This is a genomic window from Aquabacterium sp., from assembly GCF_050725395.1.
Taxonomy (GTDB): domain Bacteria; phylum Pseudomonadota; class Gammaproteobacteria; order Burkholderiales; family Burkholderiaceae_C; genus Aquabacterium.
In genome coordinates, this window is the sequence record NZ_JBOHHL010000022.1 from 1 (window position 1) to 56,704 (window position 56,704).

Sequence of the window (56,704 nt, forward strand, 5' to 3'; positions counted from 1 at the left end):
CCCGGCCTATGCGGGGGGGAAGGCGCATGAAAGCTATGAAGACTTCCGCCTGCGAGCTACGCTGTACCGCTCTCAGGGGTATGAATCGTCGCTCAGCGCGTTCGGTGAAGTCTGCGGGGAACTTTTAGGCTTCCTTCGGGATAGTGCCGGATCGGCAAGCGCAAGCAGCATTTACGGATTCCTAATGTGGTTCTCCAGCCTGCTGTTCGAGCTCGAACAACAGGCTGACGCGCTGCACGCAGTGGGCATCTATTTTCTTGGGCACGAACATCCTGAGTTCTCCCATGCCGCCTTCAAGCGCGAATGGCGTCTAAGACAACGCCTAGCCGACAATCCGTCGGCGCTGACTGATACGTACTTGCAACTTGCGGTAGCGGCTGACGAAGTAGGCCGCGAACGCAGAGTCGGCACTTTGCTGAAGGCGGCTGCGCAATGCGCCGAAACGCACGGCGTCACTGGCCGTGCCGCCGACCTGGCCACCCGCCTCGATGCCTACTGCCTTTCGATGAATGGGCTCACTCTGCCCGCCTTGCTCCGACTGGAAAAGGCGCAACTGTTGGTCGGTGACTTCTACAAGGCTACACCTCTCCAGGTATTCCTTGCCTGGGTCGGCGCCATCTGTTCCTCGGCATTCCGCCTTCCTGATGAGGCAAGACCGAAGCTGTTCCAGGTCACGGTACGTGCTTTGATGGATATCAGCGAGAACAAGGACCCGTCGACTCGGTTGGTGGAGTTCGACGGCATGGTCCACGCTCTAGATCGCTGCGGGCATGGCAGTCTTGGGGTGCTGTCCATGGCAGCGACTATGCACATCATCCAAGAGACCGAAGGGCATGATCTTTCGCGAGAAGATCTCTGCATCGTGCGGAATAACTTCGGAAATGCGCTGTTGCACGGGGAATGGAACGACGCGGCCAGATCTGTCTTCGAGGCACTGATCAACACAACCCCAAGCGACTGGTTAACCGACACGCGTGTCTTGTTCCAGCTGGGCCACGCATACGCCGGTATCGGCTACGCGCACTACAACATAGGCAAGTCCATGGACGAGCCGAATCCCAGCGCACACGCAACGTTTGGGGCCGCGGCCATGGCATTCGAGCACGCGATTGCCTGCTTTCAAGGCAGCGGGCACCGTACCTTCCATGAAGCAAGAGTCTGGTCTTGCAGTGGTATCACGCAGTTCAGACTTGGCGCGATTGAAAAGGGCCATGAACATTTCGCACACGCATTACGCTTCGGCCATGGTCAGGCAGGCTTTGACCTGACATGGGAGACACTGGTCGGTTTCGACTACGACACCCCTCTGAAGTACGCGGAAGCCTTGAGCGCTGTGGGTTTGTCGTATGCCGCTGCGTTTTTCGCCAAGCTAGCCGTTGCCTCTGTGCATCATTCAGCCTTGCCCGATACGTCGGGCCCACACGCACGCTTGTTTGTCGGTGCGCGCACTTCCGTGCACCGAACTTTAATCGGCTTGCTCAGCGGTCTTGGCCGGTTCAACGAAGCCGAGCAAGTCTTCGATTTGATGCAGTCGACGGCTTACGAACACGTTACGCGGCACTCGCTATCGCGCTCGGCTGTGGATGCGCTGGCTTCGTTGACAAGCCTTGAACGCGACGTTCTGCAATACGTGCGCTCGGTGGCACTCGGCGCCTCGGGCGGCTCTGCGGAGGGGGGCAATGACTTCGATGCCGCGGGGATGGCCATTGCGTTTGCGCAGATTGATTCTGCCCTCCGGTCAAGCTTCGTGGCCAGCGTATCGAATTTTGATCAAGCTGCGTTGGCGCGTCGGCTTAGTACCGGCATGCACGCCGACGCAGCTCTAATTCGATACGTCGCCAGCGATACAGAGCTTCTAGTCAGCATCGTTCACGAAGGGGAATACCATCACCGAATCGTCTCGGTCTCAAGGGAGGATCTAAACATCCTGGTGTTTGAGATACGACAACAGTGCCGAGCTCATCCAGTCGCCCCGGTCGCAGCAATACGCACCGTAGCGGCGCGTCTGCATGATCTATTGATCGGACCGGTGATTGACGCACTGAGGCATCTGCCTCCCGTCCTATATCTTGAACTCGACAAGCCCCTCAACGCAGTTCCGTTCTCAATGCTATTCGACGGCGAACGATACCTGTGTCAGTCGTCCACGCTAGTCCATCTCGTCCGACATGCGCACGCCTCTCCTCCAGAGTGGTCCAGTGTTGCGCGATGTTTGGGCGGCTCGCGCGCTGCAGTATTGGCGAGTGACGGTGGATTCGCACTTCCAGGAGCAACGCTCGAAGCGAGAGCCGTACATGCAGCCCTGGCTAGCCAGACTCGATTCGAGGAAGTTGCCATCTTTGTTGGAGATGCATGTACGGCGGAAACACTGCTGAACGAGTTTGCGCTTCCAACCGGCACACTCCGATTGGTACACCTAGCCTCGCATGCCACCTTCAACGCAACCGACGAAGAATTATCGACTTTGCTGCTTGCCGATCGCCCCGTAAGCCTGCGAGAACTTCGCGATCAGCTTGTGGCCAACAGGAACCCACCAGCACTTGTAGTGTTGTCGGCTTGTGGAACCGCGCGCGCCGATGTGGACGTAGAAGGATTCACTGTCATGCTCCTAAGAAATGGTGTCCGATCAACAATATCCACCCTGTGGGAGAGCCTCGACGCGAGTGCCTCAGGCTTTTTTGGTCAGGCATATGCGACTGGGATCGATCCCGGTTCACCTAGATCCGTGGCCACAGCCCTCCGTACCGCCGCTCTTGGACTACTCGGGGCGTCAGAGCGGGACTCCGACTGGCTTGCCCATCCGGCAAATTGGGCGCCATATGTCCTCACCACCACGGGGTTCGACTGACAAGACCACTTGACGGCGGGTGGCCCTCGGTAGCAAGGGTGGTCAGGCAATCGGCTGCACCAGCTTCCACCTAGCGACCAAGCATCGTTCCGATATCTCGCGGAAGTGTCAACGTGGGGCCATGACGCTCATTGCTCGTCTACTCAGACCGGCCCTTAGGAAGGACAAGATGAAGGCATGTCCGACTGCTTTGCGACGCATAGAGCTACGGCTGCTTGTGGCCGACAGCAGCCGTTCGGCTGTTCGTGGCGACGGACGGAACACGCTGCAGATCGGTCATTAGGAGAGAGCGCCTCAATGACTGCTTTGAGTCGTTTGCTTCCGCCGCTTCGAGGTGTTGTCCTCAACTAATCCGGAGCTCATGAGAACCGGACTGGCTGATCGCGGTGCCGGACGGAGTGGTCATGACGCGTGGAATACACATAGCTGACAGAAGTACAGTGGACAGAGAGATCCACTGCACTTGCACAGCCGGCTGATTCCCAGGGTGGCTGATGCCAGGTGAAGACAAGGGACAATAGCCGTCCCTATCGGCGCTGGCCTTCGGATGAAGCATCACCGGGCGCAGTCATCGGCATCCCTCCCTGCACCGAACATTTGGCCTAGCAGAGCCATTTCCAGGTTCACCATTAACGCCAACGGCGATCATCTATTTTTTTGTCGAGCTAAGATTTACCTCGAAGGGAGAATCCATGCCGCTAACAGCCTTCTCGATTACCCGCGTCGGGGAGTTCGACGTTGACCAAATTCTGGAGAAGCTCGGTGCAGAAACTGGCCAGGCCTACGCGTCTGTTGAAAAAATTCCAGATGCATGGCGTACCCAACTTCGTACTGATCTCAAGTGCCCAGACTGCTCGGTGATAGGTGCCGAGGTCGTGCGTGCGGCCGTCGCCGACAAATCCGGCAAGCCCAGAAGGCAGTCATTCTTCAGGTTCACGACGCCAGGTCACCATCCCGTTTGCGACTACGCCAACCCAGAAAAGGCGAATGCCGTGCCCGAGACCCTAGTGGCTTTCGGTGAGGCGAAGTCGAACCTGACGCGAGCGGTGAGGAATCTGGTGTGCACGGGCATCGAGATGGGAATCTTCAGCCAAGGTTCGATCCGCTCAATGCGTGATTGGTTTTTCAACAAGAAGGTCGAATCGATGTTCGTGGTCTCCTTGGACCCGCGAACGTATTCTTGGATCTCTGCCCTGCAGCAGAACGAATTTCACGCTCGCGGGGCCTTGCCGCCGGATGTAGAGATCACTCCAGAGATCGCGGCGCTGCCCAACTTCGACTGGCAGGCTCAGGCAGCTCGCCTGGTCCAGGACCGCTACCCCCAGCACGTAGCGAACATGCGCAAGTTGTGGGATGTTCGGATTCCCATGCTCGGCGAGGTCGGGAAACGGGCTGAGAGCCTGGCCAGACGCTACGCTGGCAGGCCCGTTTTCAACACCACTGTGCTGGCCTCCGAGTACAGGACGACCCAGACCTTGTCGGAGTTCATCGCCCATACCCATCCCCCGTTGAAGGCTGTCAAGGACGCTGGGGCGAGCAGCGTGCTCGCCTTCTCAGCGTTGCTGCTGTTCGGGCGAGACTGGGACATCGGCAAGGCGATCTCGGACTTTGCAAGGATCTCGCCGGCGGTGGGGGCTGCAGATCCGCAGCTCGGCAACGTGATGGGGTTGAACCCCTTTCACGACTACGAAGCCTGGGCTGCGCTCAAAAAATTGCAGGAGCTGAACATCCAAGTTCCGGACGAGATCGACATCAAGGCCGAGCGGATCGCCATGGACGTGGAGTTGCGAGCTAAGTACGGTGCCCCGCCGCTGGCCAACTGATCAGCGATTCGCGTGCATCAGTAGCACCATAACGACGATGCCTTATCTCAAGCGCATGATCGGTGTCGATGCTGGCATTGGTCTGGCGCCGTATTGGGTTGCCACTTTGGGCATAAGAGAACCGCTTGCCGCTAGCCCTCGCCGGCCCAGGGCGGCCAAACATTTGCGGAGCGCGGCAGATGCAGCAGCGTCAAGACAGCGCCATATTGCTCGGCATGGATCTTCATCTCGCGAAGCGACGCATCGGCGCTGGCATGCGGAAACCATACCGAAGCTGGAATCTGGGTGCCCGCCCGGTCGTCCTTAATCTCAGCGTTCGCGGCGAGCGAGCCGTCCGGTACAGGGATGACGTTGCTGCGCGTGCGGAAGAACGCGCCGGCTTTGCTCGCAGGTTCGCTCGACCAAGCCCAGTTCATGAAGCCGTCCCTGGACATCACCAGGACAGCCTTCTCGTCCGTGTACTGCAGCCATTTCAAAATCGCCGCCGTCAAAGACACCCCGTAACGATCTGCACAGTGGCCCAGCAAGTCCAGATCGACGGCGGTAGTGACCTGCTTGCGGTAGTCGTCAAGTGGCATCAACAAGTACGAAGCAAACAAATCGGCTTGCCCCTCAATGTCCTTGTCATCCTGCGACCAGTTCACCATGTCGGCGTCGCTGCACTGGAACGACTCCCGGGCCTGCCGATGCAGGATGTAGTGCCCGAGCTCGTGCGCCTGCGTGAAGCGCACACGGCCTGGTGAAGAGACTGCTTCGTTGTACAGCAGCAGCCACTCCTTGCGTCCGTCACCGGGGAACAAAGCACCGTCAAACCCCTTGATGTTGGCGGCCTGCACCTGGGTGATCGGATCGCTCCAGCCAAAGATGCGCGCTGTCTCCATCGCTAGGGGCGGCACATCCACTGGAAAACGATCCACACCATGCGCAGCGCTGAACACCTCGGCCAATTTCGCCAGCCGATTGGCTGCGCGCTGCGGCGTCCAGACCTCCGTCATCACGGGCTCTTCTTGAAGGTGTCCAGTATCTTGCGAAGTTGCTCTTTCGCGTCCGGCTCAAGCTTTTGGTAGCCGCGAAAAAAAGCCTCGTCCAGATGGCGCTCTTCCGGAGCGCGAACGTCCTCTTCAAGGAAATAGGCAGCCGCGACGCCGAGCGCGTCCGCCAGAGCCGTGAGCTTCTCAGCCGACGGCCGCTGCGATTCCCGGTTCTCAAGCTCCCAAAGGTAGCTTTTGCTGAGCCCAGCCAGCTCAGCCAGCTTATCAAGCGTCAGTCCACGCTGCTTGCGCAGTTCGCGCAACTTCTCGCCGAGACGTGTTGCCATGGTCCGTCTCCAGTCCAAGTGTGATGGATCGAGAGTATCACGATACCGAACTTTTTATTTGACTTCCAAGAAAACAGGTGTACCATCCGGTAATGTTCACGATTCCGAACTTTTTGTCATGACTCGCTGACCCGAGCCGCTGCGCCAGAAGGAGCCATTCAGATGTCCCGTACTCATATCGACCATCGCGACCTCGTGCGGTTCGCTGAAGATAAGGTCAATCTGCCCAAAGACAAGGCCGACGAATACCGTGCGCAGGCACGACGGTTGCGCGAGAAGTTGGAGGGCTACCTGTCCGAGCACCCCGATTTTTCGCTGAAGCGAATCCAGTTGTCCGGCAGTTTGGCGAAGGGCACGGCGCTGCGCTCGCTCAACGATATCGACATGGCCGTCTACGTCAGCGGCTCGGATGCACCGCACGACACGCGGGCACTTCTGGACTATCTGGCCGAGCGGCTGCGCAAGGCGTTCCCCAACTTCAGCCCGGACCAAGTCAAGGCGCAGACCTACTCCGTCACGGTGTCGTTTCGCGGGACTGGGCTGGATGTGGACGTCGTGCCAGTCCTGTACGCTGGCCTGCCAGACTGGCGCGGCGATCTGATCAGCCAGGATGACGGCTCCTTCCTGGAGACCAGCATCCCGCTGCATCTTGACTTCGCCAAGAAGCGCAAGCAGGCCCAGCCAAATCACTTCGCGCAGGTCGTGCGCCTGGTGAAATTTTGGGCTCGACGCATGAAGCAGGAGCGTGACGGCTTCCGATTCAAGTCCTTCATGATCGAGATGATCCTGGCCAAGCTGTGCGACGACGGCGTGGATTTCTCGGACTACCCCGAAGCGCTGCAGTCGTTCTTCACCTACGTGGCGAAGTCCGGCCTCCGCGAACGCATTGTCTTCGAGGACCACTACAAGGCGTCGAGCGTCGCCAAGCTCGACGACCCAGTCCAGATCATCGACCCGATCAATGCGAGCAACAACGTGGCGCGGCTGTACACCGCCGAGAACGCCGATGACATCGTGGAGGCCGCTCTAGATGCAGGCGATGCCATCGACTCTGCTCTGGCAGCACCGAACAAGGAGCTGACGGTGTACTACTGGCAGAAAGTTTTCGGCCCTTCTTTCCAAGGTTGAACATCATGAGCTACAGCTTCACTGCGACTGAAACCAAGACCTTCACACTGACCCATGCGCGCCACCTCGCCGCCAAGGTGGCGGCTGACCTCAAGCGTTTGCAGCGTTTGTATGGGCATATCACCGACGAACGCATCGGCGAGTTTGAAGGCGAGGTCACCGAACTGCTGCGCCAGGGTTACCTGGGCACCGTTACCTACGGCTTCCAGCGCAACGACCTGTGGATCGAACCGACTTTGCGATACACGGCCAGTGAACTGGCGAACAGCGACGCGGACGACGATCCCGGCCGTATACCGCCTGGCAAAGACATCAGTGGCGCGCAGTTTCACAGCTACTTGACGTACAGCGCAGCATGGGACGCCTTGACTGCGGATCAACGTGCGGCGGTCAAGGGCCAGTTGCCGTTGCAGCGCGTGAGCGGGTCGCAGTCTGCCGTCAGCAACGGCTACTTTGCCGACGACAAGACCTATGCATCTGGCGGCCGGTCGCTCGGCCGCGCCAGCGTGAGGAGCTATTGATGAGCCAGCAATCCAACCTCCAAGGCCTGTTCGAGCGTCCGACGACATTGCCCGATCCCGACGCCCAAGGCCGCCTCGCGCGCCTGGTGGGCATGGACGACAAGATCAAGCGCCTGGCGAGCGTGCTGGGCGTGCTGATCAATCCGACAGGGCTGCGGAAGTGGCAGGACAAGCATCATGCCGATGCCAGCGCTCTGCTCGATGCTGTCATTCGCCGCCCGCCGTTGGTCGTTCTTTCGGGCGATGTGGGCTCAGGCAAGACGGAGCTGGCAGAGACCATCGGTGACAAGGTCGCGCGGCAGGAGGACATCGACATCACGCTGTTGCCGTTGAGCCTTTCGTCGCGCGGCCAAGGCCGCGTCGGCGAGATGACCCAACTGGTTTCTTCCGCGTTCGAGCACGCGTTCCACGAGGCGAGCAAATTCAAGTCGGCCAAGGGCGCTGCACGCGGCGGCGTCATCTTGCTGGTCGATGAAGCCGACGCCTTGGCACAGTCACGTGAATCCGACCAGATGCACCATGAGGACCGGGCCGGCGTGAATGCCTTCATCCGCGGCATCGATCGCTTTGCGAACGGGGGGCTTCCTGCCGTGGTGCTGATGTGCACCAATCGATTGAATGCGCTGGACCCGGCCGTGCGTCGCCGTGCAGCGGACATCCTGGTGTTCGAGCGACCCAGCGCCGAGCAACGGCACGAAGTGCTTTCCCGCCGTTTGAGAAGTGCCGGATTCTGCGAGGCTGATCTGCAGGCGCTGGTGGTAGCGACGGGCGAGCAGCCCAAGCGCGCCTACGGATTCACGTATTCGGACATCACGCAAAGGTTGCTGCCGGCCATCGTGCTGGACGCCTACCCGGACGGCCCCATCAAGCCCTCGCGCGCCATTGAACTGGCCCGGTCGATCCTGCCGACGCCGCCGTTTCGCGATTCGTGAACCTGGTAGCCGAGACGCGACCCCATCCGAACTGACAAAGGATCATCATGACCCAAGCCGTTGCTGTCCGCAGAGACGGGGATGCCTTTCAGGCCAGAATCTTCTGGCGCAAGGCGGCTTGCCTGCTGGACCCGAAGAGCCCGGTTGAGCAGGTGGGATTCGAGTCGGGGCCTAAGGGTTTTGACGATGTGTGGGTGGCCTATGCCGCCGACCGCGCGCCGAGCGACCATGAGGGGCAGCCGATCTTGCGGGAACACATCCAGTGCAAGTGGCACGTCTCAGTAAACGACTTCGGCCATGCTGACTTGGTGGAGCCGGAATGGATCAATGCCAACAAGTTTTCGCTGCTGCAGCGTGCCCGTGCCGCTCAGGTGGCGCATGCCCCCGACGGAATCGGTGCTCGGTTCAAACTGCTCACCAACTGGCGCATCGCTCAGTCCGACCCGCTGCGCGGCTACATCAATCAGAAGTCGAAGACGTTGCGCTTGAAGGACTTGTTCGACGGAACAACAGACCGCTCTGCGGCTGGCAAGGTCAGAAAGCTCTGGCGTGAACACCTGGGCATTGACGATCAGGAACTCTTGCTGTTGGCGCGGACGCTGTCACTGGACACAGATTCCACGTCACTTGAGGATCATCGGGACAACCTGGACCTGCTGTTCGAGAACCGTGGTTTGCGCCGCATCCCCGTAAGCGAGAGCAGCTTCGTGTACGACGACATCGCATTTCAATGGCTTGCGCAGGGCAGACTGGACTTCAACCGGCAAACGTTTCGCGAAGCCTGCAAGCGTGAGGGGTTGTTGGATAGTGACGGCCGAGCCCATGTGGTGTTCGGCGTGAAATCATTCGAGCATCCCTTCGACCGGCTTGAGGATCGTTGCACGGTAGTGCTGGATCTCATCCCGCACTTTGATGAGCGAGCCATCCGTGACCAAGCCGACTGGACAAGAACGCTCTATCCCAAGCTCAAGGGTTTTCTGCAGACTGCGGCGACTGGCAACCAACATCTCCGACTGATTCTTGACGCGCATATCACGCTGGCCTTCGCTGCAGGGTCGGTGCTGAACATCAAGTCCGGTCGCAACGTCGAGATCGAGCAAAGAACCATTCATCGAAATGTCTGGCACTCGAACGACATGCCGCGCGATCTGTCTTGGCCAGGATGGCAGTTTGATGTGGAACACTTGATCGAATCCAACGGAGACATGGCTGTCGCCGTGTGTCTGACTCACGACGCGGTCCTGGCCGTGAAGGCACACATCGCCGCTTCGCTGCCCCAAGTGGGTTCGTTGCTGATCGCGCGCCCTACGTGCGGCGCCGGCGCGAAATCCGTCGTTTGCGGTCAACACGCGTTCGATCTGGCAGAGACACTGGCACTGCAGATCAACCAGCAGCGGCACATAAGCAGGCCGCCGTTGCATCTCTTCATCGCAGCGCCCAATGCTTTCACGTTTTTCCTGGGACAGCGGCAGCCTGCTCTCGGCAAGACCACGCTGTACGAATACGACTTCGAAGGCGCGAACGGCGGGGGTTATCGGCCGTCTTTGACACTGCCCATCTGATGTGCGTAGCTACCGCTACCTCATTGCCTTCTTTGGAATCCTTCATCTCATCTTCCCTAAAGTTGAATTGGTTTTTAGATTCTCGCCTTCGTGGACGGACTCTGCCTTAGCTTCCAGAGGCCATGTCGGCAACACCGCACCTATGTATCAGCCAATAGGTGCTCACCGACCACTCGCGCTTCTTTCGATTGCTCGGGAAACCAAGCGCTATCGTCGTCATTGAGCACGTCGGGACCAAGGTGCAGTAGTAGGTTGTGTAGAAAATAGCCCGCAGCCATTTCAGGAAGTGCATATGCGTGCCAAGCTTGGCGGTCACGCCTTGGAATCGTCGGAGTGGTTGACCACCACTTGAAGAAGTGGTCGTCTCCTAAAGCTACGTGGTCAATGATGCGGTAATGGCTCCGCTGAGCAGCCGTTGCAAGCGCTCTCAAAGCGCTGTCGGGTGTAACACGGCTTTCGTAAGAGAACAATCCTACAAACGCTCGAGATCCTCCTCGTCCACGGCGAATGAACTCTGCGGCATCGGCTAAGTGCGCGCAAGCTTGGCCAAACGATGCCGACGTCAGTCGAGACTTGACCTCGATAGCGGCCAAACAAGCTGCCGGTGCTATGAATACTAAATCCCCGTCTCGATATAAAACAGGATATGCATTGTCGTAAATGAGAACGTCAATTTGACTTGATGATCCATCCCGCGTAACAACGAATCCGCGCCCCACGGAAACAGTTGATGGGGCCGACCTTCGAATTATGGAGCGCAAGACAGACTCTTTCCATTCACCATCAGTGGGCCAGTGTGCATCTTGAATCATGTGACGAACACGGCTCTTCAATGCTCCCAACTCACCTGATAGAGAGCGGAAGTGCTGCTCCAGATTCATTGAAGATATCTCCTGATTCTGTGTTGATTGATTCAGTGCTTACAAGCATCGCAGGGTGCTACGCTATGCAGTCGAGATTCTTAAATCTTCTAGACGATACATGAACTCGCAAGCGGCCCTCAAAGCACTCCAAAACCGTCACTGGTGAGCGACAGCCTAGTCGATTGCATTCTTCGGCCGCTGCTGATCACTCAGTTTGAACTGTGTTGAGCACCGGTTCCGGCGCCTTGTGGTCACTAGGTCCAACACTGTGAGCAACATGCTCCATATCGGAAGACAGACATGTCCGCTCATCTACCGTCGAACCAAGAACCTGCGTGCTGTTCAGCTGCTCCTCGGGCACTCCAAGCTGGAATCGACGGTGAGGTACCTCGGCATCGAGGTCGACGATGCCCTGGAGATCTCTGAGCAGACCGAGATCTGATCGCCTGGAAGGAGGGGCCGCCCCGGCAGACGGCTGGGGCGGCAGTACGCGAACGACTGCCGTTAGGTACGGGTCCAGACTGACACTCCCGGCCATTAGCGGCCTTCGCGGGCGTCTGCTTGCAGACACTTCATCGCGCGGAAGCATCTACGGTATGTCAGCGGCGACGTGATAAGGTCGTCAACTTCTTAACAATTGCCTCGGCGATTTCTTGTGATGTCAATGCACTCGTATCAAATACATGGTCTGCAATTTCTATGAGGCTACGCGAGGCAACTTCGTTCTCATGTTGAACGGCAGATTGGTATGGGGTGAGATCACGAATAGAGCTGGATCTTGATGCGTATCGCTGCTGCAAAACAATTTCGGGCGCATCTAAATGGACATGAAGTACTCGTGCGCCATAGGCTTCCCGAAAATGTTCAACTTGGCGCTTTTTTCTGACCGCATCCACTAACCAATGCTTCTGGTCTGGAGATGCGGCAATTCCAGGTCGAGCTACGTTGTCCAAAACCCAGCGGTAGTCGGTCTCAAGATCAAGTCTATCGCCCAAGTCTTGAAGGCTAGCGCGTTGGTCGCTTTGTCCCTGCTCCTCCGCAAGTGCTTTTAAGAACGCACTTGAACGAACATAGTCAAAGCCATATGTAGAAAGAAGCTCATCTCGAACGCTAGTCTTCCCCACTGCAATCGGTCCGCTCAGAAGTACAAGTGCTTCAAGCTTTGCCATTGACGGTTCTCCAAGACATGGATAATGTGCTTTCGTCAGCTACGAAGAGAGCAGGCCAATTCAGTTGCTCCACCACATGCATCGGCGTTCGACCTTCTAGGCTACTAGTTAGGCATGATGACACATATCCAGCAGCACTCGCATGAGCTACTCTCACGCTATTTGCGTCATTTCCCTGGTGAATGGTCGCGATGTCAATCGCTGCAAGAACAATTGCAGGCCGACCGAGATATTTTTTTGCGTTCAAACATGGCAGGGCACATCACCTCTAGCGCGGCTGTTCTCAGCAAAAATGGACAGGAGATATTGCTCATTAAGCATGCTTTCCTCGGCAAGTGGCTGACGCCGGGAGGTCACTATGAGGGGCCAGGCGATCTCTTTGATTCGGCTCTTCGTGAAGTTGAAGAGGAAACGGGCGTTGCTAGTGCTACAGCACATCCCTGGACGATAGCCAACCAAATCCCAATTGACGTTGATAGCCATGAAGTACCAGCCCGATTAGCTAAGAGCGAAGGCGCGCATGTGCATCATGATTTTTTGTTCGTCGCAACAGCGCCAGTCGATGCTCACCTGCACGCTCAGCTTTCAGAGGTTCATGAAGTCGCTTGGGTTCCGGTTGGCGAACTGGCAAAGTCATCAGATAGAAGGGTCCAGTTACTGCACAGAAAGCTATTGAGCATTAGCGCATCGTCTTAGCTGTCAAGCCGCGTCTTAGTCGCTGCCCCGTCTATAAAGGTAAATTTCCAAGGACCTCCTTACCCTTCATTCGGCGCACTGCAGTAACGTATTGAGCGATGTCTGGGATGCTGTAATCGACGACAACCTCGACAACCTCTTTCAACGGCGCGCCTGAAGATTTTTTGGTTGGGTAGTCTTTGATGCGTAGAAAATCATTCATTCCACGCAAATGCGGTACCGGCCATGTGTTTCCAGAGTTCATGCGGCATAGCCACACCTTTTCGCTATACGCAGACATGAGTGCCTTGGAATCTATTGTCAGCACATCATGTTCCAAGTCTCGATAGTGGCGAGCCCCGAGCAATCCGAACAATCGTGTCTCCTGCGCCCACATGAAAACACGTCCGTTCAAGAATTTGTACCATTGTGCTGGCGTTGTACCATCGATGAGTGCATCTGCTAGGCGTGACGGAAGCATAGGTTTCTGATCACGAAGAACAATTCCTGTGTCAGGTGGGCCAACAAGCATTTTCTCTGGCCGGTGACCTTCTTCGATGCCGAGCCGTTGCTTCCCCTTGACTCCATATCGATCCAAGACAGCCGCAGTACTGAGTAACCCATGAGCCTTAATGGACTGCCAAGTGTCCTTTTCTGCCATGTGATAGAGCTGTGGATAGCGTTCTGTGAGATCCTTAACTTCCATCTAATTTCCTTTGCCGACTACCACATGCGTCGATCGATGATATTCCGCTCGCTAAAGTCAGTGGAGATGAGAGACACCGGCACGCCACTTACTTTCTCCATCTCTTCAATAAACCGCAGCGTATCGTCAGTCAGTTGCTCATACCGATACGCTTTGCGATTATTTACGCCAATGTAGTCAGTGAATGTGAGCGCAATATCAGTTCCACCATTCAACAGAAGTGAGCGGCGTAGTTGCGCCCAATCAAATTCAGCGACTCGGCGCTTGCGTCCCGAAACGGAGCCCACTTCCTTGTTAATCAATGTGTCCTGAGCAATGCCAGATCGGCTGGCAATATCTTCGAATGAGATCTCTTGGCTCATGTAGCCAGATGTCTTACCTTCGACTGAATCGCCAACGCGAATTGGATAAGTGCGACACACCATCATGACGCGCCTGACATGCCTTGCAGCCAAACCCGCCTCGGCCAAACAACCTGCAGCAGTAGTAGCACGTGACGTAACATGGGGATAGTGTCCATGATGAAGGCTAAGAGTGGTACCCTGGGTACCTTCAAGCATTATCTTCTTACCTTGTGATAGGCAACTGGCAAAGTACTCAACGGTATCTCCGATATATCGCTTCAGGGCTGGAATGTCCTTGGCAAGTCGAACGTCAGTGTCGGGGGTGCGATGAAGAATTTTGCGAGCGGTAGCATGGCCAATTCCTTGTGCTGTTGAGCCAATTGCTCCCTTTAAAGTCCTTTCTTCCCAAGCTATGTCGGTGGAATCAATGATCATGGCCTGATGGTCAATGATTAGCTTGTTATAAGGAATAGCCAGTTCGCCGATTTCTTTAAGCAAGACTTCAAGACTAACCACTGCCCCAGCTCCGATTACCAGCTTCGCATCTTGGTTTCCTAGGTGCCCTGATGGGAGTTGTCGGAACGTGTAAGGTTTTTCATCTCGGCCAACAAACACTTGATGTCCGGCGTTTGGGCCGCCCACTCGCACCAGCACGTCATACTCCGGTGCAAGGTAGTGAGCAATATTGCCCTTTCCCTCGCTGCCGTATTGCCCCCCGATAAGGATGTCGATGTTGGGTGAGGCAATGACAGGACGAGGTAGTAACCGAGCAACTACCCGGGCGAACACATCCTCAGCGCTACAACGATCGGTATCAATGACAACGTCAGCCAACTTGGCAAGATCTTTGACATGACGCGAAGACCAATTCTTGGCGAGCTCTGCGTAAGTGGGGGGCTTTTCTTCACTTATTAGGCCAACGTGACGCCTGCTCAAGGTCTCCTCTGTCGCCTCAAGGTGAACATGAGTAACAGCCCAACCGCTTTGCCGAAGGAAATGGACTTGTCCAGGGATTCGAATAGCATCGACCACTAAAAGATCGAAGGTCTCATTGCTCATGAGCCGCCTGTTTAGCACATCGGCTACCCACCGTCCTCCTGTTTCACGGTCTAGCTTTTGGCCGGCGTGCTGGACGGGCTTCTTACCGGCACTGCGTAACCATTCGACTATGAGGTCTTTCGACTTCACTAGCGTCGCATTTGCTTTGCTTTGCAAGTGTGCGGCCAATGTCGATTTTCCTGCGCAGACCTTCCCTGATAAAACTACTACGCGTGGTTTCATTTGCCCCCTTGGTGGTCTTATGGCATCTACCCTGGCCAGCGGTAAACGGTTGTCGCGACGCCCTTGTCGACAAGCTCTTCCGCAATCAGCTCTTTCACGATTTCCCAACTAGCGCCTCCGTGCCCTGTTCCTATGCGCGGCATGTGAACTGAGGCACCAAGCTCCTCCGCCTTTTGGCGTACGATAGCCAAACATTCAGCTAAGGCCGCATACTGTAAGCGCTGCGTCGAGGATGCTCCGATTCCACGCTGAGCCACCATGTGCGCCACGCAAACGCCTTCACACATTGGGCCTACCAACACTTCGCCTAAAGTCAGATGACGATTCCGAGCTGCCGTCTCGGTCTTGAACTTTACCCACACATCCGGAAACCGGCGACGAAGCTGAGACGCAAAGCCGTTGCCACCCCATATGGAGCTTGTGTTCGGAACGACGTGAGCGACCAATCGGGGGCCGGTGCCTCGTGGCAGTAATGCATCGCCATCAACTTCGATAATTTCTGGAGCCTGGTATCTGGTGCCTTCGGCCGCAATGAGTAGCCCAACAACTCTTGGTGCAAGTCCGCCAGAGTAAGGCGCTAGGCCTACACACTCTACACGTAGCGGTTGACCGGTAACCCACTCCTCTGTGCCAACAGCTGTGAATCCGATCGCATTAGCTTCCAATACGGCACTGCCCTTGGGAATATGCTGGCCTACGGTAACCGGGCAGTTATACCCGAGAGCCGGGATGACGTAATCAACTTTATAGCCGCCATCTTCGTGTGTTGAGGCGCAAAAGGCTGCGCAAGGTGTTCGTGCTAATTTGATGAGCCGAATAAGGCATGCTTCGACGGACACGTCGTGCTGCTTGCGGATGTCCATTACCTTTTGGATGGAAAGATTTTGGCTAGCAAGTTGGGTGAAGCTACCGGAAGGCATGAGCAACTCTGCAGCACCAATGTTGCAGAGCACTTCAAGTTGCCAGTTGTCTCGCGCTGCCGCAGCATCTCCCCCGCGATGGCGCACTTGGTCCGCGCAATCAGCGAACAGTGTGTGCGCAATCTCATGCGCAATCGAGAATCGCAATCTTCCGCGTGGTCGGGTGGGGTTGTACTCCAGGACTAATCGGTTCCCATCAATCGGCACCAACCGTGCATCAGGGATGTCTCCATGCGCTTCGATATTTAGGCCGAGCCGCTGTGCAAGGAGGAGAGGGTCAAAAGGTGGCCCGCTCCAGCCTTCGTCCATTGCCTTAAGGGCGAGCGCCCGTGCACGTGCCTCCATGGTCGCAACTGGGTCAGCGCCGCCAGCAAAGCCTAGTACGGACCGGTTCGTCCACTGATAGTTCTTCGGCATGCGAAACGTCTGTCTGTGTCTGTCTATTTGATACCCGCTGGCGTCTCTGAATCAGGCTTGGGCAGTTTGACACTAGCATACCTGAACGCATGGGCGTTAGCCCAGCAGCTTCGAGGTCACGCATGATGGAGCAGTCATACTGCATGCTCGCACCCGTTGCTGCGACGGCCATCCAAATGACACGGAAGCCCAAAAAGGCGGGCCGCAAGCTATCGGCAAGTTCCATGGCTGATGGACCACCAAGATCCACCTTGTTGCGGCGAACGTGCGCGTCGCCATAGCTTTCTCGCTGTTACGAGGACAGCGCTTGCCGCCAGCCCACGTCAGGTTCCAGGGTAGACCTGCCATCCAACGGCGAAGGTCGTCAAAGGCAGCTTTGGATCGGCAGTGTGAGTTCGCCCCGTCAACCAGCGGACATTCCCCCCGGCTCAACTTGGCGAGCCATGACCAGGCGAGATGGACGATCGGAGAACCTTCGACTGCGGTCATTCAAGCCGGCTGACCGTCAAGTTAGCCGAAGACTGCTTCCTACGACAAACCGTGAACTCGGCGCGTCGTCGCGAATGCCGGCAGCCGCTGCAAAGCGGTCGCTGAAACTGCTTCGGATCCCGCAGCCATATGCAGAAACCTCAGTGCAGCAACTGCACACGGAACGACGGCCTGTCAGACAAAAATTTCGAACACAGCAGTTGGCGCTATAAAGTTCCGAGGCTATAGTGTTGCATCCACTTGGACGTCCAATCCAAAAGTCCAAGTGCAGTGCTTCGGGCGACTGCCGCGCTTCATCAAGTCATTGATGCGCCAAGGGCTGAGATACATTTTTCGAGCGAGACGAGGGACTCCCACCCTCTCCGCCAAACTCAATCAGCCCCAAAATCCCAGTCGAATCAACGACTGGTGATTCTGGGGCTTTTTGTTTTTCAAGCCGCGTGTTCTCGTTTGCACACCTCGCTCACCAGGTCCCTCAGGCGACCGACATCCATGGGCTTGGTCAGAACCTCGTTCATGCCCGCGTCCATGCAGCGTTGGTATTCCGCCGGCATGGCGCTGCCCGTCAAGGCCACGATCCACGTTGGACCAAGCTGCTGGGTCGCTTCAAACGCCCGCACAGCGCTGGCCACGGCGCTGCCGTCCATCAGCGGCATGTGGTAGTCCAGGAGCAGCAAGTGGAATTTCTTTTGTTTGAAGGCTTCCAGTGCGCGCAAACCGTCTTCCACGGGGGTCACGTCGCAGTCCACCAGGGCCAGCACGGCCTTGGCGAGTTCCATGTTCACCGGGTTGTCCTCGGCCAGCAAGACCTGGCACCTGCCGTCTGATTTGTCCATGTCGTCTCCTCGGCGCTTGTCATCCAGCGCGGGCAATTGGCGCTCCCTTTCGACGAGGTGAAGGCCGGTGTCAGGCCCGCGCGCACTTTCGGACGGTGTCCAGCGTGCGGGTGGTCACCTCGGCGCCAAAGGTGCGCTCCAGCAGGGCCATGAACACGGGGCCTTTCTCGTTCGGAACGTAGGCCGAGAACACTTCGGTGCCTTGCAGCTTCAGGATGCGGGCCTCACCACGTTCGATGGGCAGCTCGACCGGCCTTTCACAAGGCCGACGCAGGAAAGTGACGATGCGTTTGGCTTGGTCCGGCAGGCTGGCGTCCGCAAACGGGTCGGCGTCGATGAGTGACTGGAGGAACAGGGATGGCCGGACAATGGTTTGGAAAACCCTGTCCAGGTGGACCGCCATCGCCTCTTCGATTTTCTTTTCCAGAACCGGCACGATCACGGGCTTGGCCGTGAAAGCCACGTTGCCGCTGGACAAAAGCGTTTTCACGTCGGTGAACCCGGCCGCCTCGAAGCAGCGCTTCAGCTCGGGCATCTTGCAGTTCATCGGGCTGACCCCGCGCAGGAAGGCAACGTAGCGTGTCATGGGCCTGGATATTACGTTCTTCCGCGGGCATGCCACCAGTGTTCAGCGCGTTGGTGCCGCGGGTGAAATAATGATGGTTTTCGCACAGACCGTGCGGATCAGCAGCACCAGCAGCCGGAGGGCGCATGAAAGACCACTACGCCAGCCTCGGGCTCGGCAGCGCCGCGTCGCTGGCCGACATCAAGAAGGCGTTCCGCCAGAAGGCCTCCGCCTACCATCCGGACCGCAATGCCGCGGTGGACGCGGCCGAGCGCTTCCGCGCCGTGCAGGAGGCCTACGAGATCCTGTCCGACCCCGCCAAACGCCAGGCCTACGACGACAACCGCCGCCGCAACCTGCTCGACAGCCCGATCGAGACCGCCCGCGACATCTGGCAAAACTATTTCAGCGCCTTGCTTTGAGACCGCCCGCCCCATGACCATTTCCCCCTATTTCCACGAACTGCGCTCGTCCTACCAGGCCGAGATGGACGACCTGAGCTTCGACTCCGAAGGCCAGGACGTGCTGCGCCAGCGCCTCACCGAGAAGCGTGGCCAGCTCGATTTCCTGCTGCAGATGATCGACATCAGCCCCGAAATGGTGGCGGTCGTCTTCCACCAGGGCTTCCGTTTCACGCTGCCGGCGGTCATGGACCACCTGCTGGGCCAGGAGTTCGACGAGTTGCCCGACTGGGACAGCCTGTCGGACGCCGTCGTGCTGGCGCCTTGGGCGCGGGCGCTGGCCGACGTGTTCTGCCAGCAGCCTTCCGGCGAGCGCTTCATGGTGGTCGCTGCCGCCCTGGAATACATGCACACCAAGCCCGACGCTGCCCTGGCCGCACAGGGTGCCGGCGACGACCACGAGGACGGCGAGGACGGTGAGCACGACCACGATGGCGAAGAAGGCATTGATCACGAGGACAATGGCGATGGCCGCACCCGCGAGGAAGCTGGCGCCGACTGGCTGGCCGAACAAGGCTTCGACCGCAAAGACTGACCGGACCGAAAGAGAACCCCGATGAGCAGCAAACACCTTGCCCTGATCACCAAGACCCAGAGCCTGATCGCCGCCGGCGACATCGTCGGCGCCGAGTCCGCGCTGGTCGAACTGGCCGACACCGAGGGCGACAACGCCCTGATGGTGGTGCTGGAGCAACTGCCGCCCAAGGACATCCTGGCCGTCATCCGCGAGTACGACAACTCCAAGGGCTCGATCATCAACATGATGGTCACGCCCGAGCAGTTCGCGCGCGCCGTGGTCATCGAGAAGCGCTACAAGGACCTGAGCCGCACCCACCTGCGCGGCATGGTCAACTCCATCATCTTCCGCGAAGAGGCCGACCCGGTCGAATTCCTCACCGCCGTGGGTGATCTGGAAGGCGGCAGCGAGGCCCTGGCCGACTACTTCGCCGACAAGTGGAGCCGCGTCGAAACCTTCGCGCGCACGGGCAGTTTCGATGCGCTGGAAGACGATGGCCAGATCCTGTCCGAGGCCGCGTTGTACGGCTCGGCCTATGCCAAGCCCGTGGTCGACCAGGACGAAATCGCCGACCAGGACTGGATGGAACTGGCCTGGCTCCTGCGCTACAAGAACCCCGATCTGTTCATTGAAATGCTGCTGGTGCTGCGCGCCAAATCGCGCGCTTTCGACGCTGGCCTGGAGGAAGAATCCGACGAGCCGGAAGAGGGCGATGGCAAGGTCGACCTGGCCGACACCGACCGCGGCAAGATCACGCCCGCCTCGCTGGAATCGGAAGAGGAATCGGCCATCTGATGTCGGATCCCGCTGTTTCGACCATCGCGCTCTACGACGCGCGACCGTTTTTTGAAAAGGCGCTGCAGTTTGGCGTGCAGCAAGGCATCCTCGATCAGGCCAAGCTCGACGCCATCTGCAAGGATGCGCCCAAGGGCATGGTGCAGATCGCCGCCTATTTCGGCAGCGAATTTCTGCAGCCCGAGCTTGAAAAAGCCAAGGACCGCATCGTCAACCTGGTGAGCCTCTACCTGGAAGACAGCACTGGGGGCGACCTGCGCCTGGCGGCCGAATCCCTGCGCGACCACTCGTTCTTGTCGCGCTCCAAGGGCGGCTCGGACATGCTCAAGCGCCTGATCGCCATGCCGCAGACCAGCCACTTCGGCATGAACGAGCGCCACGGCTTCACCGACGACCACATCCCGCAATTGGCCAAGTGGTCGCTGCGCAGCCTGGCCGATTACCGCGCCGAACTGGCCCAGCGTGCCCACGCGGCGCAAGCCATGGACGCGGCCGTCTGGCTGGCCGCGGCCTTGGGCATGGACGAGGCCGAACTGGAAGAAGCGGGCGCGGACGCCGACGCGGTCATGCGCACTGCGCTGCTGGCCCTCGCTGCCCAGCAGACCGACATGCCCGATTGGCCTGCGTTCGACAAGATGGTGTCAAGCCTGCGCAAGAAGCCGGCGGCGGCCACTCAGTTGAAAGGCCTGCCGCCCAAGCTGCCTGAGGCCTTCAAAACCGTGGTCGAGCAGGCCTGGCAATCGGTGCAGGCCGACTTGCCCAAGATCCTGGACGCCACGGTGGCGGTGCAGAAGCTGTTCCACAAGACGGCGGCCTTCCGGGGGCGCTATTTCTGGATCGAGGATGCCTTGAGCGATGTCGATCACCACGACCGCTCGGCCTCGGCCAGCTGGAAAAAGGTGACCGGCGGCCACAGCGACGATGGCTCGCTCATCACCTTGTTCCTGTGCGTGGCCACGGGCACCGCGCCCAAGACCTTGCTGTCCGAACGCAGCGCCGCCACCCTGGTCCGCAAGATCCGCAAGGCGGGGCTGGATGCTGGCCTGGTCACGCAGTACATCCGGGACCACGCGCCACTGCAGCACCAGGACGACTACCTGGCGCTGTGGGAAGACTTCATCGGCGAAGCCCAGGCCACCCTGAAAAGCGACCGGGACCCGGCCTTGAAAGACGCCCTGGCCTTGCTGCGCCGCGAGGGCAATGTGTCGCCGGCCTGAGCCTGTTGGTTGGGCGTCAGTCAGCCCGCGTCAGCATCAACGCGGGCTGATCTTCCAGAGTTCGCCCTTGCTTTGATCGGTGACCACGTACAGGGCGCCATCCGGGCCTTGCTTCACATCGCGGATGCGTTGTTCACGGTCGGCCAGCAGGTGTTCTTCGCCCACGACCCGGTCATTCTGGATCACCAGCCGCACCAGGCGGCGTTCGCGCAGGGCGCCGATGAACAGGCTGCCCTGCCAGGCGGGGAAGGCCTTGCCGGTGTAGAACTGCGCCCCCGAAGGCGCGATCACCGGGTCCCAGTAATACACGGGTTGTTCGAAGCCGGGCCGGTCGGTCACGGACCCGGCGATCGGCTGGCCTGAATACTCTTCGCCATAGGCCACCAGGGGCCAGCCGTAATTCTTGCCTTTGCCGATCAGGTTCAGTTCGTCGCCACCCTGCGTGCCCATCTCAGCGACCCAGAGGCGCCCTTGCGGGTCAAAGGCCGCGGCCTGCACGTTGCGGTGTCCCAGGCTCCAGATCTCGGGCCGGGCGCCGGGCTGGCCCACCAGGGGGTTGTCGGCGGGGGGCGTGCCATCGGTGTTCACGCGCAGGACCTTGCCCAGGTGGCTGTCGGGCCGTTGCGCATAGGGCCGCATCTCGGCATTCGAGCGTTCGCCCAGCGTCATGTACAGCTTGCCGTCCGGCCCGAAGGCCAGGCGCGAGCCGAAGTGCAGCACGCCATCGAAGGCGGGCAGCGATCGCAGGATCACCTTGACCTGTTCGACGCGCGTCCGGTCGGCGGAGAGCACGCCGCGCGCCAGGCTGGTGCCGTTGAGGCCGCCACCACGGGGTTCGGTGAAGGTCCAGTAGAGCTGGCGGTCGGTGCTGAAGGCGGGGCTGAGGGCGACGTCGAGCAGGCCGCCCTGGGCGCGGGCGTCGACGGCCGGCAGACCGGCCAGGGGCGGGCCCACCTTGCCGGCGGCCGACACGATGCGCATGGTGCCGACCTTTTCGGTGACCAGCAGCGCGCCATCGGGCAGCGGCTCGACCGCCCAAGGCAGTTTCAGACCCGTGGCCAGCACGGTCACCTTGAAAGCCACCTTGGCGCTCACGCCCGGCGCGCGCGTCTGCCCGGCGAAGGCGGGCCGTTGGTCGGCGGCATTGGGTGGGCGGGTTTCCAACGGCGTGCCGGCTGCTGGCTGCACCGAGGTGGCGTCCTGGCAGGCGGCGGTCAGGCCCAGCAGGATCAGCGCGGAAAGGAGGGCGGCGCGCTTGGCCACGTCACCCGTCGGCCGATCCGGCCCGGGATCGGGCTTGCCGGCAGATGTTGCTGCCCGTCAGGGTCAGGGTCAGGTTGCCGCCATCCCAGACCATCCAGTCCAGGTCGATGAATTCGTCGATGTCGCTGGGGGGGATGAGGTCGGCTCGGCGCTGCTTGAGCAGGTCCACGCAGTGCACGAGGGCATCGCGCAGGGTTTCCAGCCGGGTGGGCAGGGCCGGTGGGGGCGTGGCGGCACCTTTGGCGCTGCCACGCGGGCGGCGTGCGCGGGGGCGGGCGGGCCCATTGAGCTCAGACATGGGAAAACTCCAAAAGCTGAGACACGTTAGCACGGGGAGGCGGTTTGTTCCTGCCTGATACTCCCGGGATGTCCCTGCATCGCAACCGTTTCATCCGCCAGCTTCAGGTTCGGCCGCGCTTGTTCATCGCCGCCGCGCTGGGGGCCTTGATCATGGCACTGCTGCCCTCGGGTGTGGTGGAAAGCCTCACCACCCGAATGCTGATTGCCTGGAACGCCGCCGTCTTGTTCTACCTGGTGATCGTGGGGGTGATGATGGCCCGCGCGTCGCCCGAACAGATGCGCTGGCGCGCCAACCTGGAGGACGAAGGGCAGTGGACCATCCTGGTGTTGGTGATCGCGGCGGCCGTGGCCAGCCTGGTGGCCATCGTGGCCGAACTGTCGATGGCGAAAGAAATGAGCCAGGCCGAGCGTTTCATGCACGTTGGCCTGGCCACGGCCACCATTTTTTCGTCCTGGGCCTTCACGCACACCATGTTCGCGCTGCATTACGCGCACGACTTCTACCTTGACCAGGACACCGGCCAGACGCGGGTGGGCGGGCTGGATTTTCCGGGCACCGAACTGCCGGGTTATGGCGATTTCGTCTATTTTTCCTTCGTGATCGGCACGTCCGCGCAAACGGCCGATGTCAGCTTCACCAACAGCGCCATGCGCCGCATCGGCCTGATCCATTGCGTGCTGGCTTTCCTGTTCAACACCACCTTGCTGGCGCTGACGATCAACATCGGCGCCGGCATGATTTGAGCAGTCTGGGTCAGCCGGCGGTCTTGAACATGCTGACCCGTTCGGCCAGTTGCTGGGCCAGTTGCTTCATGGACAAGGCCGCTGCGGCGGTCTCCTCCACCAGCGCGCTGTTCTGCTGGGTGGAGCTGTCCAGGTCCTGCACCGCCGAGCCGATCCCGGTGATGCCCGAGTTCTGCCGGTGGGCCGACGCCGAAATCTCTGCCAGCAAGGTTTTCATGCGCTGAGCGTTGTCGGCCAACTGGGCCATGGCCTGGTCGGCGGATCGGGCCACCTGGGTGCTGTCATCCACCCGGCCCAAGCTGTCGTTGATCAGGGCCTTGATTTCTCGGGCGGCGGTGGCCGAGCGCAGGGACAAGGCCCGCACTTCGCCCGCCACCACGGCAAAGCCCTTGCCTTGCTCGCCGGCCCGGGCGGCTTCCACCGCCGCGTTCAGGGCCAGGATGTTGGTCTGGAAAGCGATGCCGTCGATCACCGCCACGATGTCGCCGATCTGGCGCGAGCTGTCCTTGACGGTGTTCATGCCCGCCATGACCTGCTGGATGATCGCCAGGCCTTGGCTGGCCGCGTCGGCGTTGTCGTGCGCCAGTTGCGAAGCCGCGCGGCTGTGGTCGGCACTGGCATGGGCTGTTTGCGTGATCGCGCTCATCGATGCCGCGGTTTGCTCCAGGCTGGCCGCGTTGGCCTCGGTGCGGGCCGACAACTCCACCGAGCCCAGGCTGATTTCGTGGGCGCCATTGAGCAGTGAATCGGACGACTGGCGGACCTGGTGCACGATGCCGGCCAGCGAGGTCTGCATGTCGCCCAGGCACTGGATCAGTTGGGCGATTTCGTCGCGGCCCCAGGCCTTGGGGCGGGTGGTCAGGTTGCCGTCGCGCATGGCATCGAGGTGGTGGGCGATTTCGCGCAGGCCGCCATCCAGCACCTTCTTGAAGGACAGGAACAGGTACAGGGCCACGGCGATGCACAAGGCCATCACCGCGGTCGTGATGTCGCGCGCGCGGGTCATGGTGTTCACGCGCGTGGCGATCAGGGCGTCCATGTGGTCGGTGGTTCGGGTGGTCAGGCCTGTCAGTTGGGCCAAGGCCTGAAGCGCCGAGGCCTGGTGCGCGTTCGCCTGGCCTTGAGGGCCCTCGGCGCGCAGCAGGTTCGCTTCGGACTGCTGCAAGAAAAGGCTGATCTGGCGGATGGCATCGTCGGCGTCGACCTGCACACGCGATTCCCCGTTGTAGGCATAGACCTTGTCCAGGCCATCGCGCACGGCCTGCAATTGGCCAGTGGCCAGCACCAGCAATTCGGTCACGCGCCGGACCTGGGCGGGCGTGCCGGCCGAGTTGCGCAGCATGACGGCACCCAGTTCACCGAGCTGCGCCAGGTAATCGCTCAGCAAGGGCAAGCGGAACATCGAGGCGTCCATCAGGTAGTAGCTGTCGATGTCGGGGTCCAGCGTCAGGTTGGAGCCATCGGTGGAGGCTGAGAGCAGGGTGGTCAGCTGGTCCAACTGGCGGGTATGGGTTGCCCAGACCGTGTCGAAACCGGCCGAGGCCGAGGCCTTCTGGCGGTGGGCTTCGAGGAAGGCCTGGTAAGGCTTGTCGGTGCCCAGCACCGCGCCGTGGGTTTGCTGCTCAGCGTCGAGGCGGGCCAGGCCCTCGGCCACTTCTTTCTGCGCGGCGGCCAGCGCTGGCGGGGCCACGGGCCCGGTGGTCTCTGCCAGCGCCAGCGAGCGTTGCTTTTGCAGGGCGCCCATCAAGGGCATCAGTTGGCGGGCGTAGGTCACGCCAATGCGTTCCCGGGCCGAGAACTCGATCATGGCGGCCTTGTCCCCAAAGTACTGCCAGGACAGCCAGAAAAGGGGGATGGCGAAGACCAGCGAAATGGTCAGTGCCTTGGTCTTGAAGTCGATGCGCCTGAAGAGCCTGACCCCCGGTGCCCAGGCGCCGTGGTACCGAAAGAACATTGACCACTTGTCCGGTGTGGGCGCGGAAAGTCGAATCGAGTCATCCATGGACATGCCCAACCTTGCAAGTTGTTTGTCCCATTTTCTGGTGTATCGCCGCCGTCGGTAAAGGAAATAGTGCAGCGTTGGGCCCTCTGTTTCATTTCACAGATCTTTACGGGCGGGCCACACCCCGTTTACCGCCGGCTCGCACCATGAAGGCATGGACAGGTGGCAAGGGCCATCTCCTGCTAAAGGAAGCTAGAAACCATGGGCAACATCAAACAACTCGGGCAGGCTGCCACCTGGAGGCCCCTCGCCATGGCCAGCGCACTGCTGGTGATTTCGGCCGCGTCGGCCATCGGCATGACCTCGCTGGCCCAGGCCCAGGAGGCCACCAAGGCCAGCGCGCCCGCGCCTGGGGAAGCCCCCCCTCACCATCACCACCCCCGCTTCGCTGGCCCCGGCGGCCCGGGTTTCCTGCCCCTGGAAAGCCGTGGTCTGGACCGCTTGCTGGACAAGGTCAAGGCCACGGATGCGCAACGCACCCAGATCAAGGCGCTGGCCAAATCGGCCCAAGCCGACCTGAAGCCCTTGCACGAAGCCGGGCGTGACCTGCATGAAAAGACCTTGGCCTTGTTTGCCCAGCCCCAGGTGGACGCCGCCGCGGCGGAAAGCCTGCGGCAGCAGAGCCTGGCCAGCCACGATGCCGTCAGCAAGCGGATGCTGCAATTGGCGCTGGACGTCAGCAAGGTGCTCACCCCCGAGCAGCGGGCCGAGCTGGTGGCCAAGGTGCAAAAGCGCCACGAATGGATGAAAGCCCATGGCCCCGCCCACGCCCGGGCCGAGCGCCAGTAGCCGGAGCGCGCGACAATGCTGGACATGAGCGAGCACATCCTACTGATCGACGACGACCTGCGCCTGAGCGCCATGGTGGGCGACTACCTGCGCAGCCACGGCTACCAGGTTTCCAGCGCCCCCAGCCTGACGGCGGGCCGTGAGCTGTTGGCGCGCCAGGCCGTCGATGCCTTGGTCCTGGACCTGATGCTGCCCGATGGCGATGGGCTGGACCTGTGCCGCGAGTTGCGGTCCGCCTCTCGCACACGGTCTTTGCCCCTGCTGATGCTCAGCGCGCGGGGCGAGCCCACCGACCGCATCGTGGGCCTGGAGGTCGGCGCCGACGACTACCTGCCCAAGCCCTTCGAGCCGCGCGAACTGTTGGCCCGCCTGCGCGCCTTGCTGCGCCGCACGGGCGCCGCGGCCCAGGACGATGACGTGTGGCGGTTCGGCCGCCTGGAAATCGACGCTGGCCTGCGTCAGGCGCGCCTCAACGGGACGCCTTGCGAGCTGACCTCCTACCAATTCGACCTCTTGTCCGTGCTGGCCCAGCACCCGGGGCGCGTGCTCAGCCGTGATCACATCATGGACGCGCTCAAGGGCCATCCCCTCGAGGCCTACGACCGGTCCATCGATGTGCACATATCGCGCATCCGGGCGGCCATCGAGGACGACCCCAAGGAGCCCAAGCGCATCCTCACCGTGCGTGGCGCGGGCTACGTCTTCGCCAAGAAGCAGGACGCCGACACCGACGCCGAATAATGAAGACCCTCGCGCTGCGGATCTACCTGACCGTGGTCGCGGTCTTGCTCCTGTTCACGCTGGGAACCGGGTGGCTGGCGCAGCGCCACATGGAGCACGAGCGCAGCGAACTGCAGTCCCAGGCGGCTTCGAACGAGCGCGCCGCGGCGTGGGGAGAGCTGATCGAGAACAGTTTGCCAGGGGTCACCCAGCCCGAGGCCGACCAGGCCCAGGCCCTGCTGGAATGGGCCGCGCGCTTGCGACTGCCTTTGGCGCTCGACAACCCCCAGGGCCGGCGCATCGCCACCTCGGACCTGATGCAGGAGCGCCTGTTGCGCCAGCGCGGCGGCTTGATCCGTTTGCAAGAGGTCCACTTGTCGGATGGCCGTGTGCTGTGGATTCTGCGGCAACCGCCCATGATGAACCGCGGTCGCAACGGCCCACCGCCCAACGACGGCGAGGGACCGCCGCCCCGGGGTGGCCTGGGCGAGCCCCACTGGTTTGGCGGGCCGCTGGGCTGGTTGGTGCCGCCTCCATGGCTGCTCAACGGCGCCCCGGCCTTGCTCGTGTCCTTGCTGATGCTTTTCGTGGCCGTGGCCGTGGGCGCCTGGCCCGTCGCCAACCGCCTCACCCGCCGCCTCAAGGCCCTGCGTCAAGGCGTCGAAACCTTTGGTTCCGGCCAGTTGCAGCACCGGGTGGACGTCGAGGGGCGCGACGAGGTGGCCGACCTGGCCCAGAGCTTCAACCAGGCCGCCCAACGCATCGAGGACCTGATCGGTGCTCACCGCAACCTGCTGGCCAACGCGAGCCACGAACTGAGGTCACCCCTGGCGCGTCTGAAAATGGCGGTGTCCATGATGGCCGAACTGCCACCGGAACGCAGCGAGGCGCTGCGCCGTGAGATCAACCAGGACATCAAGGAGCTGGACGCCCTGGTGGAAGAGGTGCTGCTGGCCAGCCGCCTGGACGCCAAGTCCGAGCTGAACCTCCAGCCGGTGGACCTGGTGGGCCTGGCGGCCGAAGAAGCGCGTCGTGTGGACGCCGTGCTGGAAGCCGACGAGGCGGCGGGGGCCTTGGTCCGATTCGACGAGCGCCTGGTGCGCCGTGCCGTGCGCAATCTTTTGGAAAACGCCAAGCGCTATGGCGGCAACCAGGAGCCCATCCTGCTGGCATTGGCCGCCACGCCCACGCTGGTCGAGATCAGCGTGAGCGACCGCGGTCCGGGTGTGCCGGCCGAAGAGTGCGAGCGCATCTTCGAGCCCTTCTACCGCCTGCCCGGCCACTCCGAGCACGCGGGTGGCGTGGGGCTGGGGCTCAGCCTGGTCCGCCAGATTGCCCAGAGGCATGGCGGCCAGGTGCGCTGCGAAGCCCGCGAAGGCGGCGGCAGCCGCTTCGTGATCACGCTGCCGAAGCAGCCCGCCCAATCGCCAGGTAGTCCAGGCCAGAAGCCTTGACCAGGCTGGGTTCGTAAAGATTGCGCCCGTCGAAGATGACCGGTGACTTCAAGGCGGCCTTGATGTCGCCGAAATCGGGGCTGCGGAATTCCTTCCACTCGGTCACGATGACCAGCGCGTCGGCGCCTTCCAGGGCTGCCATGGGCGAATCGGCGTAGCTCAGGCTGGCGTGGTCGCCAAAGATGCGGCGAGCTTCGTCCATGGCCACCGGGTCGTAGGCGGTCACGGTGGCGCCACGGTCGAACAACTCCTGCAGCACCACGCGGCTCGTGGCCTCTCGCATGTCGTCGGTGTTGGGCTTGAAAGCCAGGCCCCAGACCGCGAAACGCTTGCCCTTCAGATCTTGGCCGAAGCGCTTGGTGACCTTGTCCACCAGCACCATCTTCTGGGCGTCGTTGGCGTCTTCCACGGCCTGCAGCACCTTCAGGTCCTGGCCCTCGCCACTGGCCGTCTTGATCAGGGCCTTGACGTCCTTGGGGAAGCAACTGCCACCGTAGCCGCAGCCGGCGTACAGGAAGTGGAAACCGATGCGCTGGTCGGAGCCGATGCCCTGGCGCACGGACTCGATGTCGGCGCCCATCTTCTCGGCCAGCAAGGCCAGCTCGTTCATGAAGCTGATGCGGGTGGCCAGCATGGCGTTGGCGGCGTACTTGGTGAGTTCGGCGCTGCGCACGTCCATCACCAGGACCTTGTCGCGGTTGCGCGAGAAGGGCGCGTACAAGGCTCGCATCAAGAGGATGGCCTGCTCGTCGTCGGCGCCCACCACGATGCGGTCGGGGCGCATGAAGTCTTCAACCGCCGCGCCCTCTTTCAGGAACTCGGGGTTGGAGACCACGGCGTAGCGCGCATCGCTGCCACGCTTGGCCAGTTCGTCGGCGATGGCGGCGCGGACCTTGTCGGCCGTGCCCACGGGCACCGTGCTCTTGTCGACCACCACCTTGTAGTCGGTCATCAGGCGGCCGATGTTGCGGGCGGCGGCCAGCACGTACTGCAGGTCGGCCGAGCCGTCTTCATCGGGGGGCGTGCCCACGGCGATGAACTGGAGGGTGCCGTGCGCCACCGCGCGGGCGACGTCGGTGGTGAAGGCGAGGCGACCGGCTTTCACATTGCGGGCCACCACCACGTCCAGTCCTGGTTCGTGGATGGGGATGCCGCCTTCTTCAAGGATGCGGATCTTGTTGGGGTCGACGTCCAGACACAGGACATCGTTGCCCATTTCTGCCAAGCAGGCTCCGGTCACCAGGCCCACGTAGCCGGTGCCAACAACTGATACTTTCATGGACGCTCAATGGTTGATTGGGAACAGAGACATTCTGTCAGAACCCTAGCAACTATCACGCCCCAGTCGTTACGCCATGAACCCCAAGTTGCGGGTTGACACATCGAAATTTCCGATGTTTGGCGCGATTCCGGGCGTGCCCCCCGCGCCGGTCAGGGCGGTTTCGGGCACGTCCATCCACTTGCCCAGGGTGTAGACCACCTGGTCCACCGACTGCGAAGGCAGCAGCACCCCGTTGGTCAGCAGGTTGGCGCTGAAGTAGGAGCCCTGGTCGAAGGGGCTGAAGTCGGGGAAGCGGCCGTACATGTCGCCGCCCTTGACGCTGCCACCAAAGACGAAGTGGTGCCCGCCCCAGCCGTGGTCGGTGCCATCGCCGTTGTTGTTCAGGGCCCGGCCGAAGTCCGAGGCGGTGAACGAGGTGACGTTCGAGCGCAGATCCTGGCCGCCAGGCATCTTGGACAGGGTGTCGTAGAAATACGCGACGGCGTGGTCCAGCCGTGCCATCAGGTCGCCATGGACCGTCAGCAGGCTGTCATGGGTGTCGAAACCGTTCAGCGTCACCATGAACACCTGCCGCTTGGCGCCGATGCCGCTGGCGTCTCGCGTGGCGATCATGCGGGCCACCAGCTGCAGTTGCAGGGCCAGCGGGTTCAGGGTGCTCAGGCCGGTGTTGGGGTCGGTGTATTTCAGCAGGGGGTCGGTGGCGGAGGAGGCGGCCCCGGGCGTTCCCCAAGGCGCCTGCATGGCGCTGGGCAAGGCGCTCAGCAAGGTGCTTTCCACGCTCAAGGCGCGTTGCACGGTCTTGGTGTAATCCTGCGCCAGGGTGTCCTGGATGGTGGGGGTGGCGGCGATCTTGCGCACCGCCTGGAACACCGCGGCGCTCCCGTAGGTGGTGCCCTCGCCGGCCATGCGGTTCATCCCCGAGGTGCTGAGCTGGTAGGGCATCACCTGCTTGCCCGACAACCACACCGGACCGCTGTTGATGCCGATGCTGGAGAAGGTGCTGACGGTGTTGCGGGACATCAGGCTGTCCATCATCAGGCCGCCCCAGCCCGCGACCGAGCCCTCGGCCCCGAAGGACTGCCACATCGACTGCTGGTCGTTGTGCGACATCAGGTTGGTGGGCAGTGGAAAGCTCAGGTCGTACAGGTCGATCTTGTTGGTGGGGGTGATCAGCGGTCCCACGTTGGCGATCACGGCGGCCTTGCCGGCCACGTACATGTCGCGGATGCGCTTGAGTTGCGGGTGCAAGGCGAAGACCTTGAAGTTGCGGTCGGCGTTGAAGCCCCCGGTGTCCTTCACGGTGATGGGCAGCATGTCGGATCGCTTCAGCGCCGTGGACACCACGCCGGGCACGGCGGTGCCGCCGTTGGCCACGATGGCGGCATTGGGGTCGCGCGCCACGCTGTAGTAGTACCAGGAGGCTTCGTCGTTGGCGACCACGGTGTTGTGGGCGTCGTTGCCGCCGCCGAGGAAAAGGCACACCAGCGCCTTGTAGTCGGTGGTACCGCTGGATTGGGCCGATGCCACGCCCATGGAGGCCAGGTTCAGGGCCCAGGGGGTGGTCAGGCCGGCGGCGCCCAGCACGGACGCCTGCTTCAGGAATGATCGACGTGGATTGGTGCTCATGTCGGCTGGCTCATTTTTGAATCAGGAATTCGGTGGAAACGGCGGTCATCAGGATGGCGGCGTTGACACGCTTGTCCAGGGCGGCGTTGATGTCCGCCGTGTTGCTGCCGGCCTCGTTCAGGGCCGGGACCGGGATGGTCTCCAGCGCGGCGAGGATGTCCTTCTGCAGCGCGGGCGTCATGATCCCGCCGATCAGGCGGTTGTTGACGTCGTTCACCAGGTCCTGCGGGTTCTTGGCCAGCGGCCTTTGCTCCGTCAGCACCAGGCGCACGCCCGCCTGGTTGTTCACCTTGCCGATGCCGTTGTTGAGCAATGACAGCACCGAGTTGACGTAGCCTGTCACGCTGATCTCGCTGGCGATCTGCATCTCCGGCACCACCATGCCCTTGGCCGCGCTGTTGCTCTGGGGCGGCACGTAACCGGGACGGAAGAAGTTGAACACCGATGGCGAGTTCCAGGGCTGTTGCCCGAAGGACAAGGACGCGTCGGCCGTGGACGTGATGCCCGCCGTCTTGACCCGGCCCGTGCTCGCTTTCAAGCCAGGGCCATCGAAGGTGAAGGCCCGCAGCAAGGCGGTCAGCCGCAACACGGGTTCGCGCAGTTTGCCGTCGGTGGACCAGGTCTGGTAGGGCGAACCCAGCGCATCCGCGTCCAGCAGGATGGCCTTGACGACTTCCTTGAGGCTGCCATTCGTGTCCACGAACTTCTGCGCGACCCGCCCCACGTATTCAGGGCTGGGGTTGCTGGTGACCAGGCGCTGGATCAACTGCCGGCAGAAAAAGGGCGCCACGTTCTTGTGCTTGGCCAGGGTGTCCAGCGCGATCTTGAGGTCGGCCTGCGGATCCGAGCCGGAGCGGGCCGGCACCGTCACGTTGAGGAAGGACGTGGCCGACGTGGAGTGGTAAGCCGGGTAGGCCACCATGGGGCGGTAAGCGCCTTCGGGGTCCTGGCAGCTGGTGTTGCCATTGAAGCAATCCAACTCGGTCTGGCTGGAGAAGGCGGGGCCACGGTAGAAGCTCCAGCCCGTGAAGATCTTGGCCAGCCCTTGCACGTCCTCGCTGGTGTACGAGGGCTTGGGCAGGCCATTGCTGCCCATCACCGGCGTGCCATCCATGTTCAGCTCGTGCAGGCCGATCGAAAACAGCTGCATCACTTCGCGGGCGTAGTTTTCATCGGGAACGCGGCCGATGGCATCGTCTTCCTTCTGGTTGGCCCTGAAGCTCAGGTAAATGCCCATGGCCGGGCTCTTGGTCACCGCTTCCAGCAAGGTGCGGTAATCCGAAAACGCATTGGCGTTCAGGGTGTCGATGTAGCCGGCCACGAACGAGGGGCGCGGGTTCAGCTCCGGGTTGTTCAGCGAAACCACGAAGATCTCGGACAAGGCGAACACCACGCGTTGCCGCAGTTGGGCCGGGTCGGTCAAGGCGCGGGTGTAAAAGCCTTCGACGATTTGATCAGCGCGGCTTTTGTTGGCGGGCTCGTCCACCTTGAGCTCGGCGTCCCGCTGCTCCAGAAAGGCCCTCGCGGTGGTGTCCGACTGCATGGCGAACTGCTCGTCAAGCCAGGCGCTGTAGCCGATGCTGTCGATGCGTGCCACATCCGCTTCGGTGGGGCCGAAGGTGGCGTGGTTCAGGAAGCGCCAGGTTTCGGAACGGCTGTTCGGAAAGTCCGCGGAATCTTCTCCGACCACGCAGCCACTGCCGCTGAGGATCAGTGTGCACAAGCCGGCGCAGGCCAGCCATCGACCGATCATTCCAATTTTCACCGCATGCTCCTGATGCCACGTTTAACGTGGATGAAGATTAGCGGGATGGTTTTTGAGGACAACGATGGTTGTCACTAGTTGTGACGCCGGGCGGCGGCCGAAGGGCAAAAATACGGGCTTCGACCCCGTGAACGAGGGGGTGGGCGCTTCATGGCAAACCCGATTCGGACCCGTTCCTGCCTCAATCCGTGAAATAGGACCGGTACCAGCGCACGAAGTGGTCGACACCATCTTTCAACGAAGTGGTCGGGTGCACGCCGGTCCAGGTCGACAGGGCGTCCGTGTCGGCGAAAGTGGCCACGACGTCGCCTGGTGCCATGGGTTGCAGGTCCTTGATGGCCTGGCGTCCCAAGGCATGTTCCAGGGTGCCGATGAATTCCAGCAAGGGCACGGGTTCGCTGTGCCCGATGTTGAACACCCGGTAGGGGGCCCAGGATGCGGAGGGCGAAGGCTGTTGCCGGTCAAAGCTGGCGTCGCCTTGGGGCGGACGGTCGAGTGTGGCCAGCACGCCTGCCACGATGTCATCGACGTAGGTGAAGTCACGCTGCATCTGGCCATGGTTGAACACCGTGATGGGTTTGCCCGCCAGGATGGCGCTGGTGAACAGCATGGGCGCCATGTCAGGACGTCCCCAGGGGCCGTACACCGTGAAGAACCGCAGGCCCGTGGTGGGCAAGCCGAACAGGTGGCTGTAGCTGTGCGCCATCAGTTCGTTGGACTTCTTGGTGGCGGCGTACAGGCTCACCGGGTGGTCGACCGGATCGGATTCCGCGAAGGGCATTTTCACGTTGCCCCCGTAGACGCTGGAACTGCTGGCGTACACCAGGTGACCGACCTGGTGGTGCCTGCAGGCTTCCAGCACGTTCAGGAACCCGACGAGGTTGGACTGCACGTAAGAACGGGGGTGGGTGATCGAGTAACGCACGCCCGCCTGGGCCGCCAGGTGGACCACGGCGTCGAACCTTTCTTCGGCCACCAGGCCATGGACCGCATCGCCGTCGGCGATGTCCATCTGCAAGAAGCGGAAAGGCGCACCGGGTGCTTGGCGCCGGATTTCCGCCAGCCGGTCTCTTTTCAGCTGGGGATCGTAGTAGTCGTTCAGGTTGTCGATGCCGGTGACGGTGTCTCCCCTGGCCAGCAAGGCCAGGGCCGTGTGCATGCCGATGAAGCCGGCCGCCCCGGTCACCAGAACCTTCATGGCGCGATGACGATGGCGGTGTCAGGCACGCGCGTCGCCCCAGCGCAGCGTCGTGGACTCATCACCCTGGTAGGTGGTGTTGCCATGGCGGTCGACGCTGTACTGCGGCGAGGCCACCACTTCGTGGAACGTGGCGCCTTCGCTCAACCGCGTGTATTCGAACAGCACGCTGCGCACCACGGTGCTGTCCTTGCGCAGCCGGCAACCATGGCCGATCCACGTCGGGCCTTGGATGGTGACGCCTGCCTCGATGCACGAGCCGGAACCGATGTACACCGGCCCCTCGATCTTGACGGTGTCCCAGTCGATCTTGGTGTTCAGGCCCACCCACACGCCGGGACGCACCTCGGTGCCAGGCATGTCCATCTGGGCGATTTCGCCACGCAAAACGCGCTGGCACACCGACCAGTAGTCGCTCACCCGGCCAATGTCGATCCAGTTGAAATGGCGGCTTTGGGCGAAGAAGGGCAGACCGCGTTCGGCCAGCAGCGGGAACAGCTGGCTGCCGATGTCGAATTCCACGCCTTGCGGCACCATCTCCAGGATGGCGGGCTCGAAAATGTAGATGCCGGTGCTGGCCAGGTTGGACTTGGCTTCTTCGGGGCTGGGCTTTTCCTGAAACGAGGTCACGCGGTTCTGGCCATCGGTCACCACGATGCCGTAGTTCTTGACCTGGTCCTTGGGCACTTCCAGGGCCACCACGCTGGCCATGGCTTTTTTCACCTTGTGCTCGAACAGGGCGGCGCTGATGTCCAGGTCGATGATGGCATCGCCGCACATCACGATGGTGGTGTCGTCGAAGAAGCCGCTGAAGTCCTGGATGTTGCGCATGCCGCCGGCCGAACCCAGGGGCTTGGGAACGATCTCGCCGTGTTCGCGCACGCCTTCATAGGAATAGCCGATCTCGACGCCCCACCGGTGGCCGTCGCCGAAGTAGTTTTCGATCTTCCAGTGGTTGAAGGCCACGTTCACCATGATCTCCTTGATGCCGTAGCGTGCAAGGTGTTCGATGATGTATTCCAGAACAGGCTTGCCCAGGATGGGCACCATGGGCTTGGGAGTTTGCTTCGTCAGCGGGCGTACTCGTGTTCCTTGCCCTGCGGCCAAAATCATTGCTTTTGCCATGCTGCTGCTCGTGCCAGTCGATCCATGTTGAGATGGGGTAGCATCATGCAACAAGTGGACCAATGCGGTGCATGAAATTCGCCGCACCCCCCAGATGTAGGGCCTTCAAACAGAGGTAGCCTGGGCATAATTCCAACAACTTTGACCAAGAACTTTTGGGCTGTTCACATGATCTTAATCACAGGCGGAGCCGGTTTCATCGGTGGCAATTTCGTGCACCACTGGTTTGAGCGGCAAGCCAGGCTGGGGCAGCCCCAGGAACCCGTCCTGGTGTTCGACAAGCTCACCTACGCCGGCAACCCCATCACGATCCAGGCGCACCTCGATGCGGGGCGCGCCATCCTGGTCCAGGGCGACATCGCCGACCGCGATGCCGTGCGCCAGGCACTGGACACCCACCGTCCTCGGGCCATCCTGCATTTCGCGGCCGAGAGCCACGTCGACCGTTCCATCCACGGCCCTGGCGAGTTCATCCACACCAACATGGTGGGCACGTTCAGCCTGCTCGAAGAGACCCGCGCCTACTGGGGCGCCATGCCCGCCGCCGAGAAAGCCGCCTTCCGCTTTCTGCACGTGTCCACCGACGAGGTCTACGGCTCGCTCAGCGACACCGATCCTGCGTTCAGCGAGACCACCGCCTACGCGCCGAACAGCCCCTATTCGGCCAGCAAGGCGGGCAGCGATCACCTGGTTCGGGCCTACCACCACACGTACGGTTTTCCGACACTGACCACGAATTGCAGTAATAACTACGGGCCTTATCACTTCCCGGAAAAACTCATTCCGCTGATGATCCTCAACGCGCTCGATGGCAAGCCGTTGCCGGTTTACGGCGATGGCCTGAACGTGCGCGACTGGCTGTTCGTGCGCGACCACTGCGAGGCCATCTGCCAGGTCCTTGAAAAAGGCCGGCTGGGTGAAACCTACAACGTCGGTGGCAAGAACGAGGTCAAGAACATCGACGTGGTCACCACGATCTGCCGCAAGCTGGATGCGCTGCGCCCCAAGGCCAGCGGTCGCTACGAAGACCAGATCACCTACGTCACCGACCGTCCCGGACACGATCGCCGCTATGCCATCGATCCCAGCAAGATCGAACGTGAAATCGGTTGGCAGCCCGCCGAGACCTTCACCTCGGGCATCGACAAGACCGTTCAATGGTTCCTGGACAACACCGAGTGGATTGACTCGGTCCGTTCCGGCGCCTACCGTGAATGGCTGAACACCAACTACCAAAGCCGCACGGCCTGAACACCATGAAGATCCTTTTGCTGGGCAAGGGTGGGCAGGTCGGCTGGGAGTTGCAGCGTTCCCTGGCGCCATTGGGGCAGGTCATCGCCCTTGACTTCGATTCCGCCGGCCCGGAGGCCGCGCCGCACCTCAAGGCCGATTTCAGCCAGCCTGATCAGGTCGCGGCCATCGTGCAGGCGGTCAAGCCCGACGTCATCGTCAATGCGGCCGCCCACACGGCGGTCGACAAGGCCGAAAGCGAGCCCGAGCTGGCCCGCGCCATCAACGCCACCGCACCAGGCCTGATCGCACTGGAGGCCGCCAAGCTGGGCGCCTTGCTTGTCCACTACAGCACCGACTACGTCTTCGATGGCAGCGGCGACAGCGCCCGCACTGAAGGCAGTCCCACCGCCCCGCTCAGCGTGTATGGCCGCACGAAGCTGGAAGGCGAGCAACTGATCCAGCAAAGCGGCTGTGCTCACTTCATCTTCCGCACCAGCTGGGTCTATGCGGCGCGGGGTGGCAACTTCGCCAAGACCATGCTGCGCCTGGCCGCCGAACGTGACCAGCTCAAGGTCATCGACGACCAGATCGGCGCGCCCACCGGGGCCGACCTGCTGGCCGATGTCACGGCCCACGCCATCCGCACCTTCCGCCAATCCAGCCACCCCGAACTCAGCGGCCTGTACCACTTGGTGGCGCAGGGCGAAACCAGCTGGTTCGACTACGCCCGATTCGTCATCGAATGGGCTCGGGCCAACGGGCAAGCCATCAAGGTCGCGCCAGAGGCCATCCAGGCCACGGGCACCGCTTCCTACCCCACGCCGGCGCAACGCCCTCTCAATTCGCGCCTCGACACCACCAAGCTGCAGCAGGCCTTGGGCCTGACCTTGCCCCATTGGCAGCCGGGTGTTCAGCGCATGCTCACTGAAATCACCGGAAAATGACCGTCATCATGACCAACGCGACACGCAAAGGCATCATCCTGGCCGGCGGCTCGGGCACACGTTTGCACCCAGCCACCCTGGCCATCAGCAAGCAATTGCTGCCGGTCTACGACAAGCCGATGATCTATTACCCCCTCAGCACCTTGCTGCTGGCGGGCATCCGAGACATCCTCATCATCAGCACCCCGCAAGACACGCCGCGCTTCCAGTCGCTGCTGGGCGATGGCAGCCAGTGGGGCGTGAACCTCAGCTATTGCGTGCAGCCCAGCCCCGATGGCCTGGCGCAGGCCTTCATCCTGGGACGCGACTTCGTCGGCAACAATCCCAGTGCCCTGGTCCTGGGCGACAACATCTACTACGGCCATGACCTGCAAGGCCTGCTGATGGACGCGGCTGCTCAGCCATCCGGCGCCAGCGTGTTCGCGTACCACGTGCACGACCCCGAGCGTTATGGCGTGGTCGATTTCGACGCCAGCAAGCGCGCCCTCAGCATCGAAGAAAAGCCCAAGGCCCCCAAGAGCAACTACGCCGTCACCGGTCTGTATTTCTACGACAACCAGGTCTGCGACATCGCCGCCGAGATCAAGCCCAGCCCGCGTGGCGAGCTCGAGATCACCGACGTCAACGCGATGTACCTGAAGCAAGGCCAGCTCAATGTGCAGATCATGGGCCGGGGCTATGCCTGGCTGGACACCGGCACGCACGACAGCCTGCTGGAAGCCAGCCAGTTCATCGCCACGCTTGAAAAGCGCCAGGGCCTGAAAGTGGCTTGTCCCGAGGAAATCGCCTTCCGCGCCGGCTGGATCAGTGCCGAGCAGGTCAGCAAGCTGGCCCAGCCCATGCTCAAGAATGGCTACGGCCAGTACTTGCTCAAGGTCATCAACGAACAGGTGTTCTGAGCATGAAGCTGATCCAGACCCGCATTCCCGATGTCGTCATCGTCGAGCCCGCCGTGTTCGGCGACGACCGTGGCTGGTTCATGGAAAGCTTCAACCAGCACCGCTTCACGGCCGAGCTGGCCAAATTGGGTCTGCCGGCCCCCAGGCCTTTCGTGCAGGACAACCATTCGTGCAGCAAGAAGGGCGTGCTGCGCGGGCTGCATTACCAGTTGAATCCCAGTGCGCAGGGCAAGCTGGTACGCGTGGTGCAGGGCGCGGCGTTCGACGTCGCAGTCGACATCCGCCGTGCTTCGCCCACCTTCGGGCAGTGGGTGGGCGTTGAGCTCTCTCCAGAAAACAACCGGCAGCTCTGGGTGCCCGAGGGTTTTGCCCATGGTTTTGTCGCTTTGACCGACGACACCCACTTCCTCTACAAGACCACCGACGTCTACGCCAAGGACTGCGAGCGGGCCATTGTGTGGAACGACCCGGACATCGGCATCGAGTGGCCTTTGGGCGGTTTGCAACCCAACATGGCGCCCAAGGATGTGCAGGCCCCGCGTTTGAAGGATGCAGATTATTTTTAGCGGGGCATGGTGCTGGGCATAATTCCCAGCATGCTGTCTTCCGTGCCACGTCCTCCCGCAAGCTCCTCTGGCAGCTTGTGGCGAAATCTCCTGACCTACGGGCTGATTGCGGGCTTTGCCATCTGGTGCGTGGTCGGATTCCACCATGATCTGTCCAAGATCAGCCTTGCGCCATTGGTCGCCGGTTGGCCGGCCATCGTCATGGCCGCGGCCTTGTCCTTGCTGAATTACGCCTTGCGCGTGGTGCGCTGGCAACTGTATTTGAGCCGGCTGGGCCATTCGCTGCCTTGGCGCTTCGTGTCCCTGACCTTCATGTCCGGCTTTGCCTTCACCTTGTCACCAGGCAAGCTGGGCGAGATGGTGCGGGCCCGCTACTACCAGCCGCTGGGCATCCCCGTCTCCGGTCTGATGGCCGGTTTTTTTGTGGAACGCCTGCTTGACCTGCTGGCCATGATCCTGCTGGCCGTGGCGGTCCTGGCCGAGCTTCAGGCCTACCGGCAGGCGCTGTGGGTGGCGGTGGGCCTGGTGGTCGGCTTGATGGCGACCCTGGCGCTGGTGCCCTGGCCCAAGGTGGCCGAGTCCATGGCTGGTCATCCGCGGGCGGGCAGCCGCCTGTTCAACGTGGCGCAGTCGGCGGTGGCCATGTTGGGCAGCGCCCGCCTGTTCCTCAAGCCCGGCATTTTGGTCATGGGCTTGTCGCTGGGCCTGGTGGCCTGGGGCGCGGAAGCCATCGGTCTCAAGCTCGTGGGCGATGTCATCTCGACCGCCCCCTTGTCACTTTCCTCGGCCATGGGCATCTATGCCATCGCCATCATCGTGGGTGCACTGTCCTTCCTGCCCGGCGGCCTGGGCAGCACCGAAGCCGTCATGGCCAGCCTGCTGTATGCCCACGGTTACCAGTTGCCCGAGGCCATCCTGCTGACGCTGGTGTGCCGTCTTCTGACGCTGTGGCTGGCCGTGCTCATCGGTTGGTGCTGCGTGTGGGCTTTGCGGGGCCAGCGGTGAAAATTCAAAGAAGTCCATGACCAAAGACCAATCGACCCCGTTGTGTGTGGACCTGGATGGCACGCTCATCCACAGCGACCTGCTGTTCGAGTCCTTCCTGTCGCTCATCAAACTGAACCCCTTGTTCCTGTTCCTGGTGCCTTTGTGGCTGCTGGGTGGCAAAGCCAGGTTGAAGGCCGAGATCGCCAGCCGGGTGAAGCTCAATGGCGCGGCCTTGCCTTACTCGGAAGCCTTCGTGGCCTGGCTCAAGGTGCAGAAAGACCTTGGGCGCCCGATCTGGCTGTGCACCGCCTCAGACCAGCGCCTGGCCCAGGCCGTGGCCGACCACGTGGGTCTGTTCGACGGGGTGTTGGCCAGCGATGGTCAAACCAATTTGTCGGGCGACAACAAAGCCCGGCAACTGGTGGATCGTTTTGGCGAGCGCGGCTTCGACTACTGCGGCAACCACCGTGTGGACCTCAAGGTGTGGAAGCACGCGCGCGCGGCCATCGTGGTCAATGGCTCCAAGGGCCTGGAAGCCAGCGCCCGTGCCTGCACCCAGGTCGATGCTGTTTTCCAGCCGCCGAAGTCGGGCATCCGGGTCGCCTTGAAGGCCCTGCGCGTGCACCAGTGGGCCAAGAACGCGCTCATCTTCGTGCCCCTGGCGGCCGCGCATCGCCTGGCGGATGCGCCTACCTTGGTGGCAGGGCTGGTGGCGTTCGCCTCGTTCAGCCTGTGCGCTTCCTCGGTCTACCTGCTCAACGACATGCTCGACCTGGAAGCCGACCGCCAGCATCCCCGCAAGTGCAAGCGGCCCTTCGCGGCGGGCACCTTGAGCCTGCTGTTCGGCTTGCTGGCCGCGCCCGCCTTGCTGCTGGTCTCGCTGGCGCTGGCCTTGACCTTGCCGCTCAAGTTCCTGGCGGTGCTGGGGGCCTACTACCTGGTCACCCTGGCCTATTCCTTCGGCCTCAAGCGCCTGGTCATGATCGATGTGCTGACCCTGGCGGGCCTGTACACGGTGCGCATCGTGGCGGGTGCGGCGGCCACTGACATCCCACTGTCGTTCTGGCTGCTGTTGTTCGCCATCTTCATCTTCCTCAGCCTGGCCATCGTCAAGCGCTATGCCGAACTGCACGCCATGCGCAAGCAAGGGCAGCTCAAGGCCAGTGGGCGGGGTTACCAGGTGGAAGACCTGGCCTTGCTTCAAAGCCTGGGCGGCTCTTCGGGTTACATCAGCATCCTGGTGCTGGCCCTGTACGTCAATTCACCTGACATCTCGGTGCTGTACCAACACCCCAAGGTGGTATGGATGCTGTGCCCGATCATGCTGTACTGGGTCAGCCGCGTGTGGATGCAGACCCACCGCGGGCACATGCACGACGACCCCCTTGTCTTCGCCTTGAAAGACCGGATCAGCCTGCTCACCGGCCTGGCCGCGGCGGCTGTCCTGTTCTTCGCCATCTGACGACGGCAGGGCATGGCAAGCCAGGCATTCACCTCGTGGGGCAGGGTCTTCCAGCCCGATCAACAGGTGCTGGGCATGCCCAGCCGGCATGCGCCCTTGCCGCTGCCAGCGGAGGTGGCCAGTACCGTCTTGCCGCATGGCAATGGCCGCAGCTACGGAGACAGCAACCTGAACCCGGGCGGGGCCTTGGTGCTGGGGCGTCAACTGGACCGGTTCATCGCCTTTGACCAGGCCACGGGCCTGCTGACCTGTGAAGCTGGGGTGCTCTTGTCGGAAATCTTGCGCCTGGTCGTGCCCCAGGGCTGGTTTCTGCCGGTCACGCCGGGCACGCAGTTCGTGACCGTCGGTGGCGCCATTGCCAACGATGTCCATGGCAAGAATCACCACCTGGTCGGCTCGTTCGGCAACCACGTCACGCAGTTTGAATTGCTGCGCTCCGATGGTTCCCGGCGCCTGTGTTCACCCACGGCCGAGGCCGACTGGTTTGCCGCCACCGTGGGCGGCCTGGGCCTGACCGGCATGATCACCTGGGCGCAGATCCAGTTGCGCCGGATCGCCAATCCCTATTTGCAGACGGAAAGCATCCGCTTTCGCAGCCTGGAAGAGTTCTTCGAGCTGAGCCAGGCCTCGGAAGCGGACCATGAATACACGGTGTCGTGGATCGATTGCGCCTTCGCGGGCAAGCGACTGGGGCGCGGGCTGTTCAACCGTGCCAACCACGCGCCCGCGGTGATGAACCCCGGCTTGCTCGCCTCGGGCTTGCCCAATCCGGTGGACGACAGCCACCGGCGCGTGCCGTTCACACCGCCCGTGTCCCTCATCAACAAGCTGTCGCTCAAGGCCTTCAACCTGGCTTATTACAACCGCCAGGTGGGCGACCGGGTTCAGGCCCTGCAGCACTACCGCCCCTTTTTCTACCCGCTCGATGCCTTGCTGGAGTGGAACCGCATTTACGGGCCCAAAGGCTTCTACCAGTACCAGTGCGTGGTGCCGCCCGACCAGGCCCTGCCCGCCACCCGCCAATTGCTGCAGACCATCGTGGACAGCGGCATGGGCTCCTTCCTGGCCGTGCTCAAGCAGTTTGGCGCGCCGCCTTCCCGGGGCATGCTGTCCTTTCCCATGCCAGGGACGACGTTGGCGCTCGACTTTCCCAACCAGGGCGAGGCTTTGCACCGGCTGTTCGCCCGGCTGGACACCATTGTCCAGAACGCCGGGGGGCGGCTCTACCCGGCCAAGGACGGCCGCATGGGCGCCGCCATCTTCAAATCCGGCCACCCACGGTGGCAGGCCTTTTCGCACCATGTCGATCCGCGTTTCTCGTCAGGTTTCTGGCGGCGGGTCACGGAGTCCACATGAAAAAGATCCTGATCGTCGGGGCCACCTCGGCCATGGCCGAAGCCTGTGCCCGCCTCTGGGCCCAGCAAGGCGACCACCTTTTCCTGGCGGCCCGCAACGCGGCGCAATTGCAATCCCTGGCCGCCGACCTGGCGACCCGTGGCGCGACCAAAGTGGGCACGCGGGTGTTCGATGCCAACCAGCACGGCCAGCATGCCGCCTTGCTGGCCGACGCCACCCAGACCCTGGGGGGGTTGGACACCGTCCTGATCGCCCACGGCACCTTGACCGACCAGGAGCGTGCCCAGCATGACGTGGCTTACGCCTTGGCCGAGATCGGCACCAACGGCTTGTCGGTCGTGGCCTTGCTGACGCTGGTGGCGAATCAGCTGGAGCAACAAGGCCGTGGCGCCATTGCCGTGATTTCTTCTGTGGCGGGCGACCGTGGGCGGCAGAGCAATTACGTCTATGGCGGCGCCAAGGCCTTGGTCTCCGCCTTCACCTCGGGGCTGCGCCAGCGCCTGGCCAAAAAAGGGGTCCGCGTGATCACGGTCAAGCCAGGCTTCGTCGACACGCCCATGACCGCTCACCTGCCCAAGGGGCCCTTGTGGGCCAAACCCGAGCAGGTCGCCCGCGACATCAGCCAGGCCATCGACCAAGGCCGGCGCATTGTCTACACCCCCGGTTTTTGGCGGCTGATCATGCTGATCATCAAGACCATCCCCGAATTCGTGTTCGTGAAACTCAAGTTGTAACCGTCTTAGAGGGGGTTTTGGGGGCCTACCCCCCACGATTGAGCGGGGTTGCCAGGGGGAAAGGGCTACCTTTCGAAACACATCTGTCTTATCCTTGCAACCACGGTTGGACCGGTAATTGTTACAGGTTTATCCAAGCGTTCGACAGGTGTCTCCCGAATCATGAAGTTGCGTGGCTTGTTTTTGTCGCTGATGGCGTTGCTGGTATTGGGCATCGCGGCGTGCGTTGCCTGGTGGTACATCAGGTTGATGCCCGTTGCGCCCGATCAATACCATGTGCGCGGCAAATTCGGCCCGGTCATCAACTGGCCTTTGGTGCCTTTGCAGGTTTTGACCCTGCCGGATGGCCGTTTGATGAGCTATGGCTCTGATGCCAAAGGCCGCCAAAGCGGCATGGAAATCTACGACGTCTGGGATCCTCAAAAAGGCGTCGGCCCTGAATCTCACCTGACTTTGCCGAACAAAACCGGCACCGATTTGTTTTGCAGCGGCCAAATCATCCTGCCCGCTGACCAATCGGTTTTGCTGGTGGGGGGCGATCGCACCGTCAATGGCCGTCGAAACTGGTCGTCGGCCGATGTGAATACTTTCAGCTACGCCAACAACCAAATCACCTCGACGGGTAAAACGATGGCCAGCCCACGCTGGTATCCCACGGTGGCCACGCTTTCAAATGGCGACGTGGTGGTATTGGGCGGCCGCCTGGACCCCACCCACTTTGCGCCGGTGCCCGAAATATTCAGCCCCGGAAAAGGCTGGATGGTATTGAACGGCGCCACCAGCGATGAAGCCTATGGTTCCGAAAATTGGGATTACCCACGCGCCTGGCAATCCAAGCGGGGCGACATGGTGATCATTTCCGGCACGGGCGATACATTCTCTTTGAACCTGGAAGGTCAGGGCCACGTCCAGAAACTGAACCTGCGTCTGCCGGACGCGCACCCCGACGTGCCCTCGCTGATGTACGCCCCAGGCAAGATCCTGTCCTTGCGCAACAAGGGCATCACCTACAAGGTGGACATCAACGGCGAGCAACCCGTGGCCACCAAGCTGCAATGGTTCGGCATGGCCCGTCATTACGCGTCTGCCACGGTGATGGCCGACGGCAGCGTTTTCATCAATGGCGGTGGTTTGCGCAATAACAGTGAAAAGCATCACATATTGGCCAACCGGGTTGCGATGATTTGGGATCCGCGCACCGAATCGCTGGTGATGGCGGCGGCGGCTCAAAAAGACCGGCTTTACCACTCCACGAGTTTGTTGCTGCCCGACGCCACCGTTTTCACCGGGGGTGGTGGTGCGGCGCATCCTTTGGCGGAAAATCAGCTGAACGCGGAAATCTACCATCCGCCTTACCTTTTCAAGAAGGACGGCAGCGGTGACCTAGCGCCGCGTCCGGTGATTCGCAACGCGCCCAATTTCGCGAGTTGGGGCCATCAATTCAAGGTCGACGTGCCTGGCAAGGTTTCCCGGATGACGCTGGTGAAACTCGGCTCTTCCACCCACGTGCAGGTTTTTGACCAGCGCTTTCTGGACCTGAAATTCAAGAAATCGGGCGAATCGGATTACGCCGTGACGGCGCCGGATGATTCGAAAGTGGCGCCTCCCGGCTATTACTTCCTGTTCGCCTTCGACCAGGACGGCGTGCCCAGCATTGCCAAGATCATCAAACTGGAAGCCACTGGCCTGACCAGTTAGGACCCAGGCACGGTCCGTGCAAGGACCTTGCTCATGAGCTCAAATTTGTTGAACTAAAAGTCGCTTGCCCAGTCTGTTGAGCAGGTCCGGCACGTTGCGGTGTGGTCACACGATTCCACCGCGCTCGTCCGGTTCATTCTGCGAATCCTTGTAGACTCAAAATCTACAACAGTCTGTGCAATGCCCTTTGATGGCTCGAATCTGAAGTAACTGACCAAGGTCCCTCGATGAAATTTTCCCAGTTTCTTTCAATTTTGCGAGCCCGCTGGATGATCCTGGCGGGGGTACTGGCCGTGCTCGTCAGCATCGCCCTCACCGCCGGCTTTGCCCTGCCCAAGAAATACACTGCGACGGGGTCGGTGCTGATCGATTCCCGCTCGCCCGACCCCATCAACGGCACCATGGCCGTCACCACGGGCAACTACCTGTCCACCCAGATGGACATCATCCGCAGCGAGCGGGTGGGCCTCAAGGTGGTCCGTGCCCTGCGCATGACCGAGAACGGTGACCTGCGCGCGCGCTGGCGCGAGTCCACCAACGGCGAGGGCATCTTCGAGAACTGGATCGTCGCGCTGCTGGCCGATGGCCTGGAGGTCAAGCCCACACGCGACTCGAACGTCATCAACGTCAGCTACACGGGCGCCGACCCGGCCTTCGCCTCCACCCTGGCCAACGCCTTCATCAACAACTACATCGAGACCAGCCTGGAATTGCGCGTCGAACCGGCCCGCCAGTTCGGCACCATGTTCCAGACCCAGCTCAAGCAGGCCCGCGAAAAGCTGGACGAGTCCCAACGCAAGTTGTCCGCCTACCAGCAGGACAAGGGCATCGTCGCCACCGACGAACGCCTGGACGTTGAAACCGCCCGGCTGGGCGAGCTGTCCGCCCAGGTGGTCGGCCTGCAGGCCCAGACCGCCGACGCTGAAAGCCGCCGGGCCCGTGCCGGCATCAACAGCCCCGACAGCATGGGCAATGGCGTGATCATGGCGCTCAAGGGCGATCTGGCGCGGCAGGAAGCGCGTCTCCAGGAAGCCAGCTCCCGCCTGGGTGAAGGCCACCCCCAGATCACCGAACTGCGCGCCGGCATTGCCGAGTTGAAGGCCCGCATCCAGGCCGAATCGGGCAATGTGGGCCTGTCGTCCAACGTCGGTCTGCAGATCAGCCAGCAACGCGAAGCGCAGGCCCGTGCCGCGCTGGAAGCCCAACGCAGCAAGGTTCTCAAGCTCAAGGCCATCCGCGACGAAGCCCAGCTGATGGTCAAGGACGTCGAGAGCGCCCAACGCGCCTTCGACTCCATCCAGGCCCGCATCAGCCAAACCAGCCTCGAAGGTCAAAGCAACCAGACCAATGTGTCGATCCTCAAGGTGGCCACGCCGCCGACCGGGCACTCCTCGCCACGGCCTCTCCTCTACACCTTGCAAGCCATTTTCGTGGGCCTGTTCCTCGGCATCGGCCTGGTGCTCATGATCGAGCTCAAGCATCGCCGCATCCGTGGTGACCAGGATCTGGCGGATCTGGTCAACGCCGACCTGATCGGGCACATGCCCAGTGCCAAGCCCAAGGCTTCGCGCGCGCTGCCGATCCAGTTCGCGCCCAAGCTGCCGTCCACGGCCATGCTCCGACTGCCGGCCACTGGCAAATAATTAAACCTATAGCCCCCAAAACCACCATGTCATCTTCGAGCGAAACAACCGATCCAAGCATTGGCGACATCATTTCGCGCATCAACAGCCTTGATGCCTCGCAGGTCGAACAAATCGTTCGCTACCAGAAGGAAAAAGGGGTCAAGTTCGGCGAGGCCGCCGTGGCCTTGGGCCTGGCCAAACACGAAGACGTGCTCTGGGCCTTGTCGCAGCAATTCAAGTACCCCTACCAGGGCCGCACCCTGGAGAGCGTGTCCGCCGAGCTGGTCGTGGCGACCGACCCTTTCGATGCCACGGCCGAGTTCTTCCGCGACGTTCGTGCCCAGCTGCTGGGTTCGGTCTTCAATGCCAAGCGCGAGAACAAGTTGGCCCTGGCGGTGTGCAGCCCCGATGTCGGTGATGGCAAATCCTTCTTCAGCGCCAACCTCGCGGTGGCGTTCAGCCAGCTGGCGGGCCGCACGCTGCTGATCGATGCCGACATGCGAACCCCTCGCTTGCACACCTTGTTCGGGGGCGATGCCTCCACGGCCGGCCTCAGCAATGTCCTGTCGGGTCGCGCCGAAGTCAATGTGCGCAAGCCCATCGACTCGCTGCCCAACCTCTACTTGCTGCCCGTGGGCGTGATCCCGCCCAATCCCCTGGAGCTGATCCAGGGGCAGGCCTTCGAACACCTCATCGAAAGCGTGTTGCCGAAGTTCGACTACGTGATCGTGGACACGCCCGCGGCGGCCCACGGTGCGGATGCCCGCGTGATCGCTGCCAAGTGCGGCGCAGCGCTGGTGGTCGGCCGCAGTGGCGTGACCCAGGTCACGCCTTTGAAGACCCTGTGCGACAGCCTCAAGAAAACCTGCGACGTTTTCGCGGGTGTGCTGCTCAACGATTACCGCGCCTGACGTGACGACGGGGACGGTCGAGCCATGATGTTCAAGCACCAGCCCCGCCGTCTTGGTGTCTTCGCCCTCCTGGTGGCGTTGATGGCATGGTGCACGCTGTTCGCGCCAGCGGCACAGGCCCAGGGCAGCGCGGAGGGGCGCCCATTCCGCGACTCGCTCGGCCTGGTCGTGAAGTTCTCTCAGGGGCAGCCCATGAGCCAGTTGCCGCTGCTGGGCGAACTGGGGCTGCGCTGGGTGCGCGACACCGTGATGTGGGCCGACATGGAGCCCAAGGCCGGGCAGTACAGCGAACTGCCGGCCGCGTTCAAACAGCGCCTTGCGTACTACCGCGAACACAAGATCAGCGTGGTCTTCATGCTGGCCTATGCCAATGGCAAGGCTTACCCGGCCACCAAGGACGACCCGCTGGCCCCCATCAACCCGGAGGCCTTTGGCCGCTACGCGGTCCACATGGCCAAGGTGCTGAAGCAATCGGGCGTGAACTTCGTGCTCGAAGTCTGGAACGAGCCCCACAACTTCGTGATCGCCAAGATGGTTGGCGGGCAATGGAACGGCAAGCCCCCGTCACCCTGGGTCAAGCATTACGTCAAGATGGTCACGGAGGTGGTCGAGCAGGTCAAGGCCGTGGACCCCAGCGTGAAGATCATCGATTGCGAAGATGTCTGGGTGGCCCATTACTGGTTCATGGAAGCCGGTTTGCCCAAGGCCCTCGATGGCTTCGGCATCCACCCCTACTCGGGGCACAACGCGGTGGGTCCCGAGGTGTCGGCGGCTTACGAGAAAACCGATTGGGCCTTGCCTTTCCAGCTGGTGGACCGTGACCGCTCCTTCAATTCGGCCGTCCGCCGCCTCCGCGACCAGGGGCTCAAGAAAATGGGCAAGCGCCCCGAGATCTGGATCACCGAGTGGGGCTGGTCGGTTGGCGAGAAAACCCCCGATGGCCCGGTGACCGAAGACATGCTCGCGGCTTTCCTGCCCCGCTCCTTCATTTCCTCGGTGGCGGCTGGCGTCGAGGTGCTGTGCTGGTTCAGTGCTCAGGACACGGTCGATGGCCCCATGGGCTTGGTCACCAATGATGGCCGCAAGCGTCCGGCGTTCGGGGCGTACAAAACGATGGTGGCCGAATTGGGTGATCTGAGCTTTGGCCAGCAGCTCGGCGGTCTGGGCCGGCCCACCCAGGGCGTGCAGGCCTATCTGTTCAAGGGTGCCGGCGTCCGTAAGGTCGTGCTCTGGAGCTCGGACAACAAGGCTCGGACCTTCAAGGTGAAAGGTGCCTGGTCCATCAAGAAGGCCGTCAACCTGCAAGGGGCCGAGATCGACATCGACGACCCCAAAGCCAAGAGCGTGACCGTGGGCCCCGAGCCCATCTACCTCACCCTCGACGGCAACGACACCCCCAAGTGGTCTGACGACCTCGTTCAATAAAAGCATATGGTCCCATCGATATACGGCATCCTGGTGCTGCTGCTGGCGTTGACGGTTTCCGCCAATGGCATGGTGTACCTCGCCATCATCGCCACCTTGTTCGGCGCCACTGCGGCGGCTTATGCCACGGCGCTGGGCGGCGCCAACATCACGCCGGCCGTGATGGTGCAGCTCTTCGTGGCCTGGCGGGCCTTGCGCAACGAAGGCATCCTCGGCGTGCTCAAGCCCATGGGTTTCCTCAAGCCGGGTTTCTGGCTGCTGTTGGTGACCATCTGGGGAGCGGCTTCCGCCGTGCTGTTGCCCAGGTTCTTCCGTGGGCAGTTCATGGTGTATTCCACCGACCGTGACTCGGGCCTGAGTGGTCTGTTCCCCATCGGGCCGGTGTCTTTGAATGCCACCCAGGGCATGTACGCGGCACTGGGGCTGTTTGCCTTCGTGGCCATGAGCGTGACCTTGCAGAAAGTGGGTTCGCGCCAGTTGCTTGCCAAGGCCATTTTGTGGCTGGCGGGCTTGAACGTGGTGGCGGCGCTCCTTGATCTGGCGCAATACCACCTGGGCATGCCACCCGTCCTGCCTTACCTGAAGAACGCCACCTACAACTTGTTGGGCGGTGAGGTGGCCGGCCTCATGCGCATCACCGGCACCTTCCCCGAAACTTCTGCTTTTTCGCAGTTCACGCTCACCCTGCTGGCGTTCACGCACACCTTGTGGATCAACAAGGTCTACACCCGGTGGGCCGCCGTTCTGACGGTGCTCAACCTGACGCTGCTGATGATCTCCACCTCGGGCACCGCTTACGTGGGGTTGGGGGTCTGCTTCGCCATGGCCTTCGCCTTTGCCATTTGGTACTTCATGCGGCATGGCGACATGGGCAAATACAGCCTCTACATCTGGCTGGCCGTGCTGGGCGTCATTGGCGGCATGGCGGTGCTGTTGTTCGTGCCCTCCGCCATGGACGCGGTGACCGACTACTTCAATGTGGTCATCGGCAAGAAGATCACGTCCGAATCCGGCATCACCCGGTTCAGCATGAACGCCCGGGCCCTGGACAACTTCGTGGATTCTTTCGGCCTGGGCACAGGTTTGGGCACCAACCGGGCCTCGAGCTTTGCGCTGGTCCTGTTGTCCAACCTGGGTTGGGTCGGCACGGTGTTTTTTGCCCTCTTCACCTGGTCGGTGCTGATGGGCAAGGGCCGCTCGGCGTTGCCTGACCTGGATGCCAGCGTGGTGTTGGCCGCTCGGCATGCGGTGCTGGCCAACTTGGTGGCGGCCTGCATCTCGGCATCGAACTACGACCTGGGGGTGATGTTCTACATCCTGGCCGCCGCTGCGGTGGTGCCGTACCAAACGCAATCGCTTGGCACGGCACGTTCCTCTAATGAGGATGTTGGTAGCAGCGGTGATGGGCGGTTCCAGAACCGCCGTCAGGTCACTGCGTTGTCGTGATCGGGAAGCGGATGAAGATCGGGCCGCCGGCTTCGGTCACCGTCACCTGAGAGGTGGCCGAGTTGCCCGTGGCCGAGGTGGTCACATTGGCGCCGGTCAAGGATGTGACGGTGGCAGCCTTGGGCAGCACCAGTTTCAGCGGCACATTGGCAGAGTCGACCCAAACCGCGAACACCGAGTCATCCGTGCCATCCCAGCGCATGGCGTGCACATTGGCCGGCACATCCTTCACCAGGCCCACGTAGTTGCGGGTCTTGGTGAAGCTGTACAGGGTCTTCAGTGCCGTGTAGGCGGGTTTGGGCTCGCCAGTCTTGGTCAGCAGGCCATAGTTGTGCTCATTGTGGTCGCCGTCGATGCCCGAGTCGGACAGTTCATACAGCGTGCTCATGGGGAGGTTCAGCGCGGTTTCGGTCAGCACCTTGCGGAGCACCAACACGGCCTGGCGAGCGCGGGCCCTGGGATCCAGGCCATTGCCGTACACCGCGGCATCGAAGGCGCCAAACGACGAGTAACCCCATTCAGTGACCCAGATGGATGGGTTGGCGACGCCTTGCGATGACAGGATGGCCTTGATCTGGGCCACTTCTGGTGCGAAGCTTTCAGGCCCCCAGGGGCGATAAGGGTGGATGGCAAACCCATCGAGGTTCTTCAGCTCGCCCGTTTTCGCCAGGCGAAGGATGTAGGGCAGGTTCACCCAGGATGGGCCGCCATTGACAACCTTGCGGGTGCTGTCAGTGGTTTTGATGACTTCGCGGGTCGCCGTCAGCAATTGGGCGTAGGTGTTGGGGTCGCCTTGCGTCCAGAAGTTGCTGTTGTCCGGCTCATTCCAAACTTCAAAGCCCACCACATTGCGGCCCTTGGCGAACAGCGTGGCTTGGCGCGCAAACTCCACGAAGGCCGCGCGGTCCGCCGGGTTCAGGGGCGAGCCACCACCGTGATCCGGGTGGCCGTAGTCCAGGATGAACAAGGCGGACTGCCCTTGCTTGGCCAGTCGCTTCAAGATGGCGTCGTAGTTGCTGAAATCAAAGCGCCCGCCGATTTCGATGAGCTTCCAGAACAGGTCCATGCGGACCACCGAGATGCCGATCTGGGCTGCATGGCTGAGCTCGCCATCGGAGGTTTGGTAGAAGTGGGTGGCCACCGCCAGGCGACCGTTGGTCGAAGGCAACACGCCGTCTTTCAGCAAGGCAGCTTGCCTCGACAGGGCGTAAGTGGTGGCGCCAGAGTCCAGCAGGCGGACGTTGTCCACCTTCACGCTGGCAGCGGGCGCGGCCATCACGGGTGTGCTCGCGGTCACGGAGAACCCAGTGATGCCGCCATAAAGTTTGCCATCGTTGACACCACCCCAGTGGCTGGTGGAAGAGCCCAGTGGCACCATGATCTTCGCCCAGGTCGCGCCTGCGCTGGTTTCAAGGGTACGTGGCACGAAGGAGTACTGGAGCGACTGTCCGGTGCTGTCAACCACCCGCAAGCCGGTGCTCACCAATGGGTGCGTGGCTTGGACGCTGATGGCCAGCATGGCGGTTTCAGGGGTGGCCGTGGAATACAGGGAACCCAGGCGGCGCGTCATGGCCACGTATTTGCCGCAGCCACCGGTGACGGCCAACTGAATGGTGGTGCCGCCGCAGTTCAGGTCGGTCAGCATGCTGGCGCCCATGCCGTTCTCGCCACCTGTAAGCGTCAGGCCGCCGCGGGCGCCAGGAAATTCGTTGCCCAGTTCGAAAATCCAGCCCAGGGCTGAACCGCCCAGGCTGCCACCGGAAGTGTCGAAGGTTTCCAGCGAGGTGCCCAGGGCCTGCTGCTGTGTTGCTGCGGTGGAAACAGCGGCCAGATAGGCCGTGCCTTCAACCGCAGTTGTCACGGGAGCCGTGGGAACAGGGGTAGGCGTCGCAGGCACCGTGGCAGGAGGCACCACCGTTGAGCCAGAGCCGCCGGTGGTGGTATCAGAACCGCCGCCGCCGCCGCAACCTTGCAAAACGAGAATCAACGAAAAAACAGCACAACTACTCAACGACAGCTTCATATGGCAACCCAACAAACCACCCGAAATCAGGCTAGACAAGGATCAAATTGATCAGAGTCTTCATCTTATAAAGAGGGGGACAGCCACGCCCACGAAGCTGTAACGATATACATATGGTAGCAGGCGATCGGAGCGCTCCTTGCATGTGACCAATTGCACAAGTAAAAATGACACGCTCTAGGAAAAACTTGCAAAAGCCCCGCTTTGGTGCCCCGTAAATTTGTAAGTTCAAGTTACAAATTATCGCAAGGGTAAGTCCTATTGATATTCGGTATGCGGCTTTAGTTCTTTGCCTTGGGTAGAATGCTGTGGTGCAGCAAGAAGTCAGTGGTGTCTGAGTTTGAAAATCGATATTTAGAAAACTGGCATGTGATAATGAATTTGTATTTTGAAAAATGATGGCGGTATGACAGCGACCCCCCTTCACACTGCGGCTTCACGCCCCGAAAAGGCGTCTCGTTTCCATCAGCTTGACGCCATTCGTGGAATAGCGGCGCTCGCGGTGGTGGTTTCACATTACACGTCGGTGATCTGGTCCGATCCCACCGTCAGCATGCCTGCTTTGAACGTGGCAGTGTCGTCATTCATGTGGTCGCCGTTGGGCGGTCTCATCATCGGACTTCCAGCGGTATTGCTTTTCTTTGTCTTGTCTGGTTTTGCCCTGACCAAGATGCTGCAGAGCAGCCGTGATGGCTACGCCAGTTATGCGGTCAAAAGAATTGCGCGCATTTGGCCCCCTTACATGGTATCCATTGCCTTGGCCGTGCTGTTCATTTCAACCATTGGTTGGGCTTCAGGCGAGCATATTTCGGGCTGGGTCAAAGGTGTGACTGGACACCCTTTGAACATGGGCGACATTCTTGACCATGTTTTGCTATTGGGGGCCTTTGAGCCTCATTACAACTTCGTGGCATGGACTTTGGTCTATGAAATGAGAATATCCTTGATATTCCCATTGGTCTACATGACGCTGCTGAAATGGAGCGCCAGGCAATCCTTGCTGCTTTATGGTGTGCTGAGTGTTACTTGTGTGCTTTTGCATTATGCAGCCAAAAAAACTGGGTACATTGACCTGGCCAACTGGCTGGCGACAGGGCATTACACACTTTTCTTTGTCGTGGGTGCTGTCATCGCCATGAACCTCGACGCCATCGTTCATTGGTATCATCAACAGCCCTTCGGCCTGAAACTCGCGGCATTGGTGCTGGCCATGATCAGCTACACTTATCCGCCGCAAATCAGAAATTTCGGCGGCAGCTTTTCCGAGTTTCCGATGTTGTTGACCCATTGGCTCATGTTGCCGGGCATTTCAGTTTTCATCATCATGGCCATCGGAAGCACAAAACTGAAGAATTGGCTTTTGCGCCCCTCCTTGCAATGGCTTGGAAAGGTTTCCTACAGTCTATATTTATTCCATCCCCTGGTGATATTTCTCATGGTTGCCTGGATCAGCCAAGGTGCCGATGTGATGACTGCCGTTTTTGTGGGGATTTTGTCGTCCATCGCGGTGGCGGCCGTGGCTTATCCTGTAGTTGAAAAACCATCCCAAAAGTTGGGGCGTTTTCTGGCAGATAAAACCAGTCCGGTGCGGCGCATGGCCTGATTCATCCAAGCATCACAGCGAAGATGGTCGATGCTTTCCGCCAATTCGATGCTGTATGAACTTGGTGATGCCGTGACGCCATTCCAGTGCACGTTTTTCCAGCAAATGCCAGGACAGCATGGCCAGAACCAATGTCACCACTCCGGAGGTGAAAATCATTGCGCCAATTGAAATGCCTGGAACCAGCGCGGCGATTGATTGCTGTATTGGAAATGCGTAGATGTACAGCCCATAGGAATAATCTCCTATTTGGTTGTAATGTCGAATGAACCCTCCTGGAACATAGGCCAGAAAAAACAAAATATAACCAATGCTTGCGCAGTACATGTAAAAAAACGCGGGCTTGTGCATGCTGGATAGAATCAGCGCGATGGACAATAAGCTGAAGTTTCTCCAGTTCATGGAGATTGAATCGCGCAAAACAAAGAAAGCGCTGCCGCAACTGAACATGAACAACAGTTTCGCGAGTTTTCCGGTCGATTCCTGGTGGTGCTTGTAAGCCAGCAATGCCGCTGCAGCGATGAAAACAGTGACAACGACGCGTCTCAGGTTTTTTTCATTCGTGCCCGCCACCAGCTTGGTGGCCAGCCAAATGAAGGCGAGGCCGACGTACATCCGAACTTCGAACGGCATGGACCAGAGGGATCCATTGACGGTGTTGGGATAGGGGTTTTCTTCGAACACGCCTGGCAGATTGAACAGGACCCCTCCCAGCAATGTTCCACACTTGGCCAAGTACGCCCAGGTATCGTGCGCGCGGTAGAAGTCGGCCAGCGGCAACGTCGTGAAAAAGGCTGCCATGCCAAAGCAGGTCAAGGCCAGCATGACCCACAGGGCTGGAAATATTCTAAGAATTCTGCTGATGAAAAATTCAACCAAGTTTCCGCGTTTGAACAAACTGGCGCTCACCAGGAAGCCACTGGCGATGAAAAAGATATCGACGGCAATGTCTCCGATCGACATTCCAATCAATTTTCGCATCGGCTCGATGGCCGGGTCACCTGTGACCAGAACAAAACTGTGGGTCACCAATACCGCCAACGCAGCTGAAATGCGAATCAGGTTGAAATTATTGTCTTTTCCGTGAGCAAGTGCTGATAACTTCATGTTCTTGAATTAATGCTTGTTGACGGATGCTTGGGCTGCAAAAACCTGATGATGGGTTTTTCAATGTACCAGTGGGCAAGGACGCCGATCAAGGCGGCCACCATCATTCTGAAAATGATTTCTGCCAAGTCGATGGCAATGCCTTGTTGATCGGGGAAAACCGCGTCAAAAAGGTGGCCTGAGACTTTGAAAGTGAATGAATGGGAAAGATAAATTGAAAATGAGGCATTCGCCAGCAGATTGAAGATCGGAATTTGACTTTGCCGAAATGCCGACATGCTGGAGAAGATGATCAAAACAGCGCAAGGGCCCGCCGTCAGGCCTCTTGAAACAGCATGGCCATGTTGAGTGGCTATGAACAAGGCCAGGAATCCCACGATCACGCCGGCCCAAGCCCAGTGGCTGTATTGAGGAAAACCGTATTTCTTAACGAACATGCAAAGCGCGGCCCCATACAAGAACTCCAAAATGATCGGGTCTGAATAAAAAATAGCGGGTGCCGAAGTCGGTTGCACCAGATGACCCAAGCAAATGAATGCCAGCATTGCACTGAACAAGGCCGCCATTCTCCACTTGCCAAAGAAAATGCTGAACGCGAAGATCGCGTAGAAAAACATTTCGTAGTTGATGGTCCATCCCGGGACGAGCAATGGAAATATGCCGCCCTCTTGCAAAGCATTGAACCTGGGGATGAATGCAAAATCCAGCCACGCTCCCTCTGGTACCGAGTGCTTGATCACATCGGCTTTGATATTCCAGAGCAAGGCAATCCAATACAAAGGCACAACCCTGATGAACCGGTGGCGCAAAAAAGTTTTGGCACTGTCAAACCGGTTGGACCGAGGGTCGATGTCCCGGGTGGTCCAGGCCATGACAAAACCGCTGATGACAAAGAAAATGTCAACCCCGGAGGCGCCGAAGGATGAGGATTCCTTGATGTTGGTGTATTTCAGGGTATGGTGAAACACAACCATCAAGGCCGCAATCGCGCGCAAATAATGGATGCCGATGATCATGGGTGATACTGAAC

At 60.9% G+C, this 56,704-nt stretch carries 49 protein-coding genes and 1 pseudogene; 30 read left to right on the forward strand and 20 right to left on the reverse strand.

All coding sequences use genetic code 11. The annotated features are described in order from the left end of the window. Window positions 1-2,848 (forward strand): CHAT domain-containing protein (locus ACREB4_RS13885; protein WP_431588820.1); only part of this gene is annotated, 2,848 nt, incomplete at its 5' end. Between the two features lie 692 nt (window positions 2,849-3,540). Beyond that, the gene (locus tag ACREB4_RS13890; protein WP_431588821.1) at window positions 3,541-4,671 is read left to right on the forward strand and encodes a hypothetical protein; all 1,131 of its coding nucleotides are present in this window, start codon (window positions 3,541-3,543) and stop codon (window positions 4,669-4,671) included. Between the two features lie 131 nt (window positions 4,672-4,802). On the opposite strand, the gene ACREB4_RS13895 is transcribed toward ACREB4_RS13890, so the two are convergent. After that, window positions 4,803-5,666, reverse strand: coding sequence for an ImmA/IrrE family metallo-endopeptidase (locus ACREB4_RS13895; protein WP_431588883.1), 864 nt, complete (start codon window positions 5,664-5,666; stop codon window positions 4,803-4,805). After that, window positions 5,666-5,989 carry a helix-turn-helix domain-containing protein gene (locus ACREB4_RS13900; RefSeq protein WP_431588822.1) on the reverse strand — a complete coding sequence of 108 codons (324 nt, stop codon included), beginning with the start codon at window positions 5,987-5,989 and terminating at the stop codon, window positions 5,666-5,668. Before ACREB4_RS13900 ends, ACREB4_RS13895 begins: the two co-directional genes overlap by 1 nt. A gap of 162 nt (window positions 5,990-6,151) precedes the next feature. On the opposite strand from ACREB4_RS13900, the gene ACREB4_RS13905 reads away from it, so the two are divergent. The 4 genes from ACREB4_RS13905 to ACREB4_RS13920 are packed head-to-tail and all read left to right on the forward strand — an operon-like array spanning window position 6,152 to window position 10,132. Next, on the forward strand, window positions 6,152-7,117 hold the full coding sequence (locus ACREB4_RS13905; RefSeq protein WP_431588823.1) for a CBASS oligonucleotide cyclase: 966 nt from the start codon (window positions 6,152-6,154) through the stop codon (window positions 7,115-7,117). A 5-nt stretch (window positions 7,118-7,122) separates the two neighbouring features. After that, window positions 7,123-7,638, forward strand: a complete 516-nt coding sequence (locus ACREB4_RS13910; protein WP_431588824.1) for a hypothetical protein — start codon at window positions 7,123-7,125, stop codon at window positions 7,636-7,638. After that, the gene (locus ACREB4_RS13915) at window positions 7,638-8,570 is read left to right on the forward strand and encodes an AAA family ATPase (RefSeq protein WP_431588825.1); all 933 of its coding nucleotides are present in this window, start codon (window positions 7,638-7,640) and stop codon (window positions 8,568-8,570) included. The genes ACREB4_RS13910 and ACREB4_RS13915 overlap by 1 nt, the downstream gene beginning before the upstream one ends. Before the next feature lie 47 nt (window positions 8,571-8,617). Continuing rightward, a complete protein-coding gene (locus ACREB4_RS13920) occupies window positions 8,618-10,132 on the forward strand; it encodes an SAVED domain-containing protein (protein WP_431588826.1) in 1,515 nt (504 codons plus the stop codon). 140 nt (window positions 10,133-10,272) lie between these two features. Here ACREB4_RS13920 and ACREB4_RS13925 read toward each other — a convergent pair whose 3' ends face one another. Then, the gene (locus tag ACREB4_RS13925; protein WP_431588827.1) at window positions 10,273-11,013 is read right to left on the reverse strand and encodes a DUF6602 domain-containing protein; all 741 of its coding nucleotides are present in this window, start codon (window positions 11,011-11,013) and stop codon (window positions 10,273-10,275) included. A gap of 274 nt (window positions 11,014-11,287) precedes the next feature. On the opposite strand from ACREB4_RS13925, the pseudogene ACREB4_RS13930 reads away from it, so the two are divergent. Beyond that, window positions 11,288-11,437: pseudogene (locus ACREB4_RS13930) on the forward strand (integrase); the annotation flags it as partial. Between the two features lie 157 nt (window positions 11,438-11,594). Here ACREB4_RS13930 and ACREB4_RS13935 read toward each other — a convergent pair. Next, entirely contained in the window at window positions 11,595-12,164 is a 570-nt protein-coding gene (locus tag ACREB4_RS13935) for an AAA family ATPase (RefSeq protein WP_431588828.1), read from the reverse strand. A gap of 114 nt (window positions 12,165-12,278) precedes the next feature. On the opposite strand from ACREB4_RS13935, the gene ACREB4_RS13940 reads away from it, so the two are divergent. Then, window positions 12,279-12,860: an NUDIX hydrolase gene (locus tag ACREB4_RS13940; protein WP_431588829.1), complete on the forward strand. Its 582-nt coding sequence runs from the start codon at window positions 12,279-12,281 to the stop codon at window positions 12,858-12,860. Window positions 12,861-12,891: 31 nt separating this feature from the next. Here ACREB4_RS13940 and ACREB4_RS13945 read toward each other — a convergent pair whose 3' ends face one another. From ACREB4_RS13945 to ACREB4_RS13965, 5 genes are all read right to left on the reverse strand, one after another. After that, complete coding sequence (locus ACREB4_RS13945) at window positions 12,892-13,545, reverse strand: DUF7002 family protein (protein WP_431588830.1); 654 nt, start codon at window positions 13,543-13,545, stop codon at window positions 12,892-12,894. A gap of 17 nt (window positions 13,546-13,562) precedes the next feature. Further along, window positions 13,563-14,948: an adenylosuccinate synthetase gene (locus ACREB4_RS13950; protein ID WP_431588831.1), complete on the reverse strand. Its 1,386-nt coding sequence runs from the start codon at window positions 14,946-14,948 to the stop codon at window positions 13,563-13,565. Window positions 14,949-15,196: 248 nt separating this feature from the next. After that, window positions 15,197-16,507 (reverse strand): ImmA/IrrE family metallo-endopeptidase, encoded by a 1,311-nt coding sequence (locus tag ACREB4_RS13955; protein WP_431588832.1) that lies wholly within the window; start codon window positions 16,505-16,507, stop codon window positions 15,197-15,199. A 920-nt stretch (window positions 16,508-17,427) separates the two neighbouring features. Continuing rightward, on the reverse strand, window positions 17,428-17,832 hold the full coding sequence (locus ACREB4_RS13960; protein WP_431588833.1) for a response regulator: 405 nt from the start codon (window positions 17,830-17,832) through the stop codon (window positions 17,428-17,430). A gap of 70 nt (window positions 17,833-17,902) precedes the next feature. Continuing rightward, window positions 17,903-18,418, reverse strand: a complete 516-nt coding sequence (locus ACREB4_RS13965; RefSeq protein WP_431588834.1) for a DUF1697 domain-containing protein — start codon at window positions 18,416-18,418, stop codon at window positions 17,903-17,905. Window positions 18,419-18,543: 125 nt separating this feature from the next. Here ACREB4_RS13965 and ACREB4_RS13970 point away from each other — a divergent pair, with 125 nt between their 5' ends. The 4 genes from ACREB4_RS13970 to ACREB4_RS13985 are packed head-to-tail and all read left to right on the forward strand — an operon-like array spanning window position 18,544 to window position 21,387. Next, a complete protein-coding gene (locus ACREB4_RS13970) occupies window positions 18,544-18,819 on the forward strand; it encodes a DnaJ domain-containing protein (RefSeq protein WP_431588835.1) in 276 nt (91 codons plus the stop codon). Window positions 18,820-18,832: 13 nt separating this feature from the next. Next, on the forward strand, window positions 18,833-19,393 hold the full coding sequence (locus ACREB4_RS13975) for a hypothetical protein (protein ID WP_431588836.1): 561 nt from the start codon (window positions 18,833-18,835) through the stop codon (window positions 19,391-19,393). A 21-nt stretch (window positions 19,394-19,414) separates the two neighbouring features. Beyond that, entirely contained in the window at window positions 19,415-20,170 is a 756-nt protein-coding gene (locus tag ACREB4_RS13980) for a hypothetical protein (RefSeq protein ID WP_431588837.1), read from the forward strand. Continuing rightward, complete coding sequence (locus ACREB4_RS13985; RefSeq protein WP_431588838.1) at window positions 20,170-21,387, forward strand: hypothetical protein; 1,218 nt, start codon at window positions 20,170-20,172, stop codon at window positions 21,385-21,387. Before ACREB4_RS13980 ends, ACREB4_RS13985 begins: the two co-directional genes overlap by 1 nt. A gap of 36 nt (window positions 21,388-21,423) precedes the next feature. On the opposite strand, the gene ACREB4_RS13990 is transcribed toward ACREB4_RS13985, so the two are convergent. Then, window positions 21,424-22,650: a PQQ-dependent sugar dehydrogenase gene (locus ACREB4_RS13990; RefSeq protein WP_431588839.1), complete on the reverse strand. Its 1,227-nt coding sequence runs from the start codon at window positions 22,648-22,650 to the stop codon at window positions 21,424-21,426. 1 nt (window position 22,651) lies between these two features. Beyond that, the gene (locus ACREB4_RS13995; protein ID WP_431588840.1) at window positions 22,652-22,948 is read right to left on the reverse strand and encodes a hypothetical protein; all 297 of its coding nucleotides are present in this window, start codon (window positions 22,946-22,948) and stop codon (window positions 22,652-22,654) included. Between the two features lie 68 nt (window positions 22,949-23,016). Between ACREB4_RS13995 and ACREB4_RS14000 the strand changes: the two genes are divergently transcribed. After that, entirely contained in the window at window positions 23,017-23,694 is a 678-nt protein-coding gene (locus ACREB4_RS14000; RefSeq protein WP_431588841.1) for a DUF1345 domain-containing protein, read from the forward strand. 10 nt (window positions 23,695-23,704) lie between these two features. Here the strand turns inward: ACREB4_RS14000 and ACREB4_RS14005 are convergent, their stop codons facing one another. Next, window positions 23,705-25,648 carry a methyl-accepting chemotaxis protein gene (locus ACREB4_RS14005; RefSeq protein ID WP_431588842.1) on the reverse strand — a complete coding sequence of 648 codons (1,944 nt, stop codon included), beginning with the start codon at window positions 25,646-25,648 and terminating at the stop codon, window positions 23,705-23,707. A gap of 249 nt (window positions 25,649-25,897) precedes the next feature. Here ACREB4_RS14005 and ACREB4_RS14010 point away from each other — a divergent pair, with 249 nt between their 5' ends. The 3 genes from ACREB4_RS14010 to ACREB4_RS14020 are packed head-to-tail and all read left to right on the forward strand — an operon-like array spanning window position 25,898 to window position 28,659. Then, on the forward strand, window positions 25,898-26,485 hold the full coding sequence (locus ACREB4_RS14010) for a Spy/CpxP family protein refolding chaperone (protein ID WP_431588843.1): 588 nt from the start codon (window positions 25,898-25,900) through the stop codon (window positions 26,483-26,485). Between the two features lie 24 nt (window positions 26,486-26,509). Next, window positions 26,510-27,226 carry a response regulator gene (locus ACREB4_RS14015; protein ID WP_431588844.1) on the forward strand — a complete coding sequence of 239 codons (717 nt, stop codon included), beginning with the start codon at window positions 26,510-26,512 and terminating at the stop codon, window positions 27,224-27,226. After that, the gene (locus tag ACREB4_RS14020) at window positions 27,226-28,659 is read left to right on the forward strand and encodes a HAMP domain-containing sensor histidine kinase (RefSeq protein WP_431588845.1); all 1,434 of its coding nucleotides are present in this window, start codon (window positions 27,226-27,228) and stop codon (window positions 28,657-28,659) included. Before ACREB4_RS14015 ends, ACREB4_RS14020 begins: the two co-directional genes overlap by 1 nt. Here the strand turns inward: ACREB4_RS14020 and ACREB4_RS14025 are convergent. The 5 genes from ACREB4_RS14025 to ACREB4_RS14045 form a co-directional block, all read right to left on the reverse strand. After that, window positions 28,604-29,938 carry a UDP-glucose dehydrogenase family protein gene (locus tag ACREB4_RS14025; protein ID WP_431588846.1) on the reverse strand — a complete coding sequence of 445 codons (1,335 nt, stop codon included), beginning with the start codon at window positions 29,936-29,938 and terminating at the stop codon, window positions 28,604-28,606. The genes ACREB4_RS14020 and ACREB4_RS14025 overlap by 56 nt on opposite strands. 69 nt (window positions 29,939-30,007) lie before the next feature. Further along, window positions 30,008-31,567, reverse strand: coding sequence for a DUF1501 domain-containing protein (locus ACREB4_RS14030; protein WP_431588847.1), 1,560 nt, complete (start codon window positions 31,565-31,567; stop codon window positions 30,008-30,010). Window positions 31,568-31,577: 10 nt separating this feature from the next. Then, on the reverse strand, window positions 31,578-33,332 hold the full coding sequence (locus tag ACREB4_RS14035; RefSeq protein ID WP_431588848.1) for a DUF1800 domain-containing protein: 1,755 nt from the start codon (window positions 33,330-33,332) through the stop codon (window positions 31,578-31,580). 181 nt (window positions 33,333-33,513) lie between these two features. After that, window positions 33,514-34,530 (reverse strand): NAD-dependent epimerase, encoded by a 1,017-nt coding sequence (locus ACREB4_RS14040; RefSeq protein ID WP_431588849.1) that lies wholly within the window; start codon window positions 34,528-34,530, stop codon window positions 33,514-33,516. Window positions 34,531-34,551: 21 nt separating this feature from the next. Beyond that, window positions 34,552-35,643 (reverse strand): sugar phosphate nucleotidyltransferase, encoded by a 1,092-nt coding sequence (locus tag ACREB4_RS14045; protein WP_431588884.1) that lies wholly within the window; start codon window positions 35,641-35,643, stop codon window positions 34,552-34,554. A 180-nt stretch (window positions 35,644-35,823) separates the two neighbouring features. On the opposite strand from ACREB4_RS14045, the gene rfbB reads away from it, so the two are divergent. The 13 genes from rfbB to ACREB4_RS14110 all read left to right on the forward strand — a co-directional run bounded on the left by rfbB (window position 35,824) and on the right by ACREB4_RS14110 (window position 50,941). Continuing rightward, window positions 35,824-36,906 (forward strand): dTDP-glucose 4,6-dehydratase, encoded by a 1,083-nt coding sequence (gene rfbB / locus ACREB4_RS14050; protein ID WP_431588850.1) that lies wholly within the window; start codon window positions 35,824-35,826, stop codon window positions 36,904-36,906. Window positions 36,907-36,911: 5 nt separating this feature from the next. Further along, window positions 36,912-37,832, forward strand: coding sequence for a dTDP-4-dehydrorhamnose reductase (gene rfbD, locus ACREB4_RS14055; protein ID WP_431588851.1), 921 nt, complete (start codon window positions 36,912-36,914; stop codon window positions 37,830-37,832). An 8-nt stretch (window positions 37,833-37,840) separates the two neighbouring features. After that, window positions 37,841-38,731: a glucose-1-phosphate thymidylyltransferase RfbA gene (rfbA, locus tag ACREB4_RS14060; RefSeq protein WP_431588852.1), complete on the forward strand. Its 891-nt coding sequence runs from the start codon at window positions 37,841-37,843 to the stop codon at window positions 38,729-38,731. Between the two features lie 2 nt (window positions 38,732-38,733). Then, window positions 38,734-39,297, forward strand: coding sequence for a dTDP-4-dehydrorhamnose 3,5-epimerase (rfbC, locus tag ACREB4_RS14065; protein WP_431588853.1), 564 nt, complete (start codon window positions 38,734-38,736; stop codon window positions 39,295-39,297). 30 nt (window positions 39,298-39,327) lie between these two features. Further along, window positions 39,328-40,302: a lysylphosphatidylglycerol synthase transmembrane domain-containing protein gene (locus ACREB4_RS14070; RefSeq protein ID WP_431588854.1), complete on the forward strand. Its 975-nt coding sequence runs from the start codon at window positions 39,328-39,330 to the stop codon at window positions 40,300-40,302. Between the two features lie 16 nt (window positions 40,303-40,318). Further along, window positions 40,319-41,746, forward strand: coding sequence for a UbiA family prenyltransferase (locus tag ACREB4_RS14075; protein ID WP_431588855.1), 1,428 nt, complete (start codon window positions 40,319-40,321; stop codon window positions 41,744-41,746). A 12-nt stretch (window positions 41,747-41,758) separates the two neighbouring features. Further along, on the forward strand, window positions 41,759-43,102 hold the full coding sequence (locus ACREB4_RS14080; protein WP_431588856.1) for an FAD-binding oxidoreductase: 1,344 nt from the start codon (window positions 41,759-41,761) through the stop codon (window positions 43,100-43,102). After that, on the forward strand, window positions 43,099-43,836 hold the full coding sequence (locus ACREB4_RS14085; protein ID WP_431588857.1) for an SDR family oxidoreductase: 738 nt from the start codon (window positions 43,099-43,101) through the stop codon (window positions 43,834-43,836). Before ACREB4_RS14080 ends, ACREB4_RS14085 begins: the two co-directional genes overlap by 4 nt. A 48-nt stretch (window positions 43,837-43,884) precedes the next feature. Further along, the gene (locus tag ACREB4_RS14090) at window positions 43,885-45,534 is read left to right on the forward strand and encodes a galactose oxidase early set domain-containing protein (protein WP_431588858.1); all 1,650 of its coding nucleotides are present in this window, start codon (window positions 43,885-43,887) and stop codon (window positions 45,532-45,534) included. A 227-nt stretch (window positions 45,535-45,761) separates the two neighbouring features. Further along, window positions 45,762-47,177, forward strand: coding sequence for a chain length determinant protein EpsF (gene epsF / locus ACREB4_RS14095; RefSeq protein ID WP_431588859.1), 1,416 nt, complete (start codon window positions 45,762-45,764; stop codon window positions 47,175-47,177). A 26-nt stretch (window positions 47,178-47,203) separates the two neighbouring features. Continuing rightward, complete coding sequence (locus ACREB4_RS14100; RefSeq protein WP_431588860.1) at window positions 47,204-48,070, forward strand: polysaccharide biosynthesis tyrosine autokinase; 867 nt, start codon at window positions 47,204-47,206, stop codon at window positions 48,068-48,070. A 24-nt stretch (window positions 48,071-48,094) separates the two neighbouring features. Then, the gene (locus ACREB4_RS14105; RefSeq protein WP_431588861.1) at window positions 48,095-49,495 is read left to right on the forward strand and encodes a hypothetical protein; all 1,401 of its coding nucleotides are present in this window, start codon (window positions 48,095-48,097) and stop codon (window positions 49,493-49,495) included. Between the two features lie 6 nt (window positions 49,496-49,501). Further along, entirely contained in the window at window positions 49,502-50,941 is a 1,440-nt protein-coding gene (locus tag ACREB4_RS14110) for a hypothetical protein (protein WP_431588862.1), read from the forward strand. On the opposite strand, the gene ACREB4_RS14115 is transcribed toward ACREB4_RS14110, so the two are convergent. Further along, a complete protein-coding gene (locus ACREB4_RS14115) occupies window positions 50,925-52,802 on the reverse strand; it encodes a cellulase family glycosylhydrolase (RefSeq protein WP_431588863.1) in 1,878 nt (625 codons plus the stop codon). The two genes, ACREB4_RS14110 and ACREB4_RS14115, sit on opposite strands and share 17 nt — an antisense overlap. A gap of 568 nt (window positions 52,803-53,370) precedes the next feature. Between ACREB4_RS14115 and ACREB4_RS14120 the strand changes: the two genes are divergently transcribed. Beyond that, complete coding sequence (locus tag ACREB4_RS14120; RefSeq protein WP_431588864.1) at window positions 53,371-54,567, forward strand: acyltransferase family protein; 1,197 nt, start codon at window positions 53,371-53,373, stop codon at window positions 54,565-54,567. A 12-nt stretch (window positions 54,568-54,579) separates the two neighbouring features. Here ACREB4_RS14120 and ACREB4_RS14125 read toward each other — a convergent pair whose 3' ends face one another. Both ACREB4_RS14125 and ACREB4_RS14130 read right to left on the reverse strand, forming a co-directional pair. Beyond that, entirely contained in the window at window positions 54,580-55,674 is a 1,095-nt protein-coding gene (locus ACREB4_RS14125; RefSeq protein ID WP_431588865.1) for an acyltransferase family protein, read from the reverse strand. Next, window positions 55,671-56,690, reverse strand: coding sequence for an acyltransferase family protein (locus tag ACREB4_RS14130; protein ID WP_431588866.1), 1,020 nt, complete (start codon window positions 56,688-56,690; stop codon window positions 55,671-55,673). Before ACREB4_RS14130 ends, ACREB4_RS14125 begins: the two co-directional genes overlap by 4 nt. Between the last annotated feature and the right edge of the window lie 14 nt (window positions 56,691-56,704).

What these genes read in the sequence shown, in the direction of transcription:
- ACREB4_RS13890 (WP_431588821.1), top strand. Translation starts at nt 3,541, where the DNA reads ATGCCGCTAACAGCCTTCTCGATTACCCGCGTCGGGGAGTTCGACGTT.
- ACREB4_RS13895 (WP_431588883.1), bottom strand. Translation starts at nt 5,666, where the DNA reads ATGACGGAGGTCTGGACGCCGCAGCGCGCAGCCAATCGGCTGGCGAAA.
- ACREB4_RS13900 (WP_431588822.1), bottom strand. Translation starts at nt 5,989, where the DNA reads ATGGCAACACGTCTCGGCGAGAAGTTGCGCGAACTGCGCAAGCAGCGT.
- ACREB4_RS13905 (WP_431588823.1), top strand. Translation starts at nt 6,152, where the DNA reads ATGTCCCGTACTCATATCGACCATCGCGACCTCGTGCGGTTCGCTGAA.
- ACREB4_RS13910 (WP_431588824.1), top strand. Translation starts at nt 7,123, where the DNA reads ATGAGCTACAGCTTCACTGCGACTGAAACCAAGACCTTCACACTGACC.
- ACREB4_RS13915 (WP_431588825.1), top strand. Translation starts at nt 7,638, where the DNA reads ATGAGCCAGCAATCCAACCTCCAAGGCCTGTTCGAGCGTCCGACGACA.
- ACREB4_RS13920 (WP_431588826.1), top strand. Translation starts at nt 8,618, where the DNA reads ATGACCCAAGCCGTTGCTGTCCGCAGAGACGGGGATGCCTTTCAGGCC.
- ACREB4_RS13925 (WP_431588827.1), bottom strand. Translation starts at nt 11,013, where the DNA reads ATGAATCTGGAGCAGCACTTCCGCTCTCTATCAGGTGAGTTGGGAGCA.
- ACREB4_RS13935 (WP_431588828.1), bottom strand. Translation starts at nt 12,164, where the DNA reads ATGGCAAAGCTTGAAGCACTTGTACTTCTGAGCGGACCGATTGCAGTG.
- ACREB4_RS13940 (WP_431588829.1), top strand. Translation starts at nt 12,279, where the DNA reads ATGATGACACATATCCAGCAGCACTCGCATGAGCTACTCTCACGCTAT.
- ACREB4_RS13945 (WP_431588830.1), bottom strand. Translation starts at nt 13,545, where the DNA reads ATGGAAGTTAAGGATCTCACAGAACGCTATCCACAGCTCTATCACATG.
- ACREB4_RS13950 (WP_431588831.1), bottom strand. Translation starts at nt 14,948, where the DNA reads ATGAGCAATGAGACCTTCGATCTTTTAGTGGTCGATGCTATTCGAATC.
- ACREB4_RS13955 (WP_431588832.1), bottom strand. Translation starts at nt 16,507, where the DNA reads ATGCCGAAGAACTATCAGTGGACGAACCGGTCCGTACTAGGCTTTGCT.
- ACREB4_RS13960 (WP_431588833.1), bottom strand. Translation starts at nt 17,832, where the DNA reads ATGGACAAATCAGACGGCAGGTGCCAGGTCTTGCTGGCCGAGGACAAC.
- ACREB4_RS13965 (WP_431588834.1), bottom strand. Translation starts at nt 18,418, where the DNA reads ATGACACGCTACGTTGCCTTCCTGCGCGGGGTCAGCCCGATGAACTGC.
- ACREB4_RS13970 (WP_431588835.1), top strand. Translation starts at nt 18,544, where the DNA reads ATGAAAGACCACTACGCCAGCCTCGGGCTCGGCAGCGCCGCGTCGCTG.
- ACREB4_RS13975 (WP_431588836.1), top strand. Translation starts at nt 18,833, where the DNA reads ATGACCATTTCCCCCTATTTCCACGAACTGCGCTCGTCCTACCAGGCC.
- ACREB4_RS13980 (WP_431588837.1), top strand. Translation starts at nt 19,415, where the DNA reads ATGAGCAGCAAACACCTTGCCCTGATCACCAAGACCCAGAGCCTGATC.
- ACREB4_RS13985 (WP_431588838.1), top strand. Translation starts at nt 20,170, where the DNA reads ATGTCGGATCCCGCTGTTTCGACCATCGCGCTCTACGACGCGCGACCG.
- ACREB4_RS13995 (WP_431588840.1), bottom strand. Translation starts at nt 22,948, where the DNA reads ATGTCTGAGCTCAATGGGCCCGCCCGCCCCCGCGCACGCCGCCCGCGT.
- ACREB4_RS14000 (WP_431588841.1), top strand. Translation starts at nt 23,017, where the DNA reads ATGTCCCTGCATCGCAACCGTTTCATCCGCCAGCTTCAGGTTCGGCCG.
- ACREB4_RS14005 (WP_431588842.1), bottom strand. Translation starts at nt 25,648, where the DNA reads ATGTTCTTTCGGTACCACGGCGCCTGGGCACCGGGGGTCAGGCTCTTC.
- ACREB4_RS14010 (WP_431588843.1), top strand. Translation starts at nt 25,898, where the DNA reads ATGGGCAACATCAAACAACTCGGGCAGGCTGCCACCTGGAGGCCCCTC.
- ACREB4_RS14015 (WP_431588844.1), top strand. Translation starts at nt 26,510, where the DNA reads ATGAGCGAGCACATCCTACTGATCGACGACGACCTGCGCCTGAGCGCC.
- ACREB4_RS14020 (WP_431588845.1), top strand. Translation starts at nt 27,226, where the DNA reads ATGAAGACCCTCGCGCTGCGGATCTACCTGACCGTGGTCGCGGTCTTG.
- ACREB4_RS14025 (WP_431588846.1), bottom strand. Translation starts at nt 29,938, where the DNA reads ATGAAAGTATCAGTTGTTGGCACCGGCTACGTGGGCCTGGTGACCGGA.
- ACREB4_RS14030 (WP_431588847.1), bottom strand. Translation starts at nt 31,567, where the DNA reads ATGAGCACCAATCCACGTCGATCATTCCTGAAGCAGGCGTCCGTGCTG.
- ACREB4_RS14040 (WP_431588849.1), bottom strand. Translation starts at nt 34,530, where the DNA reads ATGAAGGTTCTGGTGACCGGGGCGGCCGGCTTCATCGGCATGCACACG.
- ACREB4_RS14045 (WP_431588884.1), bottom strand. Translation starts at nt 35,643, where the DNA reads ATGATTTTGGCCGCAGGGCAAGGAACACGAGTACGCCCGCTGACGAAG.
- rfbB (WP_431588850.1), top strand. Translation starts at nt 35,824, where the DNA reads ATGATCTTAATCACAGGCGGAGCCGGTTTCATCGGTGGCAATTTCGTG.
- rfbD (WP_431588851.1), top strand. Translation starts at nt 36,912, where the DNA reads ATGAAGATCCTTTTGCTGGGCAAGGGTGGGCAGGTCGGCTGGGAGTTG.
- rfbA (WP_431588852.1), top strand. Translation starts at nt 37,841, where the DNA reads ATGACCAACGCGACACGCAAAGGCATCATCCTGGCCGGCGGCTCGGGC.
- rfbC (WP_431588853.1), top strand. Translation starts at nt 38,734, where the DNA reads ATGAAGCTGATCCAGACCCGCATTCCCGATGTCGTCATCGTCGAGCCC.
- ACREB4_RS14070 (WP_431588854.1), top strand. Translation starts at nt 39,328, where the DNA reads ATGCTGTCTTCCGTGCCACGTCCTCCCGCAAGCTCCTCTGGCAGCTTG.
- ACREB4_RS14075 (WP_431588855.1), top strand. Translation starts at nt 40,319, where the DNA reads ATGACCAAAGACCAATCGACCCCGTTGTGTGTGGACCTGGATGGCACG.
- ACREB4_RS14080 (WP_431588856.1), top strand. Translation starts at nt 41,759, where the DNA reads ATGGCAAGCCAGGCATTCACCTCGTGGGGCAGGGTCTTCCAGCCCGAT.
- ACREB4_RS14085 (WP_431588857.1), top strand. Translation starts at nt 43,099, where the DNA reads ATGAAAAAGATCCTGATCGTCGGGGCCACCTCGGCCATGGCCGAAGCC.
- epsF (WP_431588859.1), top strand. Translation starts at nt 45,762, where the DNA reads ATGAAATTTTCCCAGTTTCTTTCAATTTTGCGAGCCCGCTGGATGATC.
- ACREB4_RS14100 (WP_431588860.1), top strand. Translation starts at nt 47,204, where the DNA reads ATGTCATCTTCGAGCGAAACAACCGATCCAAGCATTGGCGACATCATT.
- ACREB4_RS14105 (WP_431588861.1), top strand. Translation starts at nt 48,095, where the DNA reads ATGATGTTCAAGCACCAGCCCCGCCGTCTTGGTGTCTTCGCCCTCCTG.
- ACREB4_RS14110 (WP_431588862.1), top strand. Translation starts at nt 49,502, where the DNA reads ATGGTCCCATCGATATACGGCATCCTGGTGCTGCTGCTGGCGTTGACG.
- ACREB4_RS14120 (WP_431588864.1), top strand. Translation starts at nt 53,371, where the DNA reads ATGACAGCGACCCCCCTTCACACTGCGGCTTCACGCCCCGAAAAGGCG.
- ACREB4_RS14125 (WP_431588865.1), bottom strand. Translation starts at nt 55,674, where the DNA reads ATGAAGTTATCAGCACTTGCTCACGGAAAAGACAATAATTTCAACCTG.
- ACREB4_RS14130 (WP_431588866.1), bottom strand. Translation starts at nt 56,690, where the DNA reads ATGATCATCGGCATCCATTATTTGCGCGCGATTGCGGCCTTGATGGTT.